This window comes from Hungatella sp. (genome assembly GCF_046966825.1).
Window position 1 is genome coordinate 1 of the sequence record NZ_JBKVCZ010000044.1, and the last position, 47,433, is coordinate 47,433.

Annotated in this window: 41 protein-coding genes; 34 read left to right on the forward strand and 7 right to left on the reverse strand. The window is 48.8% G+C overall.

From position 1 onward, the window contains the following. Positions 1–57: 57 nt before the first annotated feature. The 4 genes from ACLTD4_RS15020 to ACLTD4_RS15035 form a co-directional block, all read right to left on the reverse strand. Complete coding sequence (locus ACLTD4_RS15020; protein ID WP_117634211.1) at positions 58–2,532, reverse strand: ABC transporter permease; 2,475 nt, start codon at positions 2,530–2,532, stop codon at positions 58–60. A gap of 142 nt (positions 2,533–2,674) precedes the next feature. Further along, positions 2,675–4,030: a sensor histidine kinase gene (locus ACLTD4_RS15025; protein ID WP_117634209.1), complete on the reverse strand. Its 1,356-nt coding sequence runs from the start codon at positions 4,028–4,030 to the stop codon at positions 2,675–2,677. Next, the gene (locus ACLTD4_RS15030; RefSeq protein WP_117634241.1) at positions 4,031–4,735 is read right to left on the reverse strand and encodes a response regulator transcription factor; all 705 of its coding nucleotides are present in this window, start codon (positions 4,733–4,735) and stop codon (positions 4,031–4,033) included. A 28-nt stretch (positions 4,736–4,763) separates the two neighbouring features. After that, a complete protein-coding gene (locus ACLTD4_RS15035; protein WP_117634208.1) occupies positions 4,764–6,176 on the reverse strand; it encodes a GntR family transcriptional regulator in 1,413 nt (470 codons plus the stop codon). A 163-nt stretch (positions 6,177–6,339) separates the two neighbouring features. On the opposite strand from ACLTD4_RS15035, the gene ACLTD4_RS15040 reads away from it, so the two are divergent. The 30 genes from ACLTD4_RS15040 (at position 6,340) to ACLTD4_RS15185 (ending at position 40,087) form a co-directional block, all read left to right on the forward strand. Next, on the forward strand, positions 6,340–7,614 hold the full coding sequence (locus ACLTD4_RS15040; protein WP_117634206.1) for an ABC transporter substrate-binding protein: 1,275 nt from the start codon (positions 6,340–6,342) through the stop codon (positions 7,612–7,614). Continuing rightward, the gene (locus tag ACLTD4_RS15045) at positions 7,611–10,973 is read left to right on the forward strand and encodes a response regulator (RefSeq protein ID WP_117634204.1); all 3,363 of its coding nucleotides are present in this window, start codon (positions 7,611–7,613) and stop codon (positions 10,971–10,973) included. The genes ACLTD4_RS15040 and ACLTD4_RS15045 overlap by 4 nt, the downstream gene beginning before the upstream one ends. Beyond that, positions 10,970–12,691, forward strand: coding sequence for a methyl-accepting chemotaxis protein (locus tag ACLTD4_RS15050; protein ID WP_243008329.1), 1,722 nt, complete (start codon positions 10,970–10,972; stop codon positions 12,689–12,691). Before ACLTD4_RS15045 ends, ACLTD4_RS15050 begins: the two co-directional genes overlap by 4 nt. Before the next feature lie 72 nt (positions 12,692–12,763). Further along, positions 12,764–14,299: an amidase family protein gene (locus ACLTD4_RS15055; protein WP_117634202.1), complete on the forward strand. Its 1,536-nt coding sequence runs from the start codon at positions 12,764–12,766 to the stop codon at positions 14,297–14,299. A 206-nt stretch (positions 14,300–14,505) separates the two neighbouring features. Continuing rightward, a complete protein-coding gene (locus ACLTD4_RS15060; protein WP_117634201.1) occupies positions 14,506–14,946 on the forward strand; it encodes a VOC family protein in 441 nt (146 codons plus the stop codon). A gap of 29 nt (positions 14,947–14,975) precedes the next feature. Continuing rightward, entirely contained in the window at positions 14,976–15,449 is a 474-nt protein-coding gene (locus ACLTD4_RS15065; protein WP_117634199.1) for a GNAT family N-acetyltransferase, read from the forward strand. A gap of 111 nt (positions 15,450–15,560) precedes the next feature. Further along, positions 15,561–16,103, forward strand: coding sequence for a hypothetical protein (locus ACLTD4_RS15070; RefSeq protein WP_117634198.1), 543 nt, complete (start codon positions 15,561–15,563; stop codon positions 16,101–16,103). Positions 16,104–16,260: 157 nt separating this feature from the next. Further along, a complete protein-coding gene (locus ACLTD4_RS15075) occupies positions 16,261–16,464 on the forward strand; it encodes a PLDc N-terminal domain-containing protein (RefSeq protein ID WP_055659522.1) in 204 nt (67 codons plus the stop codon). Then, positions 16,461–17,378 carry an ATP-binding cassette domain-containing protein gene (locus tag ACLTD4_RS15080; protein WP_117634196.1) on the forward strand — a complete coding sequence of 306 codons (918 nt, stop codon included), beginning with the start codon at positions 16,461–16,463 and terminating at the stop codon, positions 17,376–17,378. Before ACLTD4_RS15075 ends, ACLTD4_RS15080 begins: the two co-directional genes overlap by 4 nt. Beyond that, on the forward strand, positions 17,375–18,136 hold the full coding sequence (locus ACLTD4_RS15085) for an ABC transporter permease (RefSeq protein WP_117634195.1): 762 nt from the start codon (positions 17,375–17,377) through the stop codon (positions 18,134–18,136). Before ACLTD4_RS15080 ends, ACLTD4_RS15085 begins: the two co-directional genes overlap by 4 nt. Positions 18,137–18,511: 375 nt before the next feature. Next, positions 18,512–20,122 carry an ABC transporter substrate-binding protein gene (locus tag ACLTD4_RS15090; RefSeq protein WP_117634193.1) on the forward strand — a complete coding sequence of 537 codons (1,611 nt, stop codon included), beginning with the start codon at positions 18,512–18,514 and terminating at the stop codon, positions 20,120–20,122. A 31-nt stretch (positions 20,123–20,153) separates the two neighbouring features. Further along, on the forward strand, positions 20,154–21,110 hold the full coding sequence (locus ACLTD4_RS15095; RefSeq protein ID WP_117634237.1) for an ABC transporter permease: 957 nt from the start codon (positions 20,154–20,156) through the stop codon (positions 21,108–21,110). Beyond that, the gene (locus tag ACLTD4_RS15100; protein WP_243008328.1) at positions 21,107–21,970 is read left to right on the forward strand and encodes an ABC transporter permease; all 864 of its coding nucleotides are present in this window, start codon (positions 21,107–21,109) and stop codon (positions 21,968–21,970) included. Before ACLTD4_RS15095 ends, ACLTD4_RS15100 begins: the two co-directional genes overlap by 4 nt. Positions 21,971–21,989: 19 nt before the next feature. Further along, positions 21,990–22,979, forward strand: a complete 990-nt coding sequence (locus ACLTD4_RS15105) for an ABC transporter ATP-binding protein (protein WP_117634191.1) — start codon at positions 21,990–21,992, stop codon at positions 22,977–22,979. Further along, complete coding sequence (locus ACLTD4_RS15110; protein ID WP_117634190.1) at positions 22,979–23,926, forward strand: ABC transporter ATP-binding protein; 948 nt, start codon at positions 22,979–22,981, stop codon at positions 23,924–23,926. Before ACLTD4_RS15105 ends, ACLTD4_RS15110 begins: the two co-directional genes overlap by 1 nt. Then, complete coding sequence (locus tag ACLTD4_RS15115) at positions 23,923–24,906, forward strand: MBL fold metallo-hydrolase (RefSeq protein ID WP_181988659.1); 984 nt, start codon at positions 23,923–23,925, stop codon at positions 24,904–24,906. Before ACLTD4_RS15110 ends, ACLTD4_RS15115 begins: the two co-directional genes overlap by 4 nt. Positions 24,907–24,908: 2 nt before the next feature. Beyond that, positions 24,909–26,300, forward strand: a complete 1,392-nt coding sequence (locus tag ACLTD4_RS15120; RefSeq protein WP_320995609.1) for a hypothetical protein — start codon at positions 24,909–24,911, stop codon at positions 26,298–26,300. A gap of 68 nt (positions 26,301–26,368) precedes the next feature. Further along, the gene (locus ACLTD4_RS15125; protein WP_117634187.1) at positions 26,369–26,863 is read left to right on the forward strand and encodes a hypothetical protein; all 495 of its coding nucleotides are present in this window, start codon (positions 26,369–26,371) and stop codon (positions 26,861–26,863) included. A gap of 67 nt (positions 26,864–26,930) precedes the next feature. Next, complete coding sequence (locus ACLTD4_RS15130; protein WP_117634186.1) at positions 26,931–28,532, forward strand: helix-turn-helix domain-containing protein; 1,602 nt, start codon at positions 26,931–26,933, stop codon at positions 28,530–28,532. Positions 28,533–28,540: 8 nt separating this feature from the next. After that, a complete protein-coding gene (locus ACLTD4_RS15135; protein ID WP_117634185.1) occupies positions 28,541–29,302 on the forward strand; it encodes a sensor histidine kinase in 762 nt (253 codons plus the stop codon). Then, positions 29,302–30,726, forward strand: a complete 1,425-nt coding sequence (locus ACLTD4_RS15140) for an ATP-binding cassette domain-containing protein (RefSeq protein WP_117634184.1) — start codon at positions 29,302–29,304, stop codon at positions 30,724–30,726. The genes ACLTD4_RS15135 and ACLTD4_RS15140 overlap by 1 nt, the downstream gene beginning before the upstream one ends. Positions 30,727–30,744: 18 nt before the next feature. Continuing rightward, on the forward strand, positions 30,745–31,656 hold the full coding sequence (locus ACLTD4_RS15145; RefSeq protein WP_117634183.1) for an ABC transporter permease: 912 nt from the start codon (positions 30,745–30,747) through the stop codon (positions 31,654–31,656). Positions 31,657–31,799: 143 nt separating this feature from the next. Next, the gene (locus ACLTD4_RS15150) at positions 31,800–33,311 is read left to right on the forward strand and encodes an IS1182 family transposase (protein ID WP_412331397.1); all 1,512 of its coding nucleotides are present in this window, start codon (positions 31,800–31,802) and stop codon (positions 33,309–33,311) included. 74 nt (positions 33,312–33,385) lie between these two features. Then, positions 33,386–34,423, forward strand: coding sequence for an MBL fold metallo-hydrolase (locus tag ACLTD4_RS15155; protein WP_117634182.1), 1,038 nt, complete (start codon positions 33,386–33,388; stop codon positions 34,421–34,423). After that, positions 34,420–35,853, forward strand: a complete 1,434-nt coding sequence (locus tag ACLTD4_RS15160) for a neutral/alkaline non-lysosomal ceramidase N-terminal domain-containing protein (RefSeq protein ID WP_117634181.1) — start codon at positions 34,420–34,422, stop codon at positions 35,851–35,853. The genes ACLTD4_RS15155 and ACLTD4_RS15160 overlap by 4 nt, the downstream gene beginning before the upstream one ends. Next, entirely contained in the window at positions 35,816–37,195 is a 1,380-nt protein-coding gene (locus ACLTD4_RS15165; protein ID WP_117634180.1) for an MATE family efflux transporter, read from the forward strand. Before ACLTD4_RS15160 ends, ACLTD4_RS15165 begins: the two co-directional genes overlap by 38 nt. Before the next feature lie 179 nt (positions 37,196–37,374). Next, complete coding sequence (locus ACLTD4_RS15170) at positions 37,375–37,617, forward strand: hypothetical protein (RefSeq protein WP_147335897.1); 243 nt, start codon at positions 37,375–37,377, stop codon at positions 37,615–37,617. A 50-nt stretch (positions 37,618–37,667) separates the two neighbouring features. Further along, positions 37,668–37,817, forward strand: coding sequence for an aminoglycoside adenylyltransferase domain-containing protein (locus ACLTD4_RS15175; RefSeq protein ID WP_412331398.1), 150 nt, complete (start codon positions 37,668–37,670; stop codon positions 37,815–37,817). 271 nt (positions 37,818–38,088) lie between these two features. Beyond that, on the forward strand, positions 38,089–38,316 hold the full coding sequence (locus tag ACLTD4_RS15180; RefSeq protein ID WP_002601263.1) for a hypothetical protein: 228 nt from the start codon (positions 38,089–38,091) through the stop codon (positions 38,314–38,316). 232 nt (positions 38,317–38,548) lie between these two features. Next, the gene (locus ACLTD4_RS15185; protein WP_117634177.1) at positions 38,549–40,087 is read left to right on the forward strand and encodes an ATP-binding protein; all 1,539 of its coding nucleotides are present in this window, start codon (positions 38,549–38,551) and stop codon (positions 40,085–40,087) included. Positions 40,088–40,117: 30 nt separating this feature from the next. Here the strand turns inward: ACLTD4_RS15185 and ACLTD4_RS15190 are convergent, their stop codons facing one another. Continuing rightward, a complete protein-coding gene (locus tag ACLTD4_RS15190) occupies positions 40,118–40,831 on the reverse strand; it encodes a LytR/AlgR family response regulator transcription factor (protein ID WP_117634176.1) in 714 nt (237 codons plus the stop codon). 407 nt (positions 40,832–41,238) lie between these two features. Here ACLTD4_RS15190 and ACLTD4_RS15195 point away from each other — a divergent pair, with 407 nt between their 5' ends. The 4 genes from ACLTD4_RS15195 (at position 41,239) to ACLTD4_RS15210 (ending at position 45,367) form a co-directional block, all read left to right on the forward strand. Beyond that, the gene (locus ACLTD4_RS15195) at positions 41,239–42,588 is read left to right on the forward strand and encodes an ABC transporter substrate-binding protein (protein ID WP_117634175.1); all 1,350 of its coding nucleotides are present in this window, start codon (positions 41,239–41,241) and stop codon (positions 42,586–42,588) included. 73 nt (positions 42,589–42,661) lie between these two features. Then, complete coding sequence (locus tag ACLTD4_RS15200; RefSeq protein WP_002601259.1) at positions 42,662–43,570, forward strand: carbohydrate ABC transporter permease; 909 nt, start codon at positions 42,662–42,664, stop codon at positions 43,568–43,570. Then, positions 43,560–44,405, forward strand: a complete 846-nt coding sequence (locus ACLTD4_RS15205) for a carbohydrate ABC transporter permease (protein ID WP_117634174.1) — start codon at positions 43,560–43,562, stop codon at positions 44,403–44,405. The genes ACLTD4_RS15200 and ACLTD4_RS15205 overlap by 11 nt, the downstream gene beginning before the upstream one ends. A gap of 32 nt (positions 44,406–44,437) precedes the next feature. Continuing rightward, positions 44,438–45,367, forward strand: coding sequence for a nucleoside hydrolase (locus tag ACLTD4_RS15210; protein WP_055659534.1), 930 nt, complete (start codon positions 44,438–44,440; stop codon positions 45,365–45,367). 141 nt (positions 45,368–45,508) lie between these two features. Here the strand turns inward: ACLTD4_RS15210 and ACLTD4_RS15215 are convergent, their stop codons facing one another. Both ACLTD4_RS15215 and ACLTD4_RS15220 read right to left on the reverse strand, forming a co-directional pair. Then, positions 45,509–46,906: a condensation domain-containing protein gene (locus tag ACLTD4_RS15215; protein ID WP_117634173.1), complete on the reverse strand. Its 1,398-nt coding sequence runs from the start codon at positions 46,904–46,906 to the stop codon at positions 45,509–45,511. Positions 46,907–46,997: 91 nt separating this feature from the next. Then, a partial coding sequence (locus tag ACLTD4_RS15220) for an alpha/beta fold hydrolase (protein WP_412331399.1) occupies positions 46,998–47,433 on the reverse strand: 436 nt, incomplete at its 5' end.

The following is a 47,433-nucleotide window of genomic DNA, read 5'->3' on the forward strand; positions in this document are numbered from 1 at the left end:
CTTCTACGGCTGCTGTTTCTATAATAGGTTTCATTTCTTATCCTCCAGTTCTGTAAACTATTCAAATTTGATTTCTTCCACTAGCTTCATTTTCCGGCACTTGATGATGGGGACGACAGAGCCCAGCAGAGTGACCGCAATTCCCAGGATACCGGAAGTCAGAAACGTAAAAGCATCCAGCTCCGGCACGATCTGTATTTTGGGACCGGCCACAAGGAAGATTGTCTGGATTTCCATATAAGAGAGAAACACGGCAAGGACCGCGCTGATCAGGCCGGATGAAAAGCCTTCGATCACTGTGATCGACGCCATCTGGCGGTTGGAGAGCCCCACGGACTTATACATGGCGGTGGTACGGCGCTTCTGAATATGGCTGATCAAAAGGTTGTTGACGACGCCCACCGCGGCCAGCAGCAGAATAAACCAGGTCATGGTACGCATGGGCTTCAAAAAGGTTCCAACCGTGGCAAGGGCGTCCGTGTTGAATTCTTCTACCGTCCGGCTCCAGTTGGAGGTTCCGCCGAACAGGCTGCGAAGCTGTACCATGATGGCCTCCGGATCGACCGCAGTATAGGCGAGAAAGTCGTAGGAGACGGCTCCAAAATCGGAAACCGCATATGCGGCGGGAATGACAGCCTCGACATCGGTGGCCCTCGATTTGAAGCTGCCGACGAGCAGATAGTCCTGCATAGCGGAGCCGTCGGAGAGGGACAGGAGGTCGCCGATGGAGGCGCCGGTACGCTTCATGCAGTCTGTACTCAGGATGACAGCCCGCCCGGAGGCGAAGGCCGAAACGGCGGAAGCTTCCATGTCCTTTTCCGTATAATGGAGCGCCAGCATGGGACCGTACCAGTCGAGGCGGTCGGTTGCCTCCAGCCGGCTGAGGGGGAGGCCGTCCGCTGTTATCTGATTCTTATAGACGTAAAGCGGCAGAACCTGCTCTATCCCATCCATTTCCTTCACCCTATCGACAAATTCCGGTTCCATATGTCCATCCGCAAAACCGTCAAGCTCCGCCCCATGAAAGACGTCACTGACATACGTTGTGACAAAATCACCGACAACTGTGATAGCGATCACGGCGGAGATACTGATGAAGAGCAGCGTGATATTCTGCGCTGTATTTTTATTGCCTTTCATGTTCCGGGCGGCCAGCCAGCCCTCATTTCCCAGGAGGGAGCGGTAAAGCGGTGTGAGTGCCGTGGAACAGAGGTTGGTGAGCATGGGAACGAGAAGCACGGCCGATGCAGTCATTCCCAGCAGAGAGAGGCCGCCGGCCAGGTACAGCATGGGCCCGGATACCAGGCGGGGCAGCAGCATGGAGATCAGAAACACGATTACACAGACGCTCGTAAGGAATCTGATGGAAGTGTGCGGTTCTTCTGCGGTGCCGAGTACGATGTCCTTCACCGGCAGGCGTCCCGCACGGCGGATCGGAAGCCAGGCGGAGAGAAATGCCACGGATACTGCCATGGTAAATGAGATCACCGCACTGAGCGGGGAGATCACTGCCGGGATTTCGATGCCCTGGGACAGAGACTGCCCCATGCCGTGAAGAATCAGCTTCAGCACCACAACGCCTGACGGGATTCCCAGAAGGCCGCCTGCGCTTCCATACAGGAGACTCTCCAGAAGGAAGATGCGGGTTACGGTCTTTTTCTCTGCACCGATGCTGCGAAAGGTTCCGATCACCGGAAGGCGGTCCAGGGTAATTACTTTGTAGCTGCTGTAAATAATGAACACGCTCATGGTCATGGAGAAAAAGCTGATGAGGAAAAAAGGCATGGATTTCTGCCTTGCGTCGGCCGTGATCTGCGCCTCATTGACCACCTCGGATACAATGTAAGCGGGGGCGGGCAGAGCAGCGGCGAGTTCGTTTTTCAGAACCGCGGTGTCAGCTCCGGCGGCGGGCTTTATCAGGATTTCGCTGTATCCGTCCGTCTGATCCAGGAGTCCGGCCAGGGTGGAAAGAGGCAGAAGGGCGGTCGCTCCCCTCGTATGGCGGAGGAAGACTGTGTCATAGTTTGCAATTGCTGCGACCTGAAGCGGAACCGTTACGCCATTGATCTGTAAAGGAATGGTATCGCCTTTATCTATCCCGTATTTCAAAGTAAAACGGTCCGGCAGGATCACCAGGCTGCCGGTGAAATCAGTGATTTTCTCACCACTGGCCAGATGGGGCGGATTGATTTTATTCAGCTCCGTTAAATCGGCAGCAACTAAATCGACGGTCTCGTAGTAGCCGTTCTCATGATAGAGGGCCGTGCCCTTCAGCACGCCCACGCCTGCCTCGATGGACGAAAGCGGGGGAAGTTCGTCTGTTTTAATGGCTCCATTGGCCGCTTTTACAGAGAGAACTGCGCTGCCCGCCATGCCCCTGGCCATTTTTTGCTGTGCACTTTCATAGGAAGCGCCGATGGAAAAGGATACGAACAGGAGCATGGAGGAGAGCAGAATGGACAGGAACATGACTGTGGTCCGCAGCTTTCGCTCTTTTATATTAGTGAGAATATATTTTAGTATGATCTTCATTGTGGCACCTGCTTTCCGTGGGATTGTCTGATCTCGTGATTAAGATTGTCTGGTTTCCATAATAAAAAAAGGCTGACAGCTATCATAGAAATTATGATAAACTGTCAGCCTTAATCTGACTTTCAGACAACCTTAATTAACCTTAAGAAACAGGAAATTCAATTGAAAGCACGGTCCCTGCGCCGGGAGAGCCATAAGCGGAGATGGTTCCGCCGTGCAGTTCGATGATGCTTTTCGCTATTGCCAGGCCCAGACCGCTCCCTTCCGGTTTCTCTCCGGTGCCGGTGCCGCGGTAGTAGCGGTCAAAGAGGTGTTCGGCCTCCTCCGGACCTATGCCCTTTCCAGTGTCAGCCGCCTGGATCAGCAGCGCGCCGTCAATGCGGGATAACCGGAGTGTGACCTCCGCCGTTTCTCCTCCGTGTACAAAGGCGTTGATGATCAGATTGCGAAAGGCCCTCGTCAGCAGCTTTGGATCAAACGAATAGAAAATGGCGTCCTCCGTGCTGTCAAAACCGATGACGCGGTCTTCGTACTCGGGCGTGTTTAAAATATCGATTGCCAGCTCTTTTAAGAAGCGGACTATATTTTGATGTTCCCGGTTGACGGGAAGCAGGCCGTTCTCCAATTGGTACGTCAGCTTCAGGTCGTCGATGAGCGTTTCCATGTAGGCAGCGTTTTTCAGAATGACTGCGGCGTACCGCCTGTAAGCTTCCTCCTGTCCGGCGTCCCCATCCTGTATGATCTCCGCATAGCCCTTAATCGGGGAGAGGGGCGTTTTCAGATCGTGAGTGATGTTGGAAATCCATTCCTCCCGCATCTTCTCCGTCTCGTCCCTCAGGCGGTCGCTGGCCCGGATCTCGGCATCTAACGCGTTCAGGCCGGCGTACAGATCCTCGAACGCGCCGCGGCTGTGATTGGAAAGATAGCGGCGGAGGGAGATATCCCGGATAGAGGCAGTCAGCCGCTTTAACTGTCTGGAGGTCCAGAAGCCGTAGAGAGCGCCGGAGATGAGAACCACCAGAAACAGCACGCATAAAAGGGTCAGAATGACCGGCCGGCCGCCAGAAAAACGATCCCCGTTGAGATACATGGTGATGGTGGAGATTTTCATGGGAAAATAGAGTATATAGACGCAGTCTTCCCCGGCGTTTTGAACGGTGCCGGTAAAGGCGGAATAAAAGCCGCTAACGGAATCCGGCTTTCCATAGCTGAATGCCTCCCGGCCATCCGGAGCTAAGATCTGGAGGCCCACGCCGTTGTCCTGCAGCAGTTCGATTCCGGCCTGTGCAACCCGGGGCGTACCGTCCGCAAACAAGATTTGTTCGCTGAAATTCTCTGTAAAGGATTTCGGCCAGTCGCTCCTGACGTAAGACCCGTCCGGTTTTTGAACCGTTATCAGCAGAAAAAAGAGAAGAATTGCCGACAGGATCGTGCCGATCAGCGTCAGCAGGAAGATAAAATATATGTGGAATGTGGTGCGGTAACCGGATTTCTTCATTTATTTGATCCTTTTCCTGAGCTTATAGCCCAGGCCTTTTACGGTGATGAGCTGCTGCGGCCTCGACGGGTCCGTCTCTGTTTTTTCCCGGATATGGCGGATGTGCACCATGATCGTGTTGTCACAGATACTGCTGGCTTCCCCCCAGACCTGTTCATAGAGACGCTCTTTGCTTATGATTTTGTCCGTATTTTCCATGAGATAGGAGAGCAGAAGGAATTCTCGCCCGGTCAGGGCGATCTCGCGTCCATCCTTATAGACCCGCCCGCTTTCCTTATCCAGCGAGAGGGGGCCGGCGGTTAAGACGGAGCCAGTGTCCTGGGCTGGGGATGCCTGATAGCGCTGGCGGCGGAGCTGCGCCTTGACGCGGAACACAACCTCTCGTGGGCTGAAGGGTTTGGTGATATAGTCGTCTCCGCCCGAGGCGAGGCCGAGAATTTTATCCACGTCATCATTTTTGGAAGACAGGAACAGGATGGAGCAATAGGAGAACTCCCGAATCTGCCTGCATACCTCCAGACCGTCTATATCCGGAAGCACGATATCGAGAATGACCGCGTCCGGCTGGAATTCGCGGCAGATATTCACCGCGTCCGCGCCGTTATACGCCTTTCGGATATCCTGGAAACCATCCTGGCGCAGGACTTCTTCCATAAGGTCTGCAATATCTGTTTCGTCGTCTGCCAATAAAATCTTACCGTCTATGACCGCCACCTGCTTTCTGATGAATGCTTCAATTTTGGGGTAAATGCTTCCCTTGTTCCATGATAAATGATCTCGTCTCGCTCTCCTGCTGGCTTAGGAATTCGCACCATTGATCGGTGAAGCCTTCCGTGTCACCGGCCTCCAGAGAAGTGACCGCCTGGAGGACGGCAGGATTGTATTCCTGGCCCAGACTGTCCTTTTTCAGCCTCATCAGGGTGACCGGATAACCGCAGGCCAGAAGCAGTTTTAATTTGTCGTAACACTCGCGTACCATGGCGGAGGAGCAGTGTTTAACGATAAAAGCCAGATAGACTTCGAGATAGAGATCCGTTCGGCTTTCCTTCCTGATGGACCTGAATTGCTCGGTTAAAACATCCAGAGCCGACCTGGAGACGGACTGAAATGTAAACAGGGATACCGACCGGGAGGTATATACCAGCATCTGGAGACTTTCCAGATAGAGATCCAGCATCTCATGCACATCGGGACTGGAGAAATCGATGGTCTGCGGTGTCATACAGACCAGGATGCCCTTACCGTGCTGGGATGCTGCCACCCCCAGGTCATTGAGGAGCGAGACCGTACGGCGTATCGTCGACAGCGCCGTTCCATACTGTGCGGCCAGTTGAGGCAGAGAGGGGAGATAGCTTCCGATGGGGTAAGCTCCGGAGACAATTCCACGGATGATGCTGGCGGCCAGGGAATAGCGTATCTGGGGACGCTGCCGGTAGAGGCTCCACTGGAACGGGACCGGCTCCGGTTTGGCCGGCGCATATTTGGGCCGTACTGTTTTCAGGAAAGAAAACAGGTCATCAACGGTTTTATTATAAACTTTAAAATACTCTGCTTTCAGATAGTGAATGAGCTCTTCGTTTGTATGGATTCCCAGTTCTTCCAGGGAGAGCTTCCATGCCATCTGATCTTCGGCCAGATAGGGGAAGCAGAGGTAGCGGACCATCTCCCAGTAAAGATTTAGCAGGAGCTTATTATCCAGCGCAGAAAGTGACAGTATATAGAATTCAATCGGCATAAACAGCGTGTCCGGAGAGGGATTGGTGAGCCACTCACGCAGCTGATTCCACTGGTCCTCTTCCCAGCGCTGAAGCCCCAGTGCGAAAAGCGGTTCGATTAAAATCTGTCCGGCTACCTTGATGTCGTTTAATCCGTCCTCACGCGGCAGAAAGTAGTCTGCAATATTTTTCCGGATCCGGGCGGGAGCGGCCTTGTAAACAACGTGGGCTACTTTGGAAGCTTCGACCTGTATATATCCGTCCCGTTCCAGATAAGTAAATGCTGTCCGTACCGTCGGAACTGCCAGTCTGAATTGAACACATATTTTGTGGGTGGACGGCATCGCGTCCCCATAAGTATAAAAACCAAATAAGATTCTGGTTGCATAATAGTCGTATACGAGTCTGTATAATTCATTGCTGCCTTTCATGTTTTCACCTCTGCCTTATTATACCATGCGCTTATGAAACGGTACAGTACCGTTTAAAAAGATAGAATCGATTGCACTGGAAGTCAGGTTGTGGTAAAATCCAATTAGTATGTGAACAGAGATGGGAATACCATGTATTACAAAAAGACAGGAGAGAACTGCAATGTCAAGAAAAATCCCGGCACTGCTCCTGTTTCTTGCCCTTACGATATCGGCCCTCCAAGGCTGCAGCGGCGGTAAGAACAGAGTGGTGAATGAAGATACCCTGGATAGCCAGGAAATTGTGACAATCACCTTTTTTGGAAACAAATATGAGCCGGATAATGTAACCGTGATCGAACAGATTATGTCGGAATTCATGAAGGAAAATCCATATATCCGTGTATCCTATGAGAGTCTGAAGGGAACCGCGTACTTCGATGCCCTTGAGAAACGCATGGAGAGCGGAAAGGGAGACGACATATTTATAGTGAATCACGACAGCCTGCTGAAGCTGGAAGAGAAGGGACAGCTGGCGGATTTGTCGGGCCTCTCCACGCTGCCTGATTTTACGGACGAGATGAGGAGGCAGATGGGGTACGGCAGGATTACCTGGGTCCCTACGACGGTGTCGGTCTTCGGCCTTTACTGCAATCTGGATTTACTGAAGGAACATAAACAGCAGGTTCCAGGAACACGGAAGGAATGGGAGGAGGTCTGCGACTATTTTGTCAGCAGGGGAATGACTCCGGTTATCGCCAACAACGACATTTCCCTGAAGACCCTGGCGATCGGCCAGGGATTCTACCAGGTATACCAGGATAAGCGCCAGACGGAGGTGCTGGAGCGTCTTAATAACGGCGAGGAGAAGCTGAGCGAATATCTGACAGACGGATTTTCAACGGTGGAGACGTTTATCAGCAGAGGGTATCTGGACGCGGATAAGTCGCTGAAGACCCAAAAGACCTCCGACGATCTGAAGGAATTTATTCTGGGTGAGTCTCCTTTTATGCTTACCGGAGCCTGGGCGGCGGGGCGCGTGGACAGTATGAAGCCGGACTTCCAGTTTGAGGTGGCGCCGCTGCCGATTCTCGACGACGGCAGTATGCTGGTGATCAACCCCGATACGCGCCTGAGCATAAATGCCGACAGCGAACATCTTGACGCTGCCATGAAATTTGTGGAGTATTTTACGAAAGCTGAGAATATACAGCGTTTTGCCGACCAGCAGTCTTCCTTCAGTCCGTTAAAGGGAGGGAACCCCTCCAGCGTTTTAGAAATCCAGCCTCTGATCTCCTGTTATGAATCGGGGCGGACGGTGATCGGAACCGATGATTTGCTGAAGCTGCCCATATGGGATCTGACGGCGGAAGCTTCCCAAAGGCTGCTGGCAGGGGAAAGTCTTAAATCTACCATGAGCTGGCTGGATCAGCAGGCTCAGGAAAGGATTGTACCATGATGAAGCAACAGGACGGAAAGGCCAGGATTAAAATTGCGCTGGTGGCGTTACTCGTCAGCGTGGTGATTGCGTTGATCAGTGTTCTTTTTGTCAGCTCGGTGCGGGAACAGCTCTGGCAGCAGTCCATCGGCACCATTCGGGAGAGTACCCAGCAGGGGGTGAATACGCTGCGGGTCCAGCTGCAGGAAGAATACAGGGTTATGGAGTCCCTCGCGAATTATCTGAAAAAATATACCGCCGGCCAGACGGAAGAGCTGGACGGGCTGATCAGCAGCTACAGCCGTATGGACAACGGGATTGTGTTGTATCTGGAAGACGGTACCATATTTCCGTCCGGTGATCCAGGTGATACGGCGGCAGCGGAATTTCTGGCCTCAGTTTCTGAGGAAAAGGGGATCATCGATCCTCACATCTGCAGCGGCACGGGCGTCAATGAATTTAACCTGTATATAAAAGTGATCCTGCAGGATGGAACGGAGGGATACCTTCTGAAATCGTACGAAGTGGGAGAGATTGTGGACAGCTTCACCGTATCGTTTTATCAGGATGCCGGTTTTTCCTACGTGGTGGACACCAGCGGAAATGTGCTGATCCGTCCGCCGCATCCGGGCAGCAACAAGACGGTGCAGAACCTGTTTGACATGCTTCCGGAATCTCAGAATGATTCCGCCAGACTGGACCAGTTTGCACAGTCCCTGATCGATAAAAGGACGGGATGGGCTACCTTCACATATCAGGATGAGGACACCGTATTCTGTTATATCCCATTGGGACTGAATTCTGACTGGTATCTGATTTCGATTATTCCGCAGAACGTTGTTGAGGCGCAGACGAATCAGATTTTAATCCGCACCTTTCTTCTGATTGCGGTTATCCTGATCGGACTGGCCATACTGGTGATCGTCTATTTGCGGTACGTCAAGCAGATAAACCGGAAGCTGAGGGGACAGGCCAGCTACATCGTGCATCTCTACAATGCAATACCGGAAGGCATCGCTCTGATAACCGTGGAAGCCCCGTACCAGCTGCTTCAGCTGAACCGGGAGGGGCTCAGGCTGCTTAATTTCCCGGAGGAGGCCTCTAACAACTCGCCCAATGGAAAGAAACTCATGGAATTTATCCATCCGGAGGATTATCCAATGATTGTGAACATCTTCCGGGAGGCGGCCGAGGGTGATCAGAAGCAATCCTTTGAGAACCGTGTCATGAGGGAAGACGGGAGCTTCTTCTGGTCGGCAGGACTGGTGGAAAAAACGCTGAATGAAGACGGAACCCCGATCCTCATCGCCACTTTCCACGACATTACATCGGAGAAGCTGGCGGCGGAAGAGGCGGAGCGGGAGAAGCTGCAGGAGCGCCGGATGCTGATCAGCGCGGTCTCCAACGTGTTCCCGGTCATTATCAGTCTGAATTTAACCTGTGATACGCTTAAATTCATCTATGTACTGCCGGGGCTCATGGCCAACCTGGGAGAGCAGGAATCCTTTAACAGACTGTATCAGGAATTTCTGGCTTCCGTGCATCCGGACTTTCAGGATGAATTCAGGAAGCGTCTGGCGCCGGAGAGCCTTAAGAAGACTCTGGGAATCCGGAGACAGGAGGTGTTCATGGAGGCCAGGCTGATGCTGGCGGACGGTCAGTATCACTGGACCTCCACACAGATCATTTACGTGGAAAATCCGTATTCCAGCGATCAGCTCGCCATCCTGTTATCACGCCGGATCGACGAACAGAAGTATGAGGAGGAACAGAACCGGCAGGCACTTCAGAGTGCTCTGGAGAGTGCAAAGGCGGCCAGTGTGGCAAAGAGTCAGTTTCTGTCTAATATGAGCCACGATATCAGGACGCCGATGAACGCCATTGTGGGCATGACGGCGATCGCCGCTTCCCACATGGAGGATCAGGAACGGGTTCGGGAATGTTTAAGAAAGATTAATCTGTCAAGCCAGCATTTGCTGAGCCTGATTAATGATATTCTGGATATGTCGAAGATTGAGAGCGGAAAGATATCCCTGCGGGAGGAGCCGTTTAACTTTGCGGATCTGGTGGCGGAGGTTACGGAGCTGATACGCCCACAGGCCGATGCGGATCACCTTCGCATGGACATCAGTTTGCTGGGGGTAAAGGATGAGATGGTGATCGGTGATCCGCTCCGAATCCGTCAGATCTGTTTCAATATTTTGAGCAACGCAGTCAAGTATACGATGGAAGGCGGCCGCATCACGGTTAAGGTATACCAGAAAAACAGCGGCCACGGGGAGTATCGGAATTACGTATTCGAGTGCATGGATACCGGACTGGGCATGAGCCCGGAATTCCTGGATAAGCTTTTTCTGCCGTTTGAACGGGTACAGGATTCCACACACAGCAAGACCACCGGAACCGGTCTCGGCATGGCCATCACAAAGAATATCGTAGATATAATGAGCGGCGATATCCAGGTGAAGAGCGAGCTGGGGAAAGGCTCCACCTTTACTGTGACCCTGCCGCTGCGGCTGCAGAACGCTCCTCAGGAGGAGATTCCTGGAGAATGGCTCGGCATCCACTGCCTGATCACAGATGACGATATGCAGACCTGTAAAAATGTCACGGAGCTGCTCGAGGATATCGGACTGCGTGCGGAGTTTACGACGGAAGGCATGAGGGCGGTAAGTCTGGCGGCTCAAGCCATGGACAGCATGGATCCGTTCGAGCTGATGATAATCGACTGGAAGATGCCGGATATTGACGGGGTGGAGATCACGAGGCGGATTCGGAAGATCGCTGGGAATGAGGTGCCGATCATTATTCTGACCGCCTACGACTGGTCCGATATCGAGGACGAGGCCCGGGAGGCGGGCGTGACGGCATTTCTGGCGAAGCCGTTCTACCGTTCCAAGATCTGCTACCTCTTAAGGGAGCTGGAGGAAGAGAAGAATCCTGTCGAATACAAAGAGATGGGGGACAGCCGCGATTTTCAGGGCAAACGGGTTCTGCTGGCTGAGGACAATCTGCTGAACCGGGAGATTGCCCGCACACTGATTGAGGAGATGGGGGCTGATGTGGAGGAGGCTTGCGACGGAGAGGAAGCGGTTCTGAAGGTAAGCCGTTCGGAAGAAGGATACTACAGTCTGATTTTGATGGATGTTCAGATGCCGGTCATGAATGGATACGAGGCGACGAAAGCCATACGGAATCTGGATCGGAAGGATGCAGCGCGGATTCCTATTGTGGCCATGACGGCCAATGCATTTGAGGACGACCGGCAGGAAGCGCTTCGATCAGGCATGAATGATCATTTTTCCAAACCGATCGATGTGAAGGCGCTGGAGAAGCTGCTGGATCAGTATCTGTTGCGAGCGGGAGAGGGTCAGGAATGATGATAAGGAGAAAGAGTGCATTGAGGGATTTAAAGGTATCAAAGAAGTTGACGATCTCATATACGATCATACTGACCCTGCTTATTATGAGCTGTGTGGTGAGTATAGTCGATTTTATCAGGCTGGGAGGGCAGATAGAGACCTTCTATGACGGACCGTTTACTGTAAATGACAGTGCAAGTGTTATTAATTCAAACTTTGAACGGATGCAGAAGTCTGTTTACCGTTCAATATCGAATACGGATTCCGAAATTGTAAAAGAAGCGATCACAGATGCCAGGAATTCTGCTGCAATCATACAGGAACAGCTTCCGGTTGTGAAAACGCATTTCATGGGCGATCAGCAGATTATCGACCGGCTGGATGCAGCACTGGCAAAGCTGGCGCCCATGAGGGAACACGTTCTTACGCTTGCTTCGGAGGATAAGAAGGCCGAGGCGGCGGAGTATATGGAGCATAATAATATTATCGCGATTCAGGAGGCTCAGGTGGAACTGAACAGTCTGATTGAGAGCGGGAATAAAAAGGGAGAGAATCTGGTATCGGGACTGAGAGAAAAGCAGGCGATGGCTGTATTTACCGTGATCATCCTGGGAGGAATCAGCGTGGCGGTAAGCGTTGTATTCGGAGTTTACATAACACACGGGATCACTCAGCCGGTCACAGAACTGGAGCAGGCGACACGCGCCATGGCCAAAGGAGAGTTTTCGACGGTCCGCGTTGCATATGATTCCAGGGACGAACTGGGAAGCCTCGCTGGGGATATCCGCAGCATGGTGAAGACTTTGACAGATGTCATTCAGAATGAAACCTATATCCTGAATGAGATGGCGGAGGGGAATTTCAGCGTGCACAGCGAAAGAGATGAGTATTATATCGGGGAATTTGAGCAGCTGCTGCGCTCCATGAAAAAGATCAACCGCGGATTAAGTGAGCTTCTGCTTCAGATCAGCCAGTCGGCAGACAATGTGGCGGCCAGTTCGGAACAGGTATCCTCCGGTTCACAGAATCTGGCGCAGGGAACCACGGAGCAGGCCGCTTCCGTAGAGGAACTGACCGGCATGATGAGCGAGATATCAGATCAGGCATACCGGAATTCCAGGGACGCACAGGAGGCCAGTGAAAAAGCGCAGATGGTCAAAGAAAATGCAACCGAAAGCAGCCGCTCCATGCAGGAGATGGTGAAGGCTATGGCGGAGATCAGCGGTAAATCCGACGAAATCAGGAAGATCGTTAAGACGATTGAGGATTTCTCCTTCCAGACCAACATTCTGGCATTGAATGCAGCGGTGGAAGCCGCGCGTGCAGGAGACCGCGGCAAAGGCTTTTCCGTGGTGGCAAATGAGGTGCGGAGTCTGGCAAACCAGTCATCCGCTGCTTCTAAGAGTACTGCAGCCCTGATTCAGAGTTCCCTTCAGGCTGTAGAAAACGGCCGGAAGATCGCGAATGAGACAGACAATGCGCTGGCGGAGGTGGTGAGCGGGATTGATAACGTGTCGGAGCTGCTCTTCCATATTACGGACGCGTCGTCAAAACAGTTTGACGCGAACCGGCAGGTCACGGAGAATATCAATCTGATCTCCGAAGTGGTTCAGACGAATTCCGCCACGGCGGAAGCGTGCGCCGCCGCAAGCGAAGAACTGGCTTCCCAGGCGCAGCTCCTAAAGGAACTGGTCAGTCATTTCAAGTTGGCGGATCTGGCGGAAAGTCGCGTGTAGATCTGTATAATAATGTCCTTTTTGCAGAAGATAGCTATGGATCAAGTCATTGCATGAAAACAGGAGCTGCAGATGAGCAAAAAAGGAAAGACAGCGGTATTATCCATAGCCATTATTCTGGTAATAGGTTTTCTATTTGGTGTTGTATTTATAAGTAAAGTCATTCCTCCGGGGGAAGAGTGGATTTCCTACCAGAATGACGAGGTAATTCAGATCATCGATGCCCAGCTTCAGGGGATCGATATGGAATCGGTTGTGAAAGAAAAGAGCGGTTATATCGTAGAGAAGAGTATACACGAGATACAGCAGGAAGTAGAAAAGGGAAATCTCAGTTACGAAGAGATCACTGCTGTCTGTCTGTATCGAATTAAGACAATGGATCAGAAGGAAAATGGTCTTAATTCCGTTATAACGATTAATCCTGACGCAATGGAAGAAGCGAGAAACCGGGATAGGGAGTACAGGCGGGATCAAGGTTCTCGTTCGGAATTATATGGGATTCCGGTGATGCTGAAAGATAATATTAATACGGCCGGTATGGCTACCAGCGCAGGGGCGGAGGCCTTTGCCGATTTTTATCCGGAAAAAGATGCAGAGGTTGTAAAGAATCTGAAAGAAAATGGAGCAGTTATTTTAGGAAAAAATAATCTTTCTGAATTTGCTAATTATTTATCCAGGACTATGCCCGCCGGATACAGCGGACGCAAAGGGCAGACGGTTAATCCGTTTGGTCCGTTAAAACTATCACCTTCCGGTTCCAGCGGCGGCAGTGCAGTGGCGGTTACGGCCAACCTGGTCCCCGTATCAGTCGGGACGGAGACAGATGGCTCCATCATAGCACCGGCAGCTGCAAACTCGGTTGTAGGATTGAAGCCCACTCGAAAAGAGGCTTTATCCGAAGGCGTGTTTCCTCTTATCAAACAAATTGATACAGTCGGGCCGATTGCCAAAAGTGTCAGGGATGCAGCAATCGCATATCAGGCCATGTCAGGCGAGAAAATATCTCTGAATTTTGAAAGAGATGCGTTGAGAGGAAAAAAGATTGGTGTCGTGGGCTATGAGTATAATGATAAGAACATGCTCTTTGAGCTAAGAGAAAATCTGCAGAGTATGGGAGCGAATGTTGAGAATGTGGAATTAGACTCTGCTGGAATCCTTGTTTTTAATAATATTTTTCAGTCCTTTAAAAACGATTTCGAAGAATATGCGGAAAATTATGATCTTCCGATAAAAAAGCTGGATCGTTTGCTTAAATATAATCGTGAAAAGCCGGGGCGGAGAATCAGATATGGACAGGATCTTTTGGAAGAAGCGGCTCAGGTCGAAAACCCGGACAAAAGTATAGCAGAGAAAGCAATACAGAAAGCCAATGGTGTATTGACTGCCCTTTTCCAGGAAAACCAGCTGGATGCAATCGTATTTTTAAACAGTTCCGGCACTACAGTTCCGGCCGCCGCGGGTTATCCCGAATTAACGGTGCCATTTGGAACGGGAAAAGGTAATGTGCCGCAGGGAGTAACCTTTGTTGCCGAATCGGGTGAAGATGAGAAATTATTAAATATGGGATACAGTTTTGAAGCCCATACACAGGGACGCCGGGTTCCTTAGAAGCTGCCATACTTTCCAGGGTAAAAAGAATAGAATGCAGGTAAAAGGCATTATGAGTCAAATCAGACTCATAGTGCCTTTTGACGATTTCTGGCCGTGACGCAGAGTTGACTGTAAAGCTGCCGGTTGAGGATTAAATCCTTATTTGACAGCGGGGAAGGCAGCGTGTAGAATTTAAGTAAATACAGGTGGAGAGGAAAAGAAAAATGAAGCCGAAAATTGACCACATCCATGTAACCGTTGCGGATATCAAACGGGCGGAGGCATTTTATGATCAGCTGCTGCCGATTCTTGGATTTGATCTGTCCCTGAAGGAGCATGACACGGTGCCGGAACATGAATATCAGATTGTCGAGTACCATAATCAGGAGTTTTCGTTTGGAATTGTGAACCAGAGGTCTCAGTATGAGGGAGACAGAGTCAGCCGGCGCAGAGCGGGAGCCCTGCATCATCTGGCTTTCCATGTGGACAGCAGAGCGGAGGTGGATGCTGTGTTTGCGCGTGTTTCGGCGGTTTCTGCGGTCATCGTCTACCCGCCCCGGTGTTATGAGGAATACTGTACCGATTACTATGCATTTTTCTTTAAGGATTCCGAGGGCATCGAATATGAAATTGTAAATTTTGCAAGAACGAAGTATTTCCACTGATGGACAGGCGAAGGCAGGTGAGGTCAAATATGGAGTACACAATACGGAAAATGAAACAATCGGAATATCCATTGCTGGAAGATTTTTTATACGAGGCGATATTTGTGCCAGAAGGCATGAAGCCGCCTGCAAGGCCGATCCTTAAGACACCGGAGCTGCAGGTCTACACTGCGGATTTTGGAAGTCAGACGGCGGATCAGGCGCTGGCGGCGGAGGCAGACGGAAAACTTGTGGGGGCCGTATGGGTGCGGATCATGAATGACTACGGTCATTTCGATGACAGCATGCCGTCACTCGCAATATCCCTCTACGGGCCGTACCGTGGGCTCGGTATAGGAACCGGGCTGATGAAGGCCATGCTTACCCATTTAAAAGAGATCGGGTTCAGCCGTGTGTCTCTCTCTGTACAGAAGGCCAATTATGCGGCGGGGCTGTATCTCCGTCTTGGGTTTCAGATCGTCGCCGAACATGCGGAGGAGTATCTTATGGTATGTGAACTGTAGAAATTTCAGTTGGATACCACGGGGAATTTAACGGTAAGGATGTCTGAGCAGCATTGACTTTTTATTATCATAGTGATAATATTCTTGTAAGCAATGCGAGGAGGATGCAGAATGGATCAGAAAATAATAGATTGCTTCGCCAATCCGATTAAATGTAAGCTGCTGCTGGAAATATACGCTTCCGGTCAGACGACCGCAAAGCGTTTGTCGGAGCTATACAGCGATATTCCGCAGGCAACGCTGTACCGCTATTTGAAGCGGATGACAGACGAAGGGATCTTAAAAATCGTGGGAGAGAATCCGATCAGGGGAACTGTGGAGAAGACCTATGCCCTGGCTATCCCCCTGGGCGAAGGGATAGAGGATATCGTAAGCTCCAATTCCGGGGAGGCGTTTATGCTGCTCTTTATGAACTATATGCTGGGACTCGTCAAGCAGTTTCAGGAGTACTGCAAACGTCCGGATATCGATATCATGGAGGACCATCCAGCCTTTACCATGGCCCCCGTCTATGCGACCAATGAAGAGTTGGAAGCTGCGGTTCGGGAGTTCGCGCGAATCATCGAGCCGCTGCATCATAACCCGCCGGCTCCGGGCAGAAGGCTGAGAACCATCGGCCTTATCGTGACACCACCCGAGACATATAATGAGTAAATCAGAGACGGCTCTTTCCGGAAACACCGCATCATGCTGACAGCAGAGAGGCGGAAATTTTTGGAAGAGCCGTTCTATTGACTTATTGTTATCAATATGATAATATTATAAAAATGATGATAGTATCATGATGATATAAAACAATGGAGGATATTTTATGGATGTACTCATGGCTAACTTACCGCTTTTTATCCCGCTTATCATTGCCGAAGTGATTCTCGCAGTCACGGCGCTCATTCATGTGTTACGCCATCCGCATTACCGGTTTGGAAATAAAATCATGTGGGCTTTGATCGTGCTTTTCATTCAGGTGATAGGACCGATCGCGTATTTCATTCTGGGACGAGGGGAGGAAAAATGAATATTCTTACGATAGAGGATTTGTCTAAAAGCTTCGGAGGACAGAAGGTGATCGATCGTCTGAAGCTTTCCGTGCCGGCAGGGGCAGTATTTGGATTTATCGGCCAAAATGGGGCGGGAAAGACAACGACTATGAAAATGGTATTGGGTCTTTTGAAAGCCGACAGCGGGAGTATTACCGTCTGTGGGGAATCGGTGAAGTATGGAGGGACAGCGGCCAACCGTCATATCGGCTATCTGCCGGATGTCCCGGAATTTTACACGTACATGAACGCCGTCGAATATCTTGCGCTCTGCGGCGAGATTTCCGGGCTTCCAAAGGAAGAGACGAAAAACAGGAGCCATGAACTCCTGAAACTTGTGAGACTGGAGAGCGTGAAGAAACGGATTGGCGGTTACTCCCGCGGCATGAAACAGCGTCTCGGCATCGCGCAGGCGCTGCTGTCTCAACCGCGCCTGCTGATCTGTGACGAGCCGACAAGTGCCCTCGATCCCGTAGGACGGAAGGAGATACTGGATATTCTGATGAAGATAAAAGGCACCACGACGGTGATATTTTCGACGCATATCCTGTCGGATGTCGAGCGGATCTGCGACCGTGTCGCCGTATTGCACAGGGGCGGCATTGCAGTCAGCGGAACGCTTCCCGAGATCAGGGCGCTGCATGGGCGGGACAGTCTGATGCTGGAGTTTTCCGGCTGTGATGATATCCGTACATTTGCGGCCAATGAGCAGATTGTTCCTCTGCTGGAACACACGGAGATGAAAGAGCGGGAAATGATCCTGCATGGAACGGATATGAACCGGATTCAGCATCGCGTTATTGCGGCACTGGCAGAGACAAAGATTTGTCCGCTCAAAATGGAGCTTATGGAGCCGACACTTGAAAATTTATTCCTGGAGGTGGTGAAATGAGTGGGATGGCCGCGTTTACGAGAAAAGAACTGGTGGAGAATGTCCGCACCTACCGTATGTTTCTGATGCTTGCCCTGTTCTTTTTCTTTGGAGTATCGAGCCCGCTGCTGGCGAAATTTACTCCTCTTCTCATTGAAACATTTGCAGTGAATATGGAGATAACGGTGAAGGAACCAGGCGCGGCGGACGCATGGATGCAGTTCTATAAAAATGTGTCCTCTCTCGGCCTGAGCCTGATGATCATTCTGTTCAGCAGCAGCCTGTCCGGGGAATACGCAAAGGGCACGCTGACGATCATGTTCACGAAAGGCCTGTCCCGCAGGGCGGTAGTTCTCTCAAAATTTATTTCCTCTGCGGTGATTATGACGGTGAGCTACTGGCTCAGTTTTGCTGTCGCCTGGGCATATACCGCATATCTGTGGCCGGGAGAGGGCTTTAAACACCTTCTGCTGTCAGCCTTTGTGGTGTGGCTCACCGCGCTGCTGTACTTATGTATTCTTATGCTGGGCTGTGTGATGTTCCGTCAGGCCTTCACCGCAATACTGTTTCTGCTGGTGTTCACCGTCGTGATGGGACTTTTGAGCATGACGCCGCTTCTGGAAGGCGTCAGCCCATCTTTTCTTGTCATGAAAAATGTAGATCTGCTCACCGGAGAAGCGGCAGCTTCCCAGTTTATACTTCCTGGAATTCTTACCGTAATTCTGTCGGCGGTACTGCTGCTCCTGTCTGTTATGGTGTTTAACAAAAAGACGTTATGAAAGTCCGGCGGCTTTGAAATATTCTTCAAGGCCGCCGGAATGAACGGACATATGGCGAAGCCGTTGTATTATGAGGGGGCGCGCGGGTGATCAGTAAGTATCTGGAATGAGGAAAAAGGCGCTGGAGGCGTGGTATTAAGGGATAGGAGAGTGGGATAGGAAACAGAACGATACTGTTTCTTATCCCACTCTTTTTATCTTAAAATGATATCAAATAATAAAAAGACACAAATAACAATAGGAAAATCATATAAAATTGCACATTTTGTTAAAACAGTCTGATTTGAAACGAGATAAAGATGCTTTACAATAAAGATATCAGGATTCGGAGATTCTTTATAGAAACCCGGATAACAGAAAGAGAGGAAATAAAATATGAAGAAGAAGGTATTGGCGATGTCACTTGCGCTGGCGATGGTTTTAGGCATGACGGCATGCGGCGCCAACGGTTCCAGGGACTCCGGCGGGGAAAAAACGGAGACAGTTAAAACAGAGTCATCGGGGGCTGAAGATGAAAGTGGTCTTAAAGTGGTAACGATTGGATTAAACGGTACAGTAACGGATGTGTCGCCCTACCATGCGCCGGATGTCATTGCATATCCGATCGAATTTTCTCTGTATCAGAACCTGTTTACCACAGCCAGTGTCAGCAGTCAGGAGCTGATTCCGGTAGTAGGAAAATCCATTGAGATTTCTGAGGACGGGCAGAGTGCGGTAATTGAGATCTTCAATAATGTCCATGACACGGAAGGGAATGCGATCGATGCGAATGACATCGTATTTTCGGCGGAGACTCTGAAGAAGGCGGCAACTCAGACCGATACGGCATACATTGAGAGCATTAAGGCGACCGATGATTATACGGTGGAGTTAAAACTGACCGAACCTAATAAAAATACGATGGTTAAGCTTCTTACCCATATCCATATCGTAAACAAAGAGGCGTATGAGGAGAATCCGGATACCTGTCCAGGTACGTCACCCTATCGTCTGGTGTCCTATACCAGCGGTTCGGAATACATTCTGGAAAAGACCAATAACTACTGGCAGACCGATGCTTCCAAGACTCCATACGATGCACAGGCGAATGTGGACAGAATCATCTTCCATTGTATTCCTGAGAAGACCCAGATGACAATGGCGTTAGAATCCGGAGAAATCCAGATGGCAATCGGAGCAGACGGACGTGAGGCCGCGCGGTTTGACACTGGAGGCGAGAGTGCGGATGGATTCCTGGTGGATACCAATTCCGGAAGCTTTTCCACCGTTCTTTTATTCAATGATACGGCAGATTCGCTTTGTCAGGATATCAATTTGAGAAAAGCGATTCTTTATGGAATCGACCGTCAGGCGATTATCGATGTGGTTTTAAACGGAGCAGGCAAAGTAAACAGTGATCTCGCATCTGAAACGCTGGGCGGCTTCAATGAAGAATGGCTTGCAGAAGAGTATTATCCCTATAATGCGGAAAAGGCAAAGGAGTATCTGGCACAGAGCAGTTATAATGGAGAGACTCTGAAACTGGAGGCAGATCCCTCCAATGGAACATCGCTGGAACTAATTCAGTCCCAGCTGTCCGCAATCGGTATAAAAGTAGAGATTCAGACATTTGAAAATGCACTTTGGCAGGAAGAGAAGGTAGCGGGAACCGGTGAAAGCGGATGGGATTTCTGCATTGACGGCGTAGGCGGTTCTCTTGTGACAAATGCGTGGAAGGTAAAGTTTAATCCGAGCAATTTCTCAACAGGACTTCCGCAGACAGGAAGCCAGGATACGGAGCTTGTCGGGCTTCTGCTGAAGGCCGCTGATACACAGGATTCCGCAGACTTGGATGCGTTTCATGATTATCTGGCAGAAAAGGCTTATGCGATCGGTGTTTACAGCCCCGCGGACAAGTGTATTACTGTGGATACAATTACAGATATCTGCTACAACGGTATGGGGTATGTAGTGCCGGGATCCTGTAATTTCGATGCATATAAATGAGACACACTCTGGAAAGAATCTGAGGTTTGATATGGTAAAGTATACAGTAAAGAGATGTATCCTCATGATTCCCGTTATTTTAGGAGTTACGGCGTTGATTTTCATATTGCTGAGCTTTGTTCCGGGAGATCCGGCCAAGCTCGTCCTGGGAAATGAGGCCACGGTTGAGATGGTGGCGGCCAAGCGGGAAGAAATGGGGCTTAACGATCCCTATGTAATTCGTTTACTGCGGTACATTGGTGATGTTTTTACAAAAGGAGATTTCGGAACCTCTTATTATAATTCGGCTTCGATCGCATCGGAGATCATGGCGAGGCTTCCGCGTACGATGACAATTGCTTTCTTTGGCATTTTGCTGACTATGGCGATCGGGATTCCTTTAGGGGTCATGGCAGCGGTTCATCAGAATGGCATTGCTGACAGGGTATGTATGATTTTTGCCATGATCGGCGTTGCTCTTCCCGAGTTTTGTATCGCGATGATTCTGGTAACCATATTTGCATCTAAGCTGCACTTACTGCCGTCTCATGGCGTGAGCAGCTGGGCCTGCTATATCATGCCGATTGTAGCGGCTTCTCTGGGAAGCATTACCGGTCTGGCACGTCACTGCAGGAACAGCACTCTGGAAGCTATCCGTTCCGATTATGTGACGACGGCACGGTCCAAGGGTGTGAAAGAATGGAAGGTCATCGTTCATCACGTACTTCCCAATTCCCTGATTCCTGTGATTACCAGCCTGGGCGGGTCTTTTGCCCAGATGATGGGCGGTGCGATTGTCATTGAAAATGTATTCTCTATTCCGGGAATGGGACAGTATATTGTGACCGCAATCAACAGCCGCGATTATAACATTATTCAGGGAAGTGTGGTTGTACTTGCGATAATCTTCAGTATCATTATGCTCCTTGTAGATTTGCTGTACGCGGCCATTGATCCCAGAATCAAGGCTCAGTACATGGGAACGGGAAGGAGGAAGAAAACGCAGTGAATAAGGGAAAAGTTTCGAAACCGAGCCAGGTAAAAGAAATTCTTAAGCGGCTCAGAAAGAATAAGGTAGCCATGCTCGGCGGTATTATACTGGCTATAATCGTGATTGCTGCGGTGCTGGCTCCGGTTATTGCACCATACAGCTACGAGGCGATGGATACCGGCCATACCCTGGAAGGGCCGTCAGCGTCACACTTATGCGGAACAGATAACCTGGGACGGGATATATTCAGCCGTCTGTTGTACGGTGCCAGATATTCCCTGGCGCTCGGGTTTGTATCTGTAATTGTATCCCAGTTTTTCGGTGTAATTCTGGGTTCTGTAGTCGGGTATTACGGCGGCCTGTTTGAAGATGTAGTCATGCGTATCCTGGATGTAATCCAGTCGATTCCTGGAACCCTGCTTACGATTACCGTGGCTACGGTATTTGGCAGTGGTTTTGGAAACACAATCCTGGCATTGGCAATCAGCCATATTCCGGGAAGTGCAAGGTCCACAAGGGCACTGGTCTTATCCGTGCGAAAGAATGAATATCTGGAAGCCGCAGAGGCTTGCAACTGCAGTGATGCAAGAAAAATCGTAACTCACATCATACCTAATATTCTTTCTTATATGATTGTTACGATGACCACAGCCACGGCCTACACGATTCTGCAGGCGACCAGTTTAAGCTATATCGGCCTTGGCGTACAGCCGCCGAAACCGGAGTGGGGAGCGCTGCTGACCAGTGCGCGGGATTACATGCGCGATTATACGTATATGCTGATTGCCCCCTGCATCTGCATTGCCCTCACAGTACTGTCCTTAAACCTGCTGGGTGATGGCCTGAGGGACGCAATGGATCCGAAGATGAAGAAATAGAAATGAGGTTGATGAACGTATGAGTGAAAAGAAAAACAGCAGGTTCCTTTCCGTTGAAAATCTGGTTGTAGAGTATACATCAGACGGACAGGTTGTCCATGCGGTGAACGGCGTCAGCTTCCATCTGGACCGTGGCAGGACCCTGGGGCTGGTGGGTGAGACCGGAGCAGGCAAGACTACTATAGCAAAGGCGATTATGCGTATTCTGCAGGAACCGCCCGCAGCCATAAAGGATGGCAGCGTTCTGCTGGATGGCACAGATCTGCTGAAATTACATAAAGAAGAGATGTACGGAATCCGGGGAGCAAAAATATCCATGATATTCCAGGACCCCATGACCTCTTTAAATCCGGTCCATAAGGTCGGTGAACAGATCGCCGAGGTCATCCAGATCCACAACAGTATGACAAAGAAAGAGGCGCGAGGAAAGGCCATCGAGATGCTGGAGCGAGTGGGGATTCCGGCAGACCGTTACGATGAGTACCCGCATCAGTTTTCAGGCGGTATGAAACAGAGAGTTGTCATTGCCATGGCATTAGCCTGTAATCCGGAGCTTTTGCTGGCGGATGAACCCACTTCCGCTCTGGACGTGACAATCCAGGCAGAGGTTCTGACTATGATTAAAAAGCTGAGGGAGGAATTTAATACGGCCATGATTATGATTACCCATGATCTGGGAGTCGTGGCTCAGGTATGTGATGATGTGGCTATCGTATACGCAGGAGAAATTCTGGAGTACGGCAGTAAAGAAGATGTCTATCTGCATCATTTTCATCCCTATACTACCGGATTGTTTGAGGCGATTCCTCAGATGGATGTACATGTGGAACGCCTGAGGGCGATTAAGGGTCTTCCGCCAGATCCGACGGACCTGCCGAAGGGCTGTCACTTCAGTCCCAGATGTCCGTTTGCAACCCCGGAATGTAAAAACGGTGAGATTCCCAGTGTGGAAGTGAGACCCGGACATTTTTGTAAATGTCTCCATCCGGAAGAAGGGAGGACCTTATAATGGAAAATTTAATCGAAGTCCGCCATCTGAAGAAATACTTTAAGACCGGAAGCGGAGTTCTCCACGCCGTGGATGACGTTACCTTTGGCATACCGAAGGGTTGCACCATGGGAGTGGTCGGTGAGTCCGGATGCGGGAAATCAACCCTGGGAAGAACCATGATTCATCTGCTTGACAGTACCGACGGAGAGATTCTCTTTGAGGGGAAAAATGTTACCAATATCTCGAAACATGAGATCAGAAAACTGCGTGAGGACGTGACGATCATTTTCCAGGATCCGTATTCATCCCTGGATCCCCGCTTTACGGTGAGCCGCATTATCCGGGAACCGCTGAAAATATCCGGGAAATTCAGCAGGGGAGAGATTGACGACCGGGTAGACGAACTGATGGAGATGGTCGGAATCGATCCGAGATTTGCCATGGCCTATCCGCACGAACTGGATGGGGGACGCAGACAGCGCATCGGCATTGCCAGGGCACTTGCGTTAAATCCCAAGTTTATCGTCTGTGATGAGCCTGTATCGGCGTTGGATGTCTCCATTCAGGCTCAGGTGCTGAATCTTTTACAGGATTTGCAGGAGGCCCGCAGTCTGACTTATATGTTCGTCACCCATAATATGTCGGTAGTAAGGCATATATCCGATCATATCTGTGTGATGTACTTAGGGCAGCTTGTAGAGACAGCAGAGACGGAGGCGGTATTTGACCGGCCCTACCATCCTTATACAAAGGCACTCCTGTCGGCCATCCCTTCCAGTGATATCACAAAGAAGATGGAACGAATTTCGATGAAGGGGGAAATCAATTCGCCGATTAATCCAAAGCCGGGGTGCAGATTTGCCAGCAGATGCATCTATGCGACGGAAGCGTGTAAAAAGCCGCAGCAGCTGACTGAGGTTGAGCCGGGACATTTTGTGTCATGCTGCAGAATTGGAGAGATATGAGTACTTTAAAACCAATTGAGCCGCAGTCGAAACAGTTAGAGCCGTATCTGGAAGAACTGCGGAAAAAATATAAAAGCGAGGTCTATGCAGCCGACCGGTATGTCGAGGTATTTAAAATAAGGCAGAATTTATATGCCATGTATGCACCGTGTACTCATGCAGTGGGAGATAACTGGCTGTATTTGATCGATGGACCAGATCGGGCGCTGTATATCGATAATGGTTATGGGATCGGTGATTTAAAGGGGCTTGGCGAGTTATTGACCGGGAAAGAGGTGATCTGCGCGGTTACACACTGTCACGGGGACCATGCGGGCGGAAGCCCTCAGTGGGAAGAGATACTCTGTCATGCGTATTGCGCAGAAATGCTGGAACGGCAGATGGAGAATTATGACGACTGGTGGAGACGGTTTAATAAGGTTGGAGAGGCGCAGCACCGCCGTTATTACCGGGATGAAGACGTAATTCCTTTTAGGCCGTACATACCGGTCGGCCTGCCGGATCATTCGGTTATCAATTTAGGCGGAGACTATGAGATTGAATTAATTCATATGGGCGGCCATTCCCCTGGGCTCAGCTGTTTCCTGGATAAAAAGAGCAGGATCCTGTTCAGCGGAGACGCCCTGTTTGAGTCGCGTTTCAAAGGGCTCGGTGTAGGGCTGCATAATGCGAAACCAGGCGTACTCCATCCGGAATGTATGGGAATCAGCTATTACTCTGTGCAGCTGGAGGGACTTGTAAAACGTATCGATGAGTTTGATGATGTTATGGCGGGGCATGGTTTCTTTGACAGCCCATCCTGCGTCTCGACCGATACCCTGAAGGCAGTGAAGCAGATTTTGGAAGATCCCTTCTGCTACGATCTCGTCATGGAGAGGCAGTCTGGGAAAACCTATATCAAAGAGGGGGGCACGGCAGATGTGCTGTATGTGCCGGAAGAAGTGATAGAAAATAGAAAGCTGTATGGAAAGGAAAGATAAAAATGGGCGGATTTAAAGTAGGAACTTCTAAAGTCTGTATCTCTCCACCGGAGGATGTATTCCCTTACCCAGGGCCGGCATATCTGGGCGGAGGCGTATGGATAGATGGGGTATATGATGATATTTACGTGCGTATGATCGCATTTTCCAATGGAGAAGAGACTTTTTTATTCGGCAGCTTCGAGGAGAGCAATGGCACGGATGCTCTAAAGGACGCCATAACAGAGCGGTACAAAATACCCTATAAGAATCAGATGTTCTGCCAGATTCATAACCATGGGGGAATCCAGACGACGACTGTTATGAAAGAAGGCAGAAGCCAGAAAAAGAATCATAATTATACGGAGAACCAGTATAGAATGGGCACCATGATTTACGAGAAGGCACTGGAAGCAGCCGGGGAGGCGCTTCAGAACATGGTTCCCGCAAAATGGGGATATGGGACTGGTAAGAGTTATATCAACGTGAACCGGGATTATCCCAATGAGGATGGCTACTGGTCTCAGATCGACAATTACGACGGGCCTTCCGATAAGACACTGTCCGTGATCAAATTTACCGATGACGAGGACCGCCTGATCGCCGCTGTTTTGAATTACAGTGCCCATGCCATCACCACGATCGGGGCAAAGGATAGGGACGGAAAAATCAAGGTATCCGGTGATTTCCCGGGATTTACCTGTGGCCGTCTGGAAGAGGAGTACCCTGGCGCTGTGGTGATGTGGACGTCAGGAGCTGCGGGCGACCAGAATGCCATCTGCTGTTTTAAAGGTGAGAAACATTACTTCGAGTGCAGCGGCGTGTCCGAAAGCGACACGATCCCGGACGGATACCAGTACGCCTATTCCCAGAATCTGGGAGAGCGCCATGCGTCAGATGCCAACAAGGTATTAAAGAAAATCGAGTGCCATGCAGGAATGGATATGCGCTCCGCGTATACAGATGTATTTATCCCGCAGCAGGAGGCGCCGGAAGGAACCAATTTTTGGCTGAATATTGCACTGGCTCAGAATTCTGTGTCTGTGGTGGAAAAAATCGCACCGGAGATGGTAAAGGACGGTAAAATCATTGGCAGGCATCTGGAAGATTATATTCCGACAGACAAACCGGAGGACTGCGAGATGCAGTTGTTTATTCTGGGGGATGTGGCAGTGGTCACAGTGGCGGCTGAGCTTTATGTGAATCTTGGAAAGGCAATAAAGGAAGCCTGTCCGCTGAAACACGTATTTGTCATTACCGTGGCAGGGGGGCATGGGAACAGGGTCGGATACATACAGGATACAGACAGTAATACACACAAGACTTTCCAGCACTTCGGAGAGGCATACCCCTGCGATTCCAATACAATTTTTAAAGAGGGATTAAAAGCATTAACCAAAAAGATTTTTCTGTAATAGGTAGTTCCGATGGTACTGTCATAATGGCAGTGCCATTTGGTGCATGGAGAAAAGGGGGATTGGCTGTGAGAAAACAGGAATGGATACCCGTTGGGGATGAAAACGAGGATATGAGGGCAGAGCGAAAGGAACCTTACTTTGCCACCGCGAAAGGAAGGCAGATATCTGCCCTTTTTATGATTGTGCTAATTGCCTTTCTTCTGTTTTGCAATATGACACGATCAGCCGGTTCCGTTACGTGTGAAATGGATGATGCAGTCCTTGGCATCAGCTGTCTCGACGAACAGGCCCTTTTTATTCCGTATAGAGATATGGAAGAAGTACGACTGGTCAGCAGTCTGGAATCAGGAGAGGTTATAAGGAATAAGGATTGGGATGAAGGATGGTGTGGAGAGTACCGGAATGAGCTTTACGGCAGGTATACCTTTTATGCGTACAGCGAGGTGGAAAACTATATCGTAGTAAAACATATGGCCGGAACACTGGTATTTAACTTAAAATCGGAGAAGGCGACAACAGATACATATGAACAATTGATGGTATATTGTATGGGGCGATAAACGGTCAGTTGCTTGAAGTATCCTAAGAGCTCTGTTATAATGAAACTAACATTTTGGGGGGCTTACAATGGAAAAATTAATAAAAATGGTGATCGCGGATGATGAACCGTACATCTGCGGTATGCTGAAAAAACTGATTCAGTTTGATGAACTTGGGGTGGAGTTTATCGATTGTATTTATGATGGAGAGAGTCTGCTTAAAAAAGTGGAGAAGGAGCAGCCGGATATTGTACTTACCGATATATGCATGCCTCGTCTGGACGGGTTAGAGGTGATCCGCATTGCAAAAGAGAGAGGACTAAAGTGCAGATTCGTCGTTATAAGCGGTTACCGGCAGTTTGAGTATGCTTATAATGCGCTCAAATATGAGGTGGAAGATTATATCCTGAAACCAGTCGACGGGAGGGAGCTTAACTCCGTTTTAAAGAAAATCTGTGATTCTCTCAGGCAGAGTGAACTGTCGGGAACGGAGAAGAACGATTCCGCGATCCGAACTTACCTGATCGAAAAAGCAGTCCACGAAGAGCTTCAATATGAGGCGATGCCTTTGGAAGAGATCAATAAACGATATCACACCCATTTCAAACCGGGATTATACCGGGTAATACTGGTGAAGCTGGATTACTCAAGGAATACGGAACATATTGAGATAACAGAAGATATCTCCTCCGTAATCAAGAAGATGCGGGAAGTTTCTGTCATTCATTTTCATGAGAAATGCCATGACGTCTTAATTGCTGATAAGCGCGATGGGGTTATGCTGCTTTTAAACTATGACAGCGCTTCGGATGCGGAGCTCAAGGCGGAGATTCAAAGCGTGTTTAAAAAAATTAAGAATGTCATTGATCTGTTCCAGGGCCTTAAGCTGACCGTTTGTGTCGGAAAGGCTGTGTCGGAGACCGGTAAGATCATTGAAAGCAAGCAGTCCTGCAGGCGTGCCGACTGGGTGCGCATGAATATCGGTACCGACCGGGTGATTTTTTCGGAGGAGATAGAAGAAGGACTGGTGGCAGACTATCAGTCCAGATTTGATGAGATAGAAGAAAATCTGGTAAAGGCGTTTATTATCCTTGATTCCGAGTCGGTTCGCTCAGATCTTATGGATTTTTTTTCGCTTCCGTCCAAGATTCTCGGAAGTACGGAAGCAATGGTCTTTATCAGGCGCATCATCGATAAGTTCTGCGATATCTATAAGACGATCACGAAGGACGCTGCCGACGATGAGATGGTATACAGCCGCATCAGCAGGGGAATTCATCTGAAATCTAATTTTGTGGCTTACCGCAATGAACTGATTGATCAGATGTGCGGCAATCTGGACCGTGCTGCCGAAAGAATAAAGGAGAAGAACGCAAAACCGGTGAGACAGGCGTGTGTCTATATTGAAAGAAACTATGCGAAACATTTAACCATGGAGGGTGTCGCGCAGGAGGTAAACTTAAGTCCTGCCTATTTTTCCAACCTGTTTAAGAAGGAGACCGGCCAGAATTTTACGGAGTATATCATAGACTATCGGATCAGAATGGCTAAGGATATGCTGAAAAACAGCGATAAGAATGTGAGTGAAATCGCGGAGGCATTGGGATTTGCAGACTCGAGGTATTTCAGCAAACTGTTTAAGAAAGAAGTGGGCGTAAAGCCTACTGACTACCGGAATATTTATGGGTGAGGTTCACTGTGAAAAAATTGGTGGTAATGACAGAGGATAAACTGGAGAAGCTGGTCAGTGACCGAATCACGGAGGCACAGGCGCAGGACAATCAGAATTATGAACGGGAGATCCTGCTTAAACAGGCGAATCTGGCCACACTTCAGGGTCAGATTAATCCGCATTTTCTTTATAATACCCTGGAGTGCATCCGAGGAATGGCTCTTTTGGAGGATGCGGAGGATGTCGCTGACATTGCCTGGTCTCTGTCCAATTTTTTTCGGTACAGTATCAGCGGAAACAGCGATATCGTTACACTGAAGGATGAACTGGAGAATGTAAGGAACTATATAAAAATCCAGCAGTATCGGTTTAAGGACAGATTCAGTCTGGAAATCTTTAACGAACCGGAGGTAAAGGATGTGATTCTGCCCAAACTTACCCTTCAGCCAGTGGTCGAGAATGCAATTCTGCACGGGCTTTCGGATGTGATGTCAGGCGGAACCGTTTCCGTTACGGCTCGTCGGATTCAGAGTAATGTACAGATTATGGTTTCAGATAACGGCTGTGGGATGACACCGGAACAGCTGGAATTTATGTGCTCCAAAATACGAGACGGAAAACCAGAAAGAGGAGAGGGAAGCCATCATACAGGCATTGGAATGCAGAACGTGGACAAGCGCTTAAAGCTGCATTTCGGCCAGGAGTATGGAATCTCCATATACAGCTGTGAGGGGCTGGGGACAGATGTGGAGATTTTGATTCCGTATAAGCTTTCCAGTAAGGAATAATGGAAGAAATTTTTCGTGCATGCAATGTAGATATACCGAATGAGAAAGGGCATGGCCTTAAAACTGTGAATTTTAGTATCAGAAAAGGGGAGATTCTGGGGGTTTTCGGGAACCGCTATGCCGGAAAATATAAATTAATGGGATTGATTGCCGGTGAAGTCTGTCCTTCTGCCGGTATTGTTTTTTTTCGGGGTGAGAGAATGAATTACGGAGGCGGTACAAAAGGAGGGAATCCGGAAGTGATATGCTTAAGCCGTGATTCCATGCTGGTCGGTGAGCTCGCTATCTGGGAAAATCTCGCAATACTGTGGAAGACGAAAGGGCTTACAAAGCGGGTAAATTCTGGAAAAATCAAGAAGATGATCACACTCTTACTGGAAGACTACGATCTTGCTTTCGATGTAAACAGAAAAACAAATACCTTAAGTCAGATGGAATGCTTGTATCTGGAGATTTTGGCTTCCAGACTACGACGGATTAAAGTGATTTTAATTGACAGTCTCGATCTGGAAGGGACGACCCGGGAGTTTGAAAAATTAAAGAGTCTGATGGAACAGTTAAAAGCCGAAGGGATATCTTTTGTCTATTTCAGCCATCAGATGAAGTTATTGCCATACTTAACGGACCGGATCGCATTTCAATATGACGGCCGGATCGTGAAGATTATTGAGAATGGGCCGGGCTATGAACGGAAAGCCAACCACGTGATTCATGCGCTCTATGCGACATACAAGGAAACAGCACGCCGCTCTGTGAAAAATGCAGAATCGGTTCTCACCGTCAGAAATCTGAATGTGGGATTAAAGGAACTGCTGAACTTAACACTGTATAAAGGAGAATTTACTGCTGTGGTAACGCCCTATCTGGAGGTGTTTCCGATCATGCAGCAGCGCTTTTTTGAAGGAAACCAGGCAGAGACGTGTACGATCTGGTATGACGGAAAACAGAAGACAGTCCTTAAGGAGAGTGACGGTATTCTGTTTCTGAACACAGCATATCTGGATCAATTGATTGAGGAACTGTCGCCGATGGAGAATCTCTGCCTCGGATTTTACGAAAAACTATCCAGGTGCGGGTTTGAGAGAAAGCAGATGATAAAGTGTGTGAAGGAGGATTTTTACCGCTGGTATGGAAAACGCGGCCTGCTGGAACACAAGGACAGCCGTCATCTCTTTAAAAAGGAGCGGATCGCAATTAATCTGTTTCGCTTAAAGCTGGTTCGTGCAAAGGTAATTATATGTAATGATTTTGCCATACATAACGACCTGGTCACTTATCATATGGTAAAAGAGAGCCTCGCCGAACTGCTGGAATCGGGGACGGCAGTGTGCATGTTTACGGGGGATGTGGATCATGAGGAAGAACTGGTGGACAGGTATGTGCTTTTAACGCGGGAATCACAGACCCGGTCCTATGGATCATGATTCAAAGAGGAAAACAATATGAAAAAAGGTTGGAATAGTTCTGTCTTAATTATGCTTCTTGTTGCCTTTGGCTTTACTGTTATGTCTCACGAGTTCTTAGCTCCCGACAACATCAGATCGATCGTGTTTTTAAATACCGACCTGGCGGTTGTTGTGCTTGGGCTGGCATTTATCATGGCGGGAGGCGGATTTGATCTGTCTGTGGGATACCAGATCTCTCTCATCTCTGCGTTGATCAGTGTCATGATTGTGGCGGGGATTTCTCCTGTCTTTATTGTGATAGCCGCGCTTTTGACCGGTATTGGTTGTGGTTTGCTGAATGGAATTCTGACAGCCTATTTAAATATTGTACCGTTTGCAGCCACACTGGCCACACAGGTTATTTTTCGCGGTATTTCTTATTATATATCGGATAACCGTGTGGTAACGGCTCTGCCAAAGTCCTTCCGCATGCTTGCGAAAGGCAGCATGATGGGAATTCGGTTCGATCTGTGGATTGTGGTGCTTTGTTTTCTGTTTACTGCGGTAGTGTTTCGTTTTACCTTTATTGGAAAGTATATCCGTGCGATTGGTCTCAATGAGGAAGCTGCCTGGAGGTCGGGGATCAAGGTGAAGCGGATCAAATGCCTGTCCTACTCCATTGCTGGCGTTTTCTATGCCCTGGCGGCAATTATTATGACGGCCAGAAAAGGGGTGGCGGGCAGTAATGTGGGACCGGGAATGGAAATTACCGGGATAGCCGCGGCCTATATCGGCGGTGTGCTGGGTCAGCCGGCGCATCCCCGGATCTGGAGTCTCATACTTGGAGTACTGACAGTGGCCATGATTGAAAACCGTTTTTCGCTGATCAGTATTAATGCGAATGCGCAGTATATTGTTACCGGAGTGATTTTGATTTTATCCATGTTATTTTATAAGAGAAAACGATAGAGTAAAGGTATCAGAAAAGCAGCGAATCCGCTGCTTTCAGACTGTAGACAACTAGCCTCCTAATAGGAGGCGGTTGTCTTTTTTCTTTCACTCAGGATTTCGATGTAGTATAATAGTACTATACGAAAGTGAGGTTTTTTCTTATGATGGGGAAAAAAGATTATTCAGAACGTTCTCAGGTACAGATTGCAAGCCTGGATGACCTCGTCCCTTCCGGTCATCTGGTTCGAAAGCTGGAGGAAGCCATTGATTTAAGCTTTATTTATGACGAGGTTAAAGATCTCTACAAACCTTATGGCAGGGAAAGCATTGATCCCGTTGTATTAATGAAAATCGTGATCCTCCAATACGTGTTTGGCATCCCTTCCATGCGCAAAACAATCAAAGAGATTGAAGTGAATCTTGCTTACCGCTGGTATCTGGGATACGGCCTGTATGAGGATATCCCTCATTTCTCTACCTTTGGGAAGAACTATACCAGACGCTTTAAGGATACGGATCTTTTTCAAAAGATATTCTCCCGGATTCTAATGGAGGTGGATGCCTGTGGTTTCCTGGATACGGAAAGTCTTTTTATTGATGGTACCCACATCAAAGCCAGTGCAAACCCTCATAAATATCAGAATGAAACCATGGAAAAAGAAGCCCGATGTTACGAAAAGGAGCTGCAGGAGGAAATAGAGAAGGACAGGCTGGAACACGGGAAAAAGCCATTGAAAGAAAAAGAGTCCACGCCAGAGACCATAAACAAAAAGGTCAGCACTACCGATCCCGACAGTGGCTGGTTCCACAAAGGGGAACACAAGCAGGTGTTTGCTTATGCAGCCAATACCTGCTGTGATAAAAATAATTATGTCATAGATTTTGAAGTGACAGCAGGGAATGTCCACGACAGCGTATCCTTTTGGGAACTGTACCGGAAAGTAAGCGAACGGGTAAAATATCCTAAATACTATGTAATGGATGCAGGCTATAAGATACCAGCAATCGCAAGAACGCTAATCGAGGAAGGAAAGGTTCCGGTTATGCCCTATAAACGTCCAATGACAAAGAAAGGGTATTTTCGAAAAAGCGATTATGTATATGATGAATACTTTGACTGTTATTTATGCCCGAATAATCAGATCCTAAAATACAGCACAACAAACCGTGATGGATACCGAGAATACAAAAGCGATGGAAAAAAGTGTAAGGATTGTCCGTACCAAAACCAATGTACAGGAAGCAAAGACCATGTAAAGGTGGTAAGCCGCCATGTATGGGAGGGGTACATGGAAAAGGTGGAGGAAATCCGTCATCAGACAGGGATGAAAGAAATCTATCAGAAACGGAAAGAAACCATCGAACGAGTCTTTGCAGACGGAAAAGAAAAACATGGAATGAGATATACACAGTACAGAGGATTGGCAAAAGTGACAATGGAGCTGACCCTTTTATTTGCATGTATGAATCTAAAGAAACTGGCAATCTGGAAATGGAGAAAGGGCGGGCTAAGGAAACCCTGTTCTTTTGTCTGTATATTCGAACCAATATATCTCTATATAAAATTCAAAATGGTTCCGGGTGCATCGCACCAGGAACCATTTTGTCTACAGTCTGAAAGCAGCGAATCCGCTGCTTTTCCTTTTTTTTTCCACATAATCGAAAACCAGTGACATTATTCTGCCCTTTTTTCCATGCTATACTTTTATTGAGAGAAATCAAAAGGTAAAGGAAGAGGAGGCAGGAAATGGTAAGACAAAACTATCCGATTAAAAATGAACTGAATGCGAAGCGAATCAAGTGGGGAAATCCGCAGAATTATATCAGCTGGGCTTATATGAAAGAACTGCGGGAAAATAACCGGACACGAAAAATATATGAGATGAATCCGTATGTCGAGGTATATCAGTTCAGAGATAATTTATATGGCCTGTTTACGCAAAACTGCGACGGTGCCGGCGATGTATGGATGTATCTGATTGTGGGACCGGAAAAGGCATTATTAATCGATACGGCCTTCGGTCTGGGCGATTTAAAGGGATTGGCGGAGAAATTGTCCGGAGGAAAAGAGGTGATCGTGTTTAATACACATGGTCATGTGGATCACGCTTATGGAAACTGCCGGTTTGACAGAGTTTACTGTCATGAGTTTGAAGTCCCCAGTTTAGAGGAACAGAACGGGCATATGTTTGATTATCTGTTTGATGAAAACGGGGACAATATATGGCTTCAGTTTGATAAAGAGGATTTGCCGAAATTTAAAAAATATGAGATCGTTGGCGTGCCGGACGGTTACGTCTTTTGCCTGGGCGGTGATTATGAAGTGGAGGTCTGCTGGCTGGGCGGCCACGTTTCGGGAAATGCGGGAATCCTGGACAGAAAAAACAGGATTTTCTTCCCGGGAGATGACTTGTGCAGTGATATATCCGGCGTGGGAGGCGGTCCGAAACCGGGGGTGAAAAATGGCCAGTATATGAATGTGCAGACCTTCCGTGATAACCTGGCAAAGGTGGTCGCGAGACTGGACGAAATTGACTACGTGTTTCCCAGTCACTTTATCGTGAATGTGGAAAGCGGTGTGCTGGAAAGTGAACTGGAGGCATGTGACGAAATCCTGAAAGATCCGGACTGCTATGACTATAAGGCATTCAGTATAAGTCCCAAGGGCGGTGCGCCGACAGAACGATATTTCAAGTATATTAAGGGATTCAGTGTGCTTGCGTATACAATGGAAGGTGTTTACCCTCCAAAGGAGGAGGGGGAGAGGGGGACAGAACCTAAATGAGCAGAGAATTGAGAGTTGGGGCATCAAAGGTCTGCATCAATCCTGCTCCTGATATGTATCCGATTCCCAACCGGATCAGCGATTTTGGGCTGGAACCCATGCAGCAGTGGGAACCTTATGATGATATGAACTGCCGTGCGATTGCCATTGATACAGGCTGGGCCAGGTTGATGTTTCTTTCATTTGAACTTTCCGGAGCTCCGGAATTTCCGGATTATCCTGAGACAATTGCTGCGGAAACGGGGTTCCCTGCGGACAATATCTTTATTACTGGAACACATAACCACACAGCGCCCCGATATAGAAAGAATCAGGCGTCTCCGGAACTTCTGGAGTTTATTGAGAGATATGAGCAAATTGTTTTTGATGCAGGAATCAAGGCAGGAAAACAGGCGGCAGAGACGATGCGCCCGGCCCGTTATGGCTACGGAGAAACGGACAGCTATATCAATGTGAACCGAAACCTGTTTTCATTTGGCGGTTACTGGGTGGAGGGACGAAGCATGGGGGGATACAGTGATAAGACACTCTCCATTATCAAATTCGTCGACAGGGAAGACCGGTTGATCGCGGCTTTCCTAAATCATGCCACCCATGCCACAAACTGTTATATGTTGAAGGACGTTGACCATAAGGCGAAAACCTCCGGGAATTTTACCGGAATCGCCTGTCGGTTTGTAGAGGAACATTATGGAGATGGTGCGGTTGCTCTGTGGACTTCGGGAGCAGCAGGAAATCAAAATCCTCTTTTGAGTCATGGGCTTCAATACGAGTATCCGGATGGCTGGACCGCACAGCTTCAATATCCGGATGGCACAGGCTACATGCAGATGGAGTATATGGGACGTCTGCACGGCGCTGACTGCTGCAAAGGGATCGATGCGATCACCCGGTACAGTGAGTATATGCCGGTGAATCATGTAATGAAAAATATCGACCTGCCCGCAAGACGCTGTGTGAACGGATGGCCTCCAAAGGATTTCTCCACCGTTCGAAACGGCGGACAGGGCCCACGCAGCTATGAAGAAGTCCCTTATGGAAAAATACCCGGACCAGCCATGGTACCTGAGATGGTGCCAGGAGAACCGAGACATTTGAAACTCCATCTTTTAACCATCGGTAATATTGCAGTGCTGCTGGCGAACGCAGAGCTGTTTGCAGAAATTGGCAGAGATATGAAGGAGGCATCACCTTATAAGAATACGGTGATTGTAACACATCATTATGGGGAGAAATGCAATTATATCTTTGACTGGACATCGAAAGACGTTCTTCTACCGATGGCATACGGGGGTGTAGAACCGGGCAGTGCCGAGGACGTGATTATAGAAGGAGAGAAGAATCTTTTTTTTGACATTTTAAAATACAGATTAAAAGGAGGAGCGGGAACCCATGGAGACGGCAGTGAAAAAGAAGAGAGTCGGGATTGATCTTACAGAAGGTCCCATTATGAAGACTCTGCTGACATTTGCAATCCCGATTATCCTGACGAATCTGATACAGCAGATTTATTCTCTGGTCGACTTAATGGTAGTGGGACAGTTTGTCGGCAGCATCGGAACGGTTGGTGTTTCCACCGGCGGTGAAATTGCCGACTTTATGACGCCTCTTGCCACGGCGTTTGCCATGTCTGGTCAGATCTATATTTCGCAGCTGATCGGGGCTGGAGAACACAGGAGAGCAAAAAAAACCATTGGAACACTGTTTTCTATCATGTTTATTGCATCTATATGTATCGCTGTTCTAACCGTAATCTTTAATAATCAGATTCTGACACTGCTGAACTGTCCGCAGGAAGCATGGTCGCAGGCGCAGGCCTATATGATTATCACCGTTATTGGTATGCCGTTTATTTTTGGTTACAACGCGGTATGCGGTGTCCTGCGCGGAATGGGAGAATCGAAAAAACCTTTGTTTTTTATTTCAGTAGCGGCGGTAACCAATATAATCCTGGATATCCTTCTTGTAGCGGTATTCAAGCTGGAGGCAGCAGGTACAGCCATAGCGACGGTGATGGCCCAGTTGGGGTCTTTCATAGCAGCATTTACCTTTATGTATCACCATCGTGATGAAATGGGATTTGAATTGAAACTTTCTTATTTCAAGATTGAAAAGGATGCAGCAGAAAAGATTATTAAGCTGGCAGTTCCTCAGATGGTGAGAAGCAGTCTTGTCCGTTTTTCCATGCTCTGGGTCAACGCCAATGTCAATTCCTACGGTCTGGTGGCGGCGGCTACCAACAGCGTTGGAAACAAGATTCAGAAGTTTATGGAAGTATTTATGCAGGGAGTGGACTCTGCGGCGGCTTCTATGGTGGGACAGAACCTCGGCGCCAAAAAGACTGGGAGAGCCGGGAAATCTATTCTGTGTACATTTGGCTTCTGCATGGGAGTGGCAGCGGTTTCCTCCATTTTGTTCGTCTGTGTTCCAAAGCCGCTATACCGGTTGTTCACCCAGGATCCGGAAGTCCTGGCGTTTGGAGTAACCTATTTGAGGATTATGGTAATGACAATCTTTGTAGCCGGAATTACCGGTTCATTCCAGGCCATGATCACAGGCTGCGGATTTGTCTCCCTGGGTTTTGTACTCGGCATTGTAGATGGTGTGATCAGCAGAATCGGATTCAGCCTTTTGTTCCTGTATGTTTTTGACATGGGTGTTACCAGCTATTTCTGGGGAACCGCATTTTCCAGGACGATAACCGGAGTCATTGTAGTGGGATATTTTCTGAGTGGGAAGTGGAAAAATAGAAAACTGTTGACTGAGAAATGAGAAAATGGCTGAAAAAGGCGTCATGTCCGGAGAGATGCATTTTATAAAGGAAAGGTTTCATAAAGAACGGTGCGGCCGCATGAGTGAGCAGCAGAAGATAAACAATAAGCGATAATAGAAAGAAGGGAGAACTTCATATAAAAAGTGTTGTGGAGCTGTTGATTATTACAAATGGGGAAATGCAGGATTGCATTTGGAAAGAGTTGACGAAACGGCTGATGGCTGTATCCGGAAATGTTGGCTATACAGATAAGCGGCCTTTGGAAGTGACCGTTATTAACCAGAATGATATCATACCCTGGCAGTTTCCGCCAAAATGTGAGTACATGTATGGGGAATGGCTGAGAGAAGAGATGGATGAGGGAGAAATACCGAAAACGTGCTGTGATCCCGATTTAGCAATCATTCGCTGCTCGGATTAATTACTCATGTATCCGGTGATGGGAGAAGTGTACTTTTAACATTAGCCAGAATGTGGTTTACCGAAGAAACCGGTGAGCTGTGCTCGAAAAATATTGCAGCAGTATGGGCGCTCCCTAAGATGCCACCAAACCTGGCGCCGCTGCTTAAGATGGCAGAAAAGGTGTATATAGGGGGGCGGGGGATACATGGGAGGATTTAGGGGAGGAGGCAAAGGCGCTCGTTCGATATATGGAACGTAGGATTGAAGATTTGGTTGGATAGGAGAACTGAGCCGAATTTTCGGAACTATAATTACCTGAATATATAGAAAAAGATGAAAGTAAGACAACCAAAATGCAGTTGGGTGCCGAAAGCAGATATGATAAGCATAAGATCTGGCTCTGATAAAAACCGGAACCGCGCCCCATGTTTAAAATTTCCCTCTTCTGCCAATACTTGTTAATAACAACTGGTGAAAGTGAGGAAAAGGTATGAGCAGGCGTTATCATGTGTATTCCCTGTCAGACCCCTCGAAGGCACAGCGAATTGTCGGCGAGATCGGAAAAATGGACGGGGTAAAGAAGGTGGACATTTCTGAGGACTTGAGGGAGATGGACATCGACGCGGATGCCGCAGAGTTCAGCACGGTCATGGACCGGGTGGTGAACATCTGCAATAAGGTTTCTTATGGATGCGAAGTGAAATATAAGTTTTCATGAGCAGACGGTGAGCGGCGGAGAGGAGAAAAAATCCTCTCCGCCGTTTCTGTGCGGAAAAGTGATAATATCCCTTTTACTATAATCTCTCTGTCTAAAACTGTTTTTTTGTGATAGATTAAAGGGAGGCGGCTGTGTGAATGCAACTGGCTGTCTAACTAAGAACCCAACTAACTAAAAACCCAACTAACTAAAAACCCAACTAAGTAAAAACTCAACGGAGAGGAGCATCAAATTGAGTACGTTCATATTCGAAAATCTAATATCGGAAAAGATAATCTCCTCCTCCTGGGGGCTGCTGAACCTGCTCTATCCGGCCGCGGCCGGTGTGGGGCTCATTTTCCTGCTGAACCGCCTGTTAAAGCCCCGCTTTGGCTGGCCATGGCTGACTGCGGCTGCCATCCCATTTCTTATTCATCTTGTCACTGCAATGGTAATCGGGTGGGAGCCGGGGCTTCAATGGTCGGTTCCGGGAACCTGGCTGCTGTGGTACCCCGTGATTCTGCTGCTCTTATGTTCGGTCTTCTACAAGGGACCGGCGGCTGCGAAGCTCTATCTGGCAGTGACCTTCTGTACGTTTTACCTTCTGACGATGCAGACAATGGAGCATCTGGGCTACATTCTGTTTCAAATGGCGCTGCACGCGGAGCTGCCGCCTGGGGGCAGAGAACTGCCGGTCCTTATATTCTATACGTGTCCGTTTTTTACGGGGCTGCCGTACCCGGACAGTTTTCTTCGGGCGGTTCTATACAACAGTGTCTTTTTCATAAGTCTGGCCGTGGCCTGTGTTCTGATTCTGATCTCCAGCCGCTGTCTGGCCGTGAAGCTAAAACGGCGCACGTGGGAGATGAAATGGAAGGAAGTGGTCTTTTTGCTCCTTCCGGCGGGCGCAGGGATATCCTTCTATATTTTCATAAACTTTATTAAACAGGTTTTGTTCGAGACCGCGGCCGTGGAGCTTGTAAAATGGTACGGCCCCGCGTTTTATCTGCTGATTCCCGCGCTGACGCTGGGCCTCATGGCGGCGGTTCTGTATTCGTGCGATATCTATGAACAGCTTCTGGTTTTCGGCGAGGAAAAAGGAAAGGCGGACATGCTGGAGAATCAGGTGGAGCAGATGGAAGGGCATATTCAGGATATCGAGCGGCTCTACACCGGAATCCGTTCCATGAAACATGATATGCAGAACTATCTGTTCGATATCAGAAGCCTGCTGAGCAGCAGGGGGATCCGGGTGGAAGACGATCCGGAGGGGCTGGGCGCGTATTTCTCGGGGATCGGAGAAGCCCTCGACCGGATGAATGCAGTCTACCACACCGGAAATCCGGTGACTGATGTGGTGATCAACGAGAAGTACCGGCAGGCACGCAGTCTGGGTGCTCAGTTCACCTGCTCCTTTCGTTTCCCGGAAGCGTACCGCATCAGCGCATTTGATATCAGCATTATTTTAAATAACGCACTGAACAATGCGCTGGAGGCGTGCGAACGGCTGAAGGAGAAGAATCCGGAGGCGCCGCTCTCCATTCAGATTGAGGCATACTGCAAAAACAACGTGTTTTTTATGGAAATTACCAATACCTTTGACGGGATTTTAAAGCATGGGGAGAGAGAACGCTTCCTGATGACGAGGAAGGAAGATCCCTTTGAACACGGACTGGGATTTCAGAATATCAGACGGTGTGCGGAGAAATATTTCGGCACAGCAGATTACCGCTACAGTGAGGAACGCTTCTATTTAACCGTGATGCTGCAGCGGGTATGGAAAGCGGAATAAAAACAGGCCGGGGCAATATCGCCCGGCCTGTTACTGCTCTCCCCGTTTTAAAAAATGCATATAGGTGTCAACGAATTCAGAATATCTCGTCTTCGACAGCAGCAGGCTGCTTCCGTCCGTCAGCCGGATCGTCTGGCGGTTATAGCTGTTGATCTTCTCCAGATTCACCAGAAATCCCCGGTGGCAGCGGTAGAAACGGCTGCCTAAATGCTTTTCCAGATCATTCATGGTGGCATAGATCTCAAACGCTTCTTTTTCCGTGTGGATGACTACTTTTCTCAGATTGCTCTCTACATAGAATATCTGGCTCGGACAGACCCGGATATGATCGGTTTTCGTGTGGAAAAAAAGAGCCTTCTCATCAGTATGTTCTTCACATTCTGCCGCGGCCATTTTAAGAATCTTCTCAAATTTCTCTTCATCCAGGGGCTTTAAAAGATACTGGAAGGCAAATAAGTCAAAAGCGTCAAACACATAATCGTCGTATGCAGTAATAAATATGACGGCAGGGCGGTGAGGCGTGCGCGAAGGAGTCCGGCTGCGCAGCTGCTTGATCGTCTCCAGTCCATTCATTTTCCCCATACTTATATCCATTAGAATGATATCGAACTCTGTCGAGGAGCTTAATAGATCCATACCATTATGAAATGCTTCAATACCGGCTTCAGGAAGAATTCCGGAACATAGTTTTGTTAGATATGTAAGCATATGTTTATCGTCGTCGCAAATCCCAAGCTGCAGCATAATACCCTCCTTATAAATCCGTATCTGCACTTCCATGATTTTATCATATGCAGTGCGGGGATGCAAAGCCTGCGTCATGAGTAGTCGTGGAAATGTAACGAAAAGTTGGAAAGTATTTCCTCATCCATAGTTGTGCACTATGTATTAAACTATCATAGGCAGGAAACGAGGCCGATTCAGATGAAAAATTAAATAATTAAACACAGATTCAATGCTTTTCATGAAGTATTTGAAATGTATCCGGCAGCCCATAGGGTAAAAGAGAGAAGGCAGAGAGAAAAACATCAGAAAGATTGTAAAATTTAGTAAAATCATATTGACAAAACTTAATTCCTAGTGTATATTTTAAATATAATTTAATTGTTAATTAAATAAAAATTCAATAGTGTTTAACAAGGAGGAGAATCGTGAAAAGGAAATTAACAGCAGTTCTTACAGTTGCCCTGGCAGCGGGGATCATGGTAACGGGGTGTGGCAGTTCAAGTTCAGGTACGACGGCAAAGGAAAGCGCAGCAACTACGGCGGGAGATACCACTGCAGCAGGAGATACTTCAGCAGCAGGAGACACTGCCACAGAGGCGGCGAAGAGCGGAGAGGTAACGACCATTCGTTTCTACGGATCCGATTCCGAGTACAACCAGAATATCGTAGCGGGCTTCCAGTCAGAGAACCCGGATATTAAGGTTGAGATCGTACCGGTAGACTTCGATAACGCGGAGCAGATCATCAAGACAGGCATCGCTTCCGGTGATCCGGTCGACGTAAGCTTCTTCTGGGGAAGCCAGATCAATGCATTTACAGATGACAACATGGCATACGACATAACTCCATACTTAACAGAAAACAACAATGAGTGGAAAGATACATTTGTTCCGGCATACATAGACGCAGGCATGGTTGACGGTAAGTACTACGCCGTAAGCTACCAGCCGGTTATCGAGACCATTTTCTATAACAAGGATTTATTTACTCAGTATAATGTAGAGCTTCCGAAGACATGGGACGAATTTGTAGAAGCATGTAAAGTGTTCAAGGACAACGGTGTATACGGCGTAGGCAACTGGAACGGCCAGAACCACCAGCTGCTTCAGTTCGCATACCAGTATATGGCCAATGACGGAACGCTGGAAGAATACGTGGCAGGCAAAGGCGACTTTACACAGTGCGAAGGCTTAAAGAAATGTCTTGAAAACTGGAAATCCGTTTACGATGCAGGCTACTGGTATCCGGGCGAGGGTGCTTTAACCTCCACCAAGGACCAGACTCAGGCGGCGTGGTATCAGGGCAAGGTAGCCATGCTGTTTGACGCAGGCTCCAACGCAGGCGAATACATCAAGAACAGTGAATTTGAAGTTGGCATCCTTCCATTCCCATACGTAGCAGAAGGCGGAAAGTATGCACTTAACACGGTAACAAACGCACTGTTCATTCCGGCCAATGCAAAGCATCCGGAGGAAGCGGTCCGTTTCATGAAGTACTATACCAGCGACGCAGGCATCGAAGAGATCATCAAGAGCGGAAGACTGCCAGCTACTATCTCCATGCAGGATAAGGTGGACAGCGAAATCTTAAAAGACCTTCTTGCAACCACGGTAGGCGACAATGTAGTCGGGTACAAGCAGATGCAGGGACTTTCTTCCGAGATCAATTCCTTCCTTCAGAATGATATGGTCGGCATGGTCTGCACAGGAACCAGCGTGGAAGACACACTGGAGCAGCTGGAAGATTTAAAGCAGGCAACCGTGAAAGGCGAATAAGGAAAGCAGTAAATACGCGCTGATAAGGGAGTGCTGACAGCGCTCCCTTTTTCCTTACATTGAGGTATAGAGTATGCAGAAATCAAAGAGAAAAATGAGCAATATCGAGAAAAAATATATGGTTGCAGGCTTTGCATTCCTGACGCCTGCTATTGTGATCTATCTTATATTTGCCGTCATCCCGTTTTTTGACAGTTTCATTCTGTCATTTCAGGAGTGGAGCGGTTTTGGACCGAGAACGTTTCTTGGTTTGAAGAATTATTTTTCCGCGTTCCGCGATAAGACGTTCCTCCTGGCCATCAGGAACAGCGTTTATCTCGGTGTGGCATCGGCGTTTTTCAGCGTGATCATAGGTGTTCTTATGGCATGGCTGCTTCTTTATGTAGGGAAAAAATGGGGCGGCTTCTTCCGTACCATCCTCTTTTCACCCAGCATGATTCCGGCCGTCATCACTGCCCTGATCTTTGCGTTCGTCTATGAGCCGGAGATCGGTATTTTAAATAATATCCTGGGTACTCTCGGCCTGGAAAATCTGCAGCATGCGTGGCTGACCAACAAGGGGACGGCGCTCAACTGTATTCTGTTCGTATCGGCCTGGAAGCAGGTAGGACTTACCATGGTGCTCTGCTTTGCCGGTATGCAGGGAATCGACAACTCCTTAATCGAGTCTGCAAGACTGGATGGGGCGACGGATTTCCAGATCTTTAAGAAGATTATCCTGCCGCTTATCATGGCGTTTGTCCAGCTTTCCACAATATTTGCAGTTATGAGCGGTCTTAAGATTTACGATACTGTAGTAGCACTTACCAATGGCGGACCGGCCAAGTCAACGACCGTTATGCCGTTATGGATTCTTCAGAACTCGTTCTCATTTAACAATTACGGTTATGGTTCCGCCATGAGTATGATTTTTGTTGTCATTGTTTTAATCGGCATGGTTGTGGTCAAGAAGCTGGTAAGAGGAGGTAACTATGAGCGATAGAATGTTCGGCATGAATAAATGGATGAAGGTGCTTGCCTATACTGTTCTGGGCATTTACACCGTCGTGGTTGCCTACCCGATCTTATTCATGTTTTTTACATCTTTTAAATCAAATAAAGAGTTCTTCGTAAACCTGTTCGGCCTTCCACAGAACGTGGAGATCATGAACTACGCCAAGGCGTGGAGTGTGGGAAAACTGGGTACCTATTTTGGAAACAGTGTAGTGGTCACCGGAGTTTCCGTAGCGGTTACCACGATTGTTTCACTGCTTGGCGGATATGCGCTGGCGAAATTATATATACCGAAGGCAAACCTGATCATGGATGTGTTTATGGTGTTTAACTTTATTCCCGGCATTGCGATCTACATCTCCCTCTATTCCATGATGAGCAGGATGCATCTGACGGGCGGAAGAATCAGCCTGATTCTGCCTTATATTGCATGGCAGATTCCATTTTCCATGTATATCATCAAGCAGTACTTTGAGACCATACCCGAGGAACTGATCGAGAGCGGGCGAATCGACGGCTGTACGGAATTCGAGGCGTTTTTCCATATTATGCTTCCGCTGGTGAAGCCGGCGATTGCGACCATCATCGTGTTCACCTTTATCGGAAACTGGGGTGAACTGATGTGGGCCAACATTACGACGGCCTCCAACGCGCTGATTAAGACACTTCCCGTCGGCCTTCTGAATTTCAAGACGGAGATGGGCGTCGAATGGGGACAGTACACCGCGGGAATCTGCATGGTCACCCTACCGCTGATGCTGGTATTCGGGTATTTCCAGAAATACTTTGTATCAGGACTTACGAATGGCGCGGTAAAGGGATAATTTAACAATAATAATGATGAGAGGGAACGCGAATGAGATATACAGATTATAAGTTTCACGTACCGGAAGAAAAGATTGTAAGGCTGATCGTGAATACCGATGCTAAGAACGAGGCGGACGACCAGTTTGCGATCGTTCAGGCGCTGCTTAGCCCGAAATTTGAAAATGCAGGTATGATTGCGGCTCATTATGGAACGAGACATGAGGATTCCATGGAGCGGAGCTTTAAAGAACTGGAGGTTATCTTCGACAAGATGCATTTCCCGAAGGAAAACATGATTTTCCACGGCGCGCCTCATGCGATTCCCGACAAGACGACTCCGGTTGTGAGTGAAGGGGCGGAGCTGATTGTCAGAGAAGCCATGAAGGACGACGACCGTCCGCTGTTCGCAATCTTCTTAGGCCCGCTTACGGACCTGGCGAGCGCTCTTCTCATGGAGCCGAAGATCGCTTCCCGGATGACGGCTATCTGGATCGGCGGCGGAAGGTATCCGGCCGGCGGCCCGGAGTTTAACCTGGGTAATGACATCAATGCGGCCAATGTGGTGTTCCAGAGTAAAATGGAGATCTGGCAGGTTCCGAAGAACGTTTATGAGATGATGCCGCTGTCACTGGCGGAACTGGAATATAAGGTAGCTCCGTACGGGGAAATAGGAGAGTACCTTTTGCAGCAGCTGGACGAACACGCGCAGGAGGAGGGGCCGAGAAACAGCGCCTTCCGCACCGGAGAGACGTGGGTCGTCGGGGACAGCCCGGCCGTTGGCCTGCTCTTATATGAGCACAGATTTGAGTTTGACTGGGTCGAGGCTCCGCTGGTGACGGAAGACATGGCCTATGTTCATACGAAACTGAACAGACCGATCCGGATTTACCATTCCATCGACAGCAGGCTGATCCTGGATGACTTCTTTGCGAAGCTGGCGCTGTTTCATGCGAAGCATCCGGAAGGATATAGCGGTTAAATGGATGCTGCGGAAAGAGGAGAACCTGTTATAATATAAAAAGGAGTTTTCAAGTCTGCAATGGCAGCAGCTTGAAGGCTCCTTTTGTTATTTTGAAGATCCGTCATTACCAAAAGAGCAGAGCGAAGCCTGAAAGGGAAATCAGAGGCGTGCCAGCTGTTCCATAAATTCTCTGGTACGAAGCGTCTCATGCTGCGTTCCAAGCGTAAGGATCTCAGAAAGCACCTCGTAAAAACGAGTGATATCTGTCCGATCCAGCTCTGCCGTCTGATATTTGAAATAAAAATCCCAACCGCGGTTCTGAGGCGCCTGCATCACCGTTAAGTAAAGCTTCTGAATATCCGCCCTGCTTGAGAACCACTCGATGTTCAGCGGGATGTGTTTTAAAAATGGGTTGGGAGAGGAGAGAGGAAGGGGCTGACAGGTCAATGCGGCTCCTTCATAGGTGGTAAGCGGCGGCATCCCAAAGGTATCGGCAAACAGCGCATTTACCTGTTCCGGATCGAAGTCGGCGTGGCGGTATATGCCGTTTTGATAAGCCTTTATCTGCCGTATCCCATCCAGAAAAGTGGCTTCCGGCAAAACTACGGTCCTGCAGGGGTAGCAGTGAATCCGGCAGCCGCCGCAGGTACGGCTCTGCCTGGAAGAGCGGCGGGATACGTAATTGCGGAGGCTGATGTCCGGTTCTCCATCATTGGCAAAGGACAGCGCAGTGCGCATGGCCATGAGCAGCAGATTAGCCATGGACACGGAATGCTTCCGGCAGTATGCTTCCAGCCGGGCAGCCTCCTTTTTCGGCAGAGTGAACTTCTCCATATCGCCGTCCATGGGCTGTATGATCCGGTCGGCAGCGCGCAGGCCGGGAAGGCCGTGGCTGATCCGGCTTTGCATCAGTTTCCGGGAGCCGCCGATATCTGTGTAGATGGGCTCGCCTGCGGACAGCAGCTGCCTCCAGAAGGCGCTGTCCCTTTCCCTGCGCAGCGGATCCTGTTCCCGCCGTAAATCTGACTGCAGAACCTCTTCATAACACGCCGGCATGTCTGGCGCCGGCGATCCGTAAAGGTAATGGCAGTACAGCTGGAACGTATCATTCATCATAAAAATCAGTCCGCAGGAATCCATGATGCGGTGATCGATACAGAGGTAAAGGCCGTTCCAGCCGCCTGGAAGGGATACCATGACAAAACGCAGGAGGGGGGAATCCGCTTCGTCAAAGCCAAGAGTGCTCCAGTGATTCATCAGAGCCTTGATCTCCGGGGCGCTTTTATCCTTTAAGTTTTCATATGTAATGTCAGGGGAACTCTCCGGGACAATATACTGCCGGATTCCACCGTCTCTGTTCGGCGGCGTGAACTGGACCCGCAGGCACTCAAGACGCCGGACTTCTTCTTTCAGGCATTTTTCTAACAGGGAAAAGTCTACGGGAGCATGTAAGGAAATGCACACTCCGATGGTTAAAATCTGGGCTGTGCCGAATTCTTCAAGGGCCTGCTGGAGCATGCGCTGGGAAGAGGTGAGGGGAAAAAGGGTATTAGTCATGTGGCCACGCTGCCTTTCCGGGATTGCATAAGTGTTACAATATATGAAATCCGGGGAAGGTCAATGACAACACATGCAAAGCAACCAAAAATCACTGAAGTAAATCCACCATGAGTGAATGGAATTTTTCGTGTTCGCTCCACTGCGGAAAGTGGCAGGAGTGCTCAAACCAGTGAAACTGCTTTTCCGTCTGTATGGTATCATAGTATTCTTTTGCAAGCACGGATGAGACGTGGATGTCGTGACGCCCCTCCACGAATATGACAGGCGCCCCATACTCGGTCCGGCCTTCAAAATTAACCTCCATAAGCTCAGGCCACAGCCGTTTGATTGCCTGCAGGCTGCCCTTCTGGCGCCGTATTAAATCAGGAATCGAATAATACTTGGAAAATAGGAACGGTGTCACCAGGGGATTATAATTTGTCCTGCCGTAGAGGGAGCCTCCGTGTTTTACAACCTGTTTTGTCACGAAAAGCAGATCGTCCAGCCAGTTTTCACCGGTGTAGGTGCAGTCCGCCTTTTTCAGC

Coding starts and splice junctions, on each gene's coding strand:
- ACLTD4_RS15020 (WP_117634211.1), bottom strand. CDS start 2,532: ATGAAGATCATACTAAAATATATTCTCACTAATATAAAAGAGCGAAAG.
- ACLTD4_RS15025 (WP_117634209.1), bottom strand. CDS start 4,030: ATGAAGAAATCCGGTTACCGCACCACATTCCACATATATTTTATCTTC.
- ACLTD4_RS15035 (WP_117634208.1), bottom strand. CDS start 6,176: ATGAAAGGCAGCAATGAATTATACAGACTCGTATACGACTATTATGCA.
- ACLTD4_RS15040 (WP_117634206.1), top strand. CDS start 6,340: ATGTCAAGAAAAATCCCGGCACTGCTCCTGTTTCTTGCCCTTACGATA.
- ACLTD4_RS15045 (WP_117634204.1), top strand. CDS start 7,611: ATGATGAAGCAACAGGACGGAAAGGCCAGGATTAAAATTGCGCTGGTG.
- ACLTD4_RS15050 (WP_243008329.1), top strand. CDS start 10,970: ATGATGATAAGGAGAAAGAGTGCATTGAGGGATTTAAAGGTATCAAAG.
- ACLTD4_RS15055 (WP_117634202.1), top strand. CDS start 12,764: ATGAGCAAAAAAGGAAAGACAGCGGTATTATCCATAGCCATTATTCTG.
- ACLTD4_RS15060 (WP_117634201.1), top strand. CDS start 14,506: ATGAAGCCGAAAATTGACCACATCCATGTAACCGTTGCGGATATCAAA.
- ACLTD4_RS15065 (WP_117634199.1), top strand. CDS start 14,976: ATGGAGTACACAATACGGAAAATGAAACAATCGGAATATCCATTGCTG.
- ACLTD4_RS15070 (WP_117634198.1), top strand. CDS start 15,561: ATGGATCAGAAAATAATAGATTGCTTCGCCAATCCGATTAAATGTAAG.
- ACLTD4_RS15075 (WP_055659522.1), top strand. CDS start 16,261: ATGGATGTACTCATGGCTAACTTACCGCTTTTTATCCCGCTTATCATT.
- ACLTD4_RS15080 (WP_117634196.1), top strand. CDS start 16,461: ATGAATATTCTTACGATAGAGGATTTGTCTAAAAGCTTCGGAGGACAG.
- ACLTD4_RS15085 (WP_117634195.1), top strand. CDS start 17,375: ATGAGTGGGATGGCCGCGTTTACGAGAAAAGAACTGGTGGAGAATGTC.
- ACLTD4_RS15090 (WP_117634193.1), top strand. CDS start 18,512: ATGAAGAAGAAGGTATTGGCGATGTCACTTGCGCTGGCGATGGTTTTA.
- ACLTD4_RS15095 (WP_117634237.1), top strand. CDS start 20,154: ATGGTAAAGTATACAGTAAAGAGATGTATCCTCATGATTCCCGTTATT.
- ACLTD4_RS15105 (WP_117634191.1), top strand. CDS start 21,990: ATGAGTGAAAAGAAAAACAGCAGGTTCCTTTCCGTTGAAAATCTGGTT.
- ACLTD4_RS15110 (WP_117634190.1), top strand. CDS start 22,979: ATGGAAAATTTAATCGAAGTCCGCCATCTGAAGAAATACTTTAAGACC.
- ACLTD4_RS15115 (WP_181988659.1), top strand. CDS start 23,923: ATGAGTACTTTAAAACCAATTGAGCCGCAGTCGAAACAGTTAGAGCCG.
- ACLTD4_RS15120 (WP_320995609.1), top strand. CDS start 24,909: ATGGGCGGATTTAAAGTAGGAACTTCTAAAGTCTGTATCTCTCCACCG.
- ACLTD4_RS15130 (WP_117634186.1), top strand. CDS start 26,931: ATGGAAAAATTAATAAAAATGGTGATCGCGGATGATGAACCGTACATC.
- ACLTD4_RS15140 (WP_117634184.1), top strand. CDS start 29,302: ATGGAAGAAATTTTTCGTGCATGCAATGTAGATATACCGAATGAGAAA.
- ACLTD4_RS15145 (WP_117634183.1), top strand. CDS start 30,745: ATGAAAAAAGGTTGGAATAGTTCTGTCTTAATTATGCTTCTTGTTGCC.
- ACLTD4_RS15150 (WP_412331397.1), top strand. CDS start 31,800: ATGATGGGGAAAAAAGATTATTCAGAACGTTCTCAGGTACAGATTGCA.
- ACLTD4_RS15155 (WP_117634182.1), top strand. CDS start 33,386: ATGGTAAGACAAAACTATCCGATTAAAAATGAACTGAATGCGAAGCGA.
- ACLTD4_RS15160 (WP_117634181.1), top strand. CDS start 34,420: ATGAGCAGAGAATTGAGAGTTGGGGCATCAAAGGTCTGCATCAATCCT.
- ACLTD4_RS15165 (WP_117634180.1), top strand. CDS start 35,816: ATGGAGACGGCAGTGAAAAAGAAGAGAGTCGGGATTGATCTTACAGAA.
- ACLTD4_RS15170 (WP_147335897.1), top strand. CDS start 37,375: ATGCAGGATTGCATTTGGAAAGAGTTGACGAAACGGCTGATGGCTGTA.
- ACLTD4_RS15175 (WP_412331398.1), top strand. CDS start 37,668: ATGTGGTTTACCGAAGAAACCGGTGAGCTGTGCTCGAAAAATATTGCA.
- ACLTD4_RS15180 (WP_002601263.1), top strand. CDS start 38,089: ATGAGCAGGCGTTATCATGTGTATTCCCTGTCAGACCCCTCGAAGGCA.
- ACLTD4_RS15190 (WP_117634176.1), bottom strand. CDS start 40,831: ATGCTGCAGCTTGGGATTTGCGACGACGATAAACATATGCTTACATAT.
- ACLTD4_RS15200 (WP_002601259.1), top strand. CDS start 42,662: ATGCAGAAATCAAAGAGAAAAATGAGCAATATCGAGAAAAAATATATG.
- ACLTD4_RS15205 (WP_117634174.1), top strand. CDS start 43,560: ATGAGCGATAGAATGTTCGGCATGAATAAATGGATGAAGGTGCTTGCC.
- ACLTD4_RS15210 (WP_055659534.1), top strand. CDS start 44,438: ATGAGATATACAGATTATAAGTTTCACGTACCGGAAGAAAAGATTGTA.
- ACLTD4_RS15215 (WP_117634173.1), bottom strand. CDS start 46,906: ATGACTAATACCCTTTTTCCCCTCACCTCTTCCCAGCGCATGCTCCAG.